This is a genomic window from Maribacter sp. HS, from assembly GCF_048059195.1.
Classification (GTDB): Bacteria; Bacteroidota; Bacteroidia; order Flavobacteriales; family Flavobacteriaceae; genus Maribacter; species Maribacter dokdonensis.
This window is the reverse complement of the sequence record NZ_JAYLVV010000004.1, coordinates 57,672-115,342: the sequence shown is the minus strand read 5'-3', so window position 1 is coordinate 115,342 and position 57,671 is coordinate 57,672. Positions and strand designations below refer to the sequence as shown.

47 protein-coding genes (2 of these 47 cut by a window edge) are annotated in these 57,671 nt (G+C 36.1%); 31 read left to right on the top strand and 16 right to left on the bottom strand.

The features are described from left to right. The 6 genes from VBZ51_RS09840 to VBZ51_RS09815 form a co-directional block, all read left to right on the top strand. Positions 1 to 612: the 3' portion of an ABC transporter substrate-binding protein gene (locus tag VBZ51_RS09840; RefSeq protein ID WP_416576815.1), read on the top strand. The gene continues 561 nt to the left of window position 1, outside the view; 612 of the gene's 1,173 nt are visible here — the last part of the coding sequence; its start codon lies beyond the left edge, outside the window; its stop codon occupies positions 610 to 612. Then, positions 613 to 1,644, top strand: coding sequence for a FecCD family ABC transporter permease (locus tag VBZ51_RS09835; RefSeq protein WP_416576814.1), 1,032 nt, complete (start codon positions 613 to 615; stop codon positions 1,642 to 1,644). An 84-nt stretch (positions 1,645 to 1,728) separates the two neighbouring features. Next, positions 1,729 to 2,442 carry an ABC transporter ATP-binding protein gene (locus VBZ51_RS09830; protein ID WP_416576813.1) on the top strand — a complete coding sequence of 238 codons (714 nt, stop codon included), beginning with the start codon at positions 1,729 to 1,731 and terminating at the stop codon, positions 2,440 to 2,442. A gap of 112 nt (positions 2,443 to 2,554) precedes the next feature. Continuing rightward, entirely contained in the window at positions 2,555 to 3,916 is a 1,362-nt protein-coding gene (gene rmuC, locus VBZ51_RS09825) for a DNA recombination protein RmuC (protein ID WP_416576812.1), read from the top strand. A gap of 20 nt (positions 3,917 to 3,936) precedes the next feature. Then, complete coding sequence (locus tag VBZ51_RS09820; protein ID WP_416576811.1) at positions 3,937 to 4,302, top strand: 6-phosphogluconate dehydrogenase; 366 nt, start codon at positions 3,937 to 3,939, stop codon at positions 4,300 to 4,302. A gap of 25 nt (positions 4,303 to 4,327) precedes the next feature. After that, positions 4,328 to 4,873, top strand: coding sequence for an acyl-CoA thioesterase (locus tag VBZ51_RS09815; RefSeq protein WP_058103043.1), 546 nt, complete (start codon positions 4,328 to 4,330; stop codon positions 4,871 to 4,873). Here the strand turns inward: VBZ51_RS09815 and pgl are convergent. Beyond that, positions 4,854 to 5,579, bottom strand: a complete 726-nt coding sequence (pgl, locus tag VBZ51_RS09810; protein WP_416576810.1) for a 6-phosphogluconolactonase — start codon at positions 5,577 to 5,579, stop codon at positions 4,854 to 4,856. The genes VBZ51_RS09815 and pgl overlap by 20 nt on opposite strands. 32 nt (positions 5,580 to 5,611) lie before the next feature. Next, on the bottom strand, positions 5,612 to 7,144 hold the full coding sequence (gene zwf, locus VBZ51_RS09805) for a glucose-6-phosphate dehydrogenase (protein WP_416576809.1): 1,533 nt from the start codon (positions 7,142 to 7,144) through the stop codon (positions 5,612 to 5,614). A 186-nt stretch (positions 7,145 to 7,330) separates the two neighbouring features. Between zwf and gndA the strand changes: the two genes are divergently transcribed. The 3 genes from gndA to VBZ51_RS09790 are packed head-to-tail and all read left to right on the top strand — an operon-like array spanning position 7,331 to position 9,665. Further along, on the top strand, positions 7,331 to 8,731 hold the full coding sequence (gene gndA, locus VBZ51_RS09800; RefSeq protein ID WP_091603549.1) for an NADP-dependent phosphogluconate dehydrogenase: 1,401 nt from the start codon (positions 7,331 to 7,333) through the stop codon (positions 8,729 to 8,731). A gap of 10 nt (positions 8,732 to 8,741) precedes the next feature. After that, positions 8,742 to 9,275, top strand: coding sequence for a DUF3124 domain-containing protein (locus VBZ51_RS09795; RefSeq protein ID WP_091603546.1), 534 nt, complete (start codon positions 8,742 to 8,744; stop codon positions 9,273 to 9,275). Positions 9,276 to 9,326: 51 nt separating this feature from the next. Then, positions 9,327 to 9,665 carry a GIY-YIG nuclease family protein gene (locus tag VBZ51_RS09790; RefSeq protein WP_340158208.1) on the top strand — a complete coding sequence of 113 codons (339 nt, stop codon included), beginning with the start codon at positions 9,327 to 9,329 and terminating at the stop codon, positions 9,663 to 9,665. Between the two features lie 7 nt (positions 9,666 to 9,672). Here VBZ51_RS09790 and VBZ51_RS09785 read toward each other — a convergent pair whose 3' ends face one another. Further along, the gene (locus VBZ51_RS09785) at positions 9,673 to 10,896 is read right to left on the bottom strand and encodes a Pycsar system effector family protein (protein ID WP_416576808.1); all 1,224 of its coding nucleotides are present in this window, start codon (positions 10,894 to 10,896) and stop codon (positions 9,673 to 9,675) included. Between the two features lie 61 nt (positions 10,897 to 10,957). Then, a complete protein-coding gene (locus tag VBZ51_RS09780; protein WP_416576807.1) occupies positions 10,958 to 12,235 on the bottom strand; it encodes a hypothetical protein in 1,278 nt (425 codons plus the stop codon). Between the two features lie 214 nt (positions 12,236 to 12,449). Here VBZ51_RS09780 and VBZ51_RS09775 point away from each other — a divergent pair, with 214 nt between their 5' ends. Next, positions 12,450 to 14,075, top strand: a complete 1,626-nt coding sequence (locus tag VBZ51_RS09775) for a long-chain fatty acid--CoA ligase (protein WP_416576806.1) — start codon at positions 12,450 to 12,452, stop codon at positions 14,073 to 14,075. 46 nt (positions 14,076 to 14,121) lie between these two features. Here VBZ51_RS09775 and carB read toward each other — a convergent pair whose 3' ends face one another. Both carB and rpmH read right to left on the bottom strand, forming a co-directional pair. After that, the gene (gene carB, locus VBZ51_RS09770) at positions 14,122 to 16,974 is read right to left on the bottom strand and encodes a carbamoyl-phosphate synthase large subunit (protein ID WP_058103050.1); all 2,853 of its coding nucleotides are present in this window, start codon (positions 16,972 to 16,974) and stop codon (positions 14,122 to 14,124) included. A gap of 89 nt (positions 16,975 to 17,063) precedes the next feature. After that, entirely contained in the window at positions 17,064 to 17,225 is a 162-nt protein-coding gene (gene rpmH / locus VBZ51_RS09765; protein WP_036155072.1) for a 50S ribosomal protein L34, read from the bottom strand. Between the two features lie 267 nt (positions 17,226 to 17,492). On the opposite strand from rpmH, the gene VBZ51_RS09760 reads away from it, so the two are divergent. Beyond that, positions 17,493 to 18,008, top strand: coding sequence for a DUF2892 domain-containing protein (locus tag VBZ51_RS09760; protein WP_416576805.1), 516 nt, complete (start codon positions 17,493 to 17,495; stop codon positions 18,006 to 18,008). A gap of 4 nt (positions 18,009 to 18,012) precedes the next feature. Here the strand turns inward: VBZ51_RS09760 and VBZ51_RS09755 are convergent, their stop codons facing one another. Next, positions 18,013 to 18,969 (bottom strand): lytic transglycosylase domain-containing protein, encoded by a 957-nt coding sequence (locus tag VBZ51_RS09755; protein ID WP_074674220.1) that lies wholly within the window; start codon positions 18,967 to 18,969, stop codon positions 18,013 to 18,015. 64 nt (positions 18,970 to 19,033) lie between these two features. Further along, positions 19,034 to 19,696 (bottom strand): alpha/beta hydrolase, encoded by a 663-nt coding sequence (locus VBZ51_RS09750; RefSeq protein WP_416576804.1) that lies wholly within the window; start codon positions 19,694 to 19,696, stop codon positions 19,034 to 19,036. Positions 19,697 to 19,874: 178 nt separating this feature from the next. Between VBZ51_RS09750 and VBZ51_RS09745 the strand changes: the two genes are divergently transcribed. Then, positions 19,875 to 20,171 (top strand): GNAT family N-acetyltransferase, encoded by a 297-nt coding sequence (locus tag VBZ51_RS09745; protein WP_058103053.1) that lies wholly within the window; start codon positions 19,875 to 19,877, stop codon positions 20,169 to 20,171. Between the two features lie 37 nt (positions 20,172 to 20,208). Here VBZ51_RS09745 and mtaB read toward each other — a convergent pair whose 3' ends face one another. From mtaB to VBZ51_RS09730, 3 genes are all read right to left on the bottom strand, one after another. Then, a complete protein-coding gene (gene mtaB, locus VBZ51_RS09740) occupies positions 20,209 to 21,537 on the bottom strand; it encodes a tRNA (N(6)-L-threonylcarbamoyladenosine(37)-C(2))-methylthiotransferase MtaB (RefSeq protein ID WP_416576803.1) in 1,329 nt (442 codons plus the stop codon). Positions 21,538 to 21,623: 86 nt separating this feature from the next. Further along, positions 21,624 to 22,799, bottom strand: a complete 1,176-nt coding sequence (locus VBZ51_RS09735; RefSeq protein WP_416576802.1) for a GlmU family protein — start codon at positions 22,797 to 22,799, stop codon at positions 21,624 to 21,626. 144 nt (positions 22,800 to 22,943) lie between these two features. Then, positions 22,944 to 23,204 (bottom strand): type B 50S ribosomal protein L31, encoded by a 261-nt coding sequence (locus VBZ51_RS09730; RefSeq protein WP_058103056.1) that lies wholly within the window; start codon positions 23,202 to 23,204, stop codon positions 22,944 to 22,946. 181 nt (positions 23,205 to 23,385) lie between these two features. Here VBZ51_RS09730 and VBZ51_RS09725 point away from each other — a divergent pair, with 181 nt between their 5' ends. The 7 genes from VBZ51_RS09725 to VBZ51_RS09695 all read left to right on the top strand — a co-directional run bounded on the left by VBZ51_RS09725 (position 23,386) and on the right by VBZ51_RS09695 (position 30,103). Next, complete coding sequence (locus tag VBZ51_RS09725; protein ID WP_074674223.1) at positions 23,386 to 23,907, top strand: DUF4199 domain-containing protein; 522 nt, start codon at positions 23,386 to 23,388, stop codon at positions 23,905 to 23,907. Positions 23,908 to 23,953: 46 nt separating this feature from the next. Next, positions 23,954 to 24,913, top strand: a complete 960-nt coding sequence (locus VBZ51_RS09720; protein WP_416576801.1) for a glycosyltransferase family 2 protein — start codon at positions 23,954 to 23,956, stop codon at positions 24,911 to 24,913. Between the two features lie 42 nt (positions 24,914 to 24,955). Beyond that, a complete protein-coding gene (locus VBZ51_RS09715) occupies positions 24,956 to 26,665 on the top strand; it encodes a phospho-sugar mutase (protein ID WP_099193100.1) in 1,710 nt (569 codons plus the stop codon). Then, entirely contained in the window at positions 26,665 to 28,491 is a 1,827-nt protein-coding gene (locus VBZ51_RS09710) for an ABC transporter ATP-binding protein (protein ID WP_348100404.1), read from the top strand. Before VBZ51_RS09715 ends, VBZ51_RS09710 begins: the two co-directional genes overlap by 1 nt. A gap of 99 nt (positions 28,492 to 28,590) precedes the next feature. Beyond that, entirely contained in the window at positions 28,591 to 29,133 is a 543-nt protein-coding gene (locus VBZ51_RS09705; protein ID WP_416576800.1) for an RNA polymerase sigma factor, read from the top strand. Between the two features lie 33 nt (positions 29,134 to 29,166). After that, positions 29,167 to 29,673 (top strand): hypothetical protein, encoded by a 507-nt coding sequence (locus tag VBZ51_RS09700; protein WP_416576799.1) that lies wholly within the window; start codon positions 29,167 to 29,169, stop codon positions 29,671 to 29,673. Continuing rightward, on the top strand, positions 29,666 to 30,103 hold the full coding sequence (locus VBZ51_RS09695) for a hypothetical protein (protein ID WP_058103065.1): 438 nt from the start codon (positions 29,666 to 29,668) through the stop codon (positions 30,101 to 30,103). Before VBZ51_RS09700 ends, VBZ51_RS09695 begins: the two co-directional genes overlap by 8 nt. Here VBZ51_RS09695 and VBZ51_RS09690 read toward each other — a convergent pair whose 3' ends face one another. Next, a complete protein-coding gene (locus VBZ51_RS09690) occupies positions 30,104 to 31,126 on the bottom strand; it encodes a WD40/YVTN/BNR-like repeat-containing protein (RefSeq protein WP_416576798.1) in 1,023 nt (340 codons plus the stop codon). A 153-nt stretch (positions 31,127 to 31,279) separates the two neighbouring features. Between VBZ51_RS09690 and VBZ51_RS09685 the strand changes: the two genes are divergently transcribed. Next, positions 31,280 to 32,494 (top strand): RsmB/NOP family class I SAM-dependent RNA methyltransferase, encoded by a 1,215-nt coding sequence (locus tag VBZ51_RS09685; RefSeq protein ID WP_416576797.1) that lies wholly within the window; start codon positions 31,280 to 31,282, stop codon positions 32,492 to 32,494. A gap of 67 nt (positions 32,495 to 32,561) precedes the next feature. Here VBZ51_RS09685 and VBZ51_RS09680 read toward each other — a convergent pair whose 3' ends face one another. Next, positions 32,562 to 34,154 (bottom strand): amidohydrolase, encoded by a 1,593-nt coding sequence (locus tag VBZ51_RS09680; protein ID WP_416576796.1) that lies wholly within the window; start codon positions 34,152 to 34,154, stop codon positions 32,562 to 32,564. Positions 34,155 to 34,312: 158 nt separating this feature from the next. Beyond that, positions 34,313 to 34,678 (bottom strand): winged helix-turn-helix transcriptional regulator, encoded by a 366-nt coding sequence (locus VBZ51_RS09675; RefSeq protein WP_074674233.1) that lies wholly within the window; start codon positions 34,676 to 34,678, stop codon positions 34,313 to 34,315. 273 nt (positions 34,679 to 34,951) lie between these two features. On the opposite strand from VBZ51_RS09675, the gene purL reads away from it, so the two are divergent. Then, positions 34,952 to 38,674 carry a phosphoribosylformylglycinamidine synthase gene (gene purL, locus VBZ51_RS09670; protein WP_416576795.1) on the top strand — a complete coding sequence of 1,241 codons (3,723 nt, stop codon included), beginning with the start codon at positions 34,952 to 34,954 and terminating at the stop codon, positions 38,672 to 38,674. Positions 38,675 to 38,751: 77 nt separating this feature from the next. Here purL and VBZ51_RS09665 read toward each other — a convergent pair whose 3' ends face one another. Continuing rightward, positions 38,752 to 41,346, bottom strand: coding sequence for a DUF6923 family protein (locus VBZ51_RS09665; RefSeq protein WP_416576794.1), 2,595 nt, complete (start codon positions 41,344 to 41,346; stop codon positions 38,752 to 38,754). A gap of 254 nt (positions 41,347 to 41,600) precedes the next feature. On the opposite strand from VBZ51_RS09665, the gene VBZ51_RS09660 reads away from it, so the two are divergent. From VBZ51_RS09660 to VBZ51_RS09630, 7 genes are all read left to right on the top strand, one after another. Further along, complete coding sequence (locus VBZ51_RS09660) at positions 41,601 to 43,373, top strand: AMP-dependent synthetase/ligase (protein WP_416576793.1); 1,773 nt, start codon at positions 41,601 to 41,603, stop codon at positions 43,371 to 43,373. A 255-nt stretch (positions 43,374 to 43,628) separates the two neighbouring features. Beyond that, positions 43,629 to 44,060 (top strand): MarR family winged helix-turn-helix transcriptional regulator, encoded by a 432-nt coding sequence (locus VBZ51_RS09655; protein ID WP_058103072.1) that lies wholly within the window; start codon positions 43,629 to 43,631, stop codon positions 44,058 to 44,060. A 32-nt stretch (positions 44,061 to 44,092) separates the two neighbouring features. After that, positions 44,093 to 46,498, top strand: a complete 2,406-nt coding sequence (locus tag VBZ51_RS09650) for a 3-hydroxyacyl-CoA dehydrogenase/enoyl-CoA hydratase family protein (RefSeq protein ID WP_416576792.1) — start codon at positions 44,093 to 44,095, stop codon at positions 46,496 to 46,498. Between the two features lie 102 nt (positions 46,499 to 46,600). After that, the gene (locus VBZ51_RS09645; protein WP_058103074.1) at positions 46,601 to 47,791 is read left to right on the top strand and encodes an acetyl-CoA C-acyltransferase; all 1,191 of its coding nucleotides are present in this window, start codon (positions 46,601 to 46,603) and stop codon (positions 47,789 to 47,791) included. 46 nt (positions 47,792 to 47,837) lie between these two features. Next, positions 47,838 to 48,194 carry a four helix bundle protein gene (locus VBZ51_RS09640; RefSeq protein WP_416576791.1) on the top strand — a complete coding sequence of 119 codons (357 nt, stop codon included), beginning with the start codon at positions 47,838 to 47,840 and terminating at the stop codon, positions 48,192 to 48,194. Positions 48,195 to 48,242: 48 nt separating this feature from the next. Further along, entirely contained in the window at positions 48,243 to 50,054 is a 1,812-nt protein-coding gene (locus VBZ51_RS09635) for an acyl-CoA dehydrogenase family protein (RefSeq protein ID WP_416576790.1), read from the top strand. Between the two features lie 101 nt (positions 50,055 to 50,155). Continuing rightward, positions 50,156 to 51,580, top strand: a complete 1,425-nt coding sequence (locus VBZ51_RS09630; RefSeq protein WP_416576789.1) for a pyridoxal phosphate-dependent decarboxylase family protein — start codon at positions 50,156 to 50,158, stop codon at positions 51,578 to 51,580. Here the strand turns inward: VBZ51_RS09630 and VBZ51_RS09625 are convergent, their stop codons facing one another. Beyond that, the gene (locus tag VBZ51_RS09625) at positions 51,581 to 53,383 is read right to left on the bottom strand and encodes a glycoside hydrolase family 15 protein (RefSeq protein ID WP_416576788.1); all 1,803 of its coding nucleotides are present in this window, start codon (positions 53,381 to 53,383) and stop codon (positions 51,581 to 51,583) included. It abuts the gene before it with no gap. A 103-nt stretch (positions 53,384 to 53,486) separates the two neighbouring features. Here VBZ51_RS09625 and VBZ51_RS09620 point away from each other — a divergent pair, with 103 nt between their 5' ends. The 3 genes in view from VBZ51_RS09620 to VBZ51_RS09610 are tightly spaced (at most 15 nt apart) and all read left to right on the top strand, a layout consistent with a single transcriptional unit that may run on beyond the window. Next, entirely contained in the window at positions 53,487 to 55,700 is a 2,214-nt protein-coding gene (locus VBZ51_RS09620) for a bifunctional alpha,alpha-trehalose-phosphate synthase (UDP-forming)/trehalose-phosphatase (RefSeq protein ID WP_215998048.1), read from the top strand. 15 nt (positions 55,701 to 55,715) lie between these two features. Then, complete coding sequence (locus tag VBZ51_RS09615) at positions 55,716 to 57,245, top strand: nuclear transport factor 2 family protein (RefSeq protein ID WP_416576787.1); 1,530 nt, start codon at positions 55,716 to 55,718, stop codon at positions 57,243 to 57,245. Positions 57,246 to 57,249: 4 nt separating this feature from the next. Continuing rightward, positions 57,250 to 57,671: the 5' portion of an MFS transporter gene (locus VBZ51_RS09610; RefSeq protein ID WP_416576786.1), read on the top strand. It continues 754 nt past the right edge of the window; 422 of the gene's 1,176 nt are visible here — the first part of the coding sequence; its start codon is at positions 57,250 to 57,252; the stop codon falls past the right edge of the window.

Below are 57,671 nucleotides of genomic sequence, written 5' to 3'. Positions count from 1 at the left end.
CGCGCTAATATCCCCGTAATTTACAATGGTGATTGGGTAGAAGAAACACCCCTAGGAAAAGCGGAATGGATTAAATTTTTTGCTCCGTTTTTCAACAAGACCCAAGAGGCAGATGCTATCTTTAATGATATTGAAACATCCTATCTAGAAGCCAAAAAACTAGCTGCTGGGGCTAAAAGCAAACCTACCGTTCTTAGTGGTGCTATGTACAATGATGTTTGGTACTTACCTGGAGGCAAAAGCTGGGCAGCGAATTTTCTAAAAGATGCCAATGCCCTGTATTTATGGAATTCTACCGATGAAAACGGAAGTCTTTCTTTAAGCTGGGAAAGTGTCCTTGATGCTGGGCAACATGCCGAGTATTGGATAGGACCTGCCCAATTTTCCACTTATCAAGAAATGCAAGACGCAAGCGAGCACTACATGCGATTTGATGCCTTTAAAAAAAGAAAAGTATTTACTACGGCAAATACAAAAGGAGAAACAGGTGGCACGTTATATTACGAACTGGCACCACAAAGACCTGATCTAGTTTTAAAGGATTTAATTCATATTTTACATCCTGGTTTGTTACCCAACTATACACCATACTTTTTTAAACCCCTGCTTTAATTGTTTAAACAAACTACATATAGCCTACAGTTCATTTTACTTTTAATTCTATTAATAGTTTGCCTTTCCATTAATATTTGTCTGGGATCTGTTACTATTCCTTTAGCAGATACTTTTAAAATTATATTTGGCTCTACACTTAAAGAATCTTCTAGCTATTATATTATTTGGGAGTATAGGCTACCAAAAGCAATTACGGCCGTTATGGTTGGTGGTGGTTTATCATTAAGCGGGTTGTTAATGCAGACTTTATTCAGAAACCCTTTGGCAGGACCTTACGTTCTGGGCATAAGCTCTGGAGCCAGTTTAGGAGCGGCAATTTTAATAATGGGCACTTCACTATTCTCGGCAGTCTTCAGTTTTTCCGCTTTTAACGATTTTACACTTGCAATTGCATCTAGTCTTGGTAGTTTTTTAGTTTTATTCTTGGTATTGATCGTGGCCGCAAAGGTTAAGGATACCATGGCATTGTTAATTATTGGTCTAATGTTCGGTAGTATTACTGCTGCCATAGTCAGCGTACTATCTTATTTTACAAAGACCGAAAAACTACAGCAATATATATTTTGGACCTTTGGCAGTTTAGGAAATTTATCTTGGCTACAATTAAGTATCGTTGCCTTATGTACGGTTTTAGGAATTACGCTTAGCATTGTTTCCATTAAGCCTTTAAATGCATTATTACTTGGTGAGAACTATGCTAAAAGTTTAGGCATTGCTTTAAAAAAATCGCGATACATAATTATAGTCGCCACCGGACTACTTGCAGGATCAATTACGGCATTTGCCGGTCCTATTGCATTTGTAGGTCTGGCGGTTCCCCATATCACTAAACAGATATTTCATACGACGGACCATAAAATTCAAATTCCCGCTGTACTTATCTGCGGAGCCATTTTAATGTTGTTATGCGATACTATTGCGCAATTACCAGGTTATATGAGTGTTTTACCAATTAACGCCATTACCAGTATTTTTGGTGCACCAGTGGTTATATGGTTATTGTTACGTAAAAGAAAAATGATTTTTTAATTAAAAACAGGTATTATCAATAAGAATACATCAAATAGCACATTTCTTGTCAACGACCTTGATATTGGTTATGATGATAACAAAGTGGTTTCTAACATTTCATTTCATTTAATGAAAGGGGAACTTGCTGCTATAGTTGGTGTAAACGGTATTGGCAAATCTACACTGTTACGTACCTTAGGTAATTTTCAACCTAAACTTTCTGGATCCATACAAATTGAAGGAAAAGAACTTACAGACTATAGTGAATTACAAATTGCATCTAAGGTCAGTGTCGTTTTAACGGAACCAATTGCCTCTAAAAACTTATCTGTGTATGAGTTATTAGCGCTGGGCAGACAACCTTACACCAATTGGTTGGGTAAATTGGCAAATAATGATACTGCCATTATCAATAAAAGTGTTGCACTCTTAGCTCTTGAACCGTTATTATCCAAAAAATGCTTTCAGCTTAGTGACGGGCAATTGCAACGTGTTCTTATTGCCCGTGCCCTTATTCAAGATACAGATATTATTCTACTTGATGAGCCTACCTCTCATCTGGACCTTTATCATAAGGTATCTATTTTAAAACTTCTGAAGTCCCTTGCGCACAGCACAAATAAAATTATTTTATATACCAGTCATGAAATTGAATTGGCTATTCAATTATGTGATAAAATGCTGATTTTAGACGGAGTCAACAATGCTTTTGACCAACCATGCAATCTCATAAAGAACAAGAATTTTGATACACTCTTCCCTACCGATATGATTTCTTTTGACTCCAATACGGGCTCTTTTAAGATTAAAAAATAGGTTTTTCAACATTTATAAGAAATTAAAGCAGGTATGTTAATTAAAAACAGACCTGCTCTTTTAAACTTTATTGAGCAATCAAGTATCTTTACATGATTACTGCAGTGCACATATGAACGAGATTTACATTTACTTAATTATCGCTATCCTTTGTCTTGCCATAGGATACTTCTTAGGTAATTACATTCAGTTTCTAAAAACAAAATCGCGCCAAAGCACTTTAGAGGAACGAGAGCAGCAAATGCTAAACAACCTTTCTGTCTTTCAGGACAGATTAAAGGAAAGTGAAAACCAAAAATTTAAATTACAAACGGATAAAGAACAGCTGGGAAACCAAATAGTGCGTTATCAAGCTGATTTAGATAATTTACGCTTAAAGAACCAAGAGCAAAAAGAAGAAGTTGAAAAGCTTCAGGAAAAATTCACAAAGGAGTTTGAAAATCTTGCCAATAAAATTCTGGAAGAAAAGAGTTTAAAATTCACGGAACGTAATGAGAAGAACATCAAGAATATTCTTACTCCCTTAAATGAAAAAATTCTTCTGTTTGAAAAGAAGGTAGAAGAAAGTCAGAAAGAGAATATCAGTATCCATTCCGCTTTAAAAGAACAACTGCTACATTTACAAACCCAGAACATTAAGATTACCCAAGAAGCCGAAAACTTGACCAAGGCATTAAAGGGTGATAGCAAAATGCAAGGTAATTGGGGAGAATTGGTTTTAGAAAGGGTTCTTGAAAAATCTGGATTAGAGAAAGACCGCGAATATATAGTTCAGCAAAGCTTTAAACGAGAAGATGGTAGTCGTGTGCTACCAGATGTCATCATCAATTTGCCCGATGGCAAAAAAATGGTGGTCGATTCTAAAGTATCTCTTACCGATTACGAACGCTATGTTAATTCAGAAGATGATTTTAAGGAGAAATTCTTAAAAGACCATATAAACTCCCTAAGAAGGCATGTAGACCAATTATCCGCCAAAAAATACGAAGACCTTTATGAGATGGAGAGTCCAGATTTTGTATTGATGTTCGTTCCCATTGAACCTGCGTTTGCAATAGCCATAAACCAAGATAGCTCTTTATACAATAAAGCATTTGAGCAGAACATCATTATTGTTACCCCTTCTACTCTTTTGGCTACTTTACGTACTATAGATACCATGTGGAACAATGAAAAGCAACAACGAAATGCTATTGAAATAGCAAGACAAGCAGGTGCTCTTTATGATAAATTTGAAGGTTTTGTAAATGACCTGACCAAAGTTGGCAAAAAGATGGATGAGGCCAAAGGTGAATACCGTGGAGCAATGAACAAATTAGTAGAAGGTCGCGGTAATATTGTCACCAGCATAGAGAAGCTTAAAAAAATGGGTGCCAAAGCAAAAAAGTCAATTTCTGAGTCCATCCTAAATCGTGCTAGCGAAGATGATGAACATGAAGAAGTACCTATAAAAACATTAGATAACAACCATTAATTCAATTTTAAATTAAACACATGAAAAAAATAGTATCATTACTTTCATTGGGCATAGTACTCATAGGAGCTCTATATTATGCCTTTATCTACTTTGTAACCTTCAGTGAAGGTGTTAGATCTGGCGAACTTATTAAAATAAGTCACAAAGGGGTATTAGTAAAAACTTGGGAAGGCGAGATAAGCCAAGGAATCTCTGGAGCTCAGATATTTTCATTTTCGGTATTGGACAAAGACAAGGAAGTTATAGACAAGTTAAAAGAATATCAAGGGCAATATGTAAAAGTAAGTTATGTTGAGCGCTATGCTACCTTCTTTTGGCTAGGAGACACTAAATACTTTATTACAGAGGTTCATGCAGAAAAATCTCCTCATTTTAGAAATTAAATAACCACATTATAGCGAGAAGTTTATGGAAAAGTTTAAAAGCGTAAAAGAATCAAGAGTTTCTATAACAGAATTGATGCTGCCGTCCCATTCCAATTTTGGGGGCAAGGTACACGGTGGCCATATATTGAACTTAATGGATCAAATTGCCTTTGCCTGCGCCTCTAAACACTCACAACAGTATTGTGTAACAGCATCGGTAAATCGTGTAAACTTTCTAAACCCTATAGAAGTAGGAGAATTGGTAACCCTTAAAGCCAGTATTAACTATACCGGCCGTACTTCTATGGTGGTTGGTGTTCGTGTAGAATCGGAAAACATTACCTCTGGTACCAAAAAGCATTGCAACTCATCTTACTTTACTATGGTAGCCAAGGGAACAGATGGTAAAAATGTTCCCGTGCCCGGTCTTATAATTTCAGATGATCAAGGGGTCAGAAGATTTGCAAGAAGTAAATACCGCAAACTAGAAGCTCAAGAAAGAGACACTAAATTCGAGTCAAAATCCTTTAACTCTCAAGATTATATCAAAGAATTGGAATCTGAAAATATTAAGATCGATATGAAGTAAGAAGCTTTGCCGCGGCAGCATCTAAAAACCAGACCAAGTCTTTTGTTTTAGGTGCTACGTGACTTGCCGGGTATTCTAAATACCCCTCTTCCCTATCAACGATTACCTTTACTTTCTCTGCCTTACCTTCGCCTGTAACCAAAAATGCTACTGTTTTAGCATTATTGATTATCCTACCCGTAAGAGATACTCGTCTTTGACCGGATTCTGGGTGAATAGCGACTTCGCAATTATCCGGTGACACCCATAAATTGATTTCATGCGGAAAAATAGAAGCTGTATGACCATCATCTCCCATACCTAAAATAACCAGATCAAATTGTGGTAAACCTAATTCTTTTGGCAACTCTTCCTCCAATAACGCTCCGTATCGCTTAGCTTCTTTTTTTGGATCTTCCTCACCTTTAATTCTATGTATATTTCCCTCTGGAATATCAACCTTAGAAATAAGGTGTTCTACTGTCATTTTATAGTTACTTTCAGCATCCGTGGGTGCCACACACCTTTCATCCCCCCAATACAAATGAATGCTGTTCCAATCAATATCCTTTGAAAATTGTTCAGCAAGAACGTCAAAAACTATTTTTGGGGTGCTTCCACCAGATAAGGCAATATGAAAAGCCTTCTTAGTACCTGATTTTTCAATTAAGTACTTAGAAAACTCTTCCGCTACCTTGTTTTTATTTTGATATACTTTTAATTCCATTTTTTACTTTAATATTATTTCTTGTGCTTTGACTAACAAATAACACAATAGCCAGATTCATCTGCCAGATTCTCACTTGGATTACGCCATTCGCCTACACCTTCTATAAGATCATTTGCGTTTTCAGGTCCCCAAACACCAGCTGCATAACCGTACATTTTTACATCCTTACCATTTTTCCAATACTCTAAAATTGGATCTACAAATGCCCAAGCAGCTTCAACTTCATCTGCCCTTGCATATAGGGTTGCATCACCCTGCATTGCATCTAATAGTAATCTTTCATAAGCTTCCATCACATGAGTTTCGGTTAAACTAGAATAGTAGAAATCCATATTGGCACGCTCTACTTCAAAACCTTGACCTGGAACCTTTACTCCAAATTTAATTAGAATGCCTTCATCGGGCTGTATTCTAATAACTAATTTATTGTCTTTATTGCTAATACCCGACTCTTTGAATATTTGATGATGCGGTGTTTTAAAATGTATAACGACCTCGGTCACTTTGGTAGGCATACGTTTGGCTGTCCTTACATAAAACGGTACATCTGCCCAACGCCAATTGTCTACAAAAAACTTAATTGCAGCAAAAGTTTCTGTCGTGGAATTTTCATCTACGCCCTCTTCTTCGCGATATCCCTTTACTTCTTGACCATCTATTTTAGAAGCAACATATTGTGCTCTTATGGTATTATCAAAAAGCGTTTTCTCATCGTTCATTATTTTTAACGACTTTAACGCTTTTAACTTCTCATTTCTAATTTCTTCGGCATCGGCACTTAAAGGCGGCTCCATGACGATCAAAGCAACAATTTGCAATAAATGACTTTGAAACATATCTCGTAATGCCCCAGATTTATCATAATAGCCACCCCTTTTTTCAACACCCACGCTTTCAGCATTTGTAATCTCTACATGGTGTATATAGTTTCTGTTCCAAAGAGGCTCAAAAATACTATTGGCAAAACGGGTTACCAGTAGATTCTGTACCGTTTCTTTACCTAAGTAATGATCAATTCTAAAAATCTGATTTTCCTTAAAATAAGTATGTAGTCCGTCATTTAATTCTTTAGCAGATTGTAAGCTATAACCAAATGGTTTTTCTACAATTAGTCTACGCCAACCATTAGAATCATCATTCAATCCTTGATCGGACAAGTTTTTAGCTATTGGCTCATATAAACTTGGTGGTGTTGAAAGATAAAATATATGATTTCCGTTCGTACCGTATTTCTGATCTAAATCTGAAATTCGTTTTTCCAATCGTTCATATGATGTGTCGTAATCAGAACCTAAATCTTCATAAAACAATTTTTCGGCAAATTTTTGAATATAATCCTCATCAAACTCCTTTCGTTCATCTTCTAGATAGGGACTTTCTAAAACTACCTTATTTCTAAACTTTAAATCGCCCAAATCACTCCTACTAACGCCAAGTACCACAAAATTTTCAGGAAGATCATTTCCTTTATATAAATTGAATATGGCAGGTATCAGTTTTCTTGCCGTTAAATCTCCAGATGCCCCAAATATTACGAGCATATGATTTTCTGTCTTTTTCATTATAGGTTGAAATTCTATTTATTTGTAAATATCTTAAAAAGTAAGCCATTATTAGGCTTGTTTAAGATGTTATTTAGATTTAAAGTCAATATTTTAAATTATTTTTGATTCACATTATGTTAGCAACAAAGTATAACTAAAGTGTTGTAACATTTTAATGTCTTTTAATTATAAAACATACAATTTATGTACGATTTTGGTTTAGTAGGTCTTGGGGTAATGGGACAAAATTTTATCCTTAACGTAGCAGATAATGGCTTTTCTGCTTTTGGATATGATTTAGATGATGAAAAAGTAGAGGCCTTAAAGACTTTAGGTGGAGATGTAGAAAAAGTCAATGCCTCTAGCAACATAAAAACCTTTGTAAAGAACTTAAAGCAACCTCGTAAAATAATGCTTTTGGTTCCTGCAGGTAAAATTGTTGACGGCGTTATAGAATCTCTTTTACCACATATAGATAAAGGCGATATTATTATTGATGGCGGTAACTCTTTTTTTACCGATACGGACAGAAGAGAAGCGCAATTGCAAGAAAGGGCTATAAACTTCTTTGGCGCAGGGGTTTCCGGTGGTGCAAAAGGTGCAAGAAAAGGGCCTAGTATTATGCCCGGAGGTTCTAAATCTGCTTACGAGCATATTAAACCTATTTTTGAAGCGGTTTCCGCTAAATACAACGGAGAGCCATGTGTTGCCTATTTAGGTCCAAAATCTGCAGGGAATTATGTGAAAATGGTTCACAATGGTATTGAATACGGCTTAATGCAGTTGACTTCAGAAATATACGATGTACTTAAAAAAGGAGGCGATTACAATAATGATGAATTACATAGCACTTTTGCCAAATGGAATTCTGGTAGGTTACAATCTTTCTTAGTTGAAATTACATCTGAAATTTTTGAACAAGAAGATGATTTGACCAAAGGACGTTTAGTAGATCAAATTTTAGATAAGGCAAAGCAAAAAGGTACCGGTAAATGGACGAGCCAAAATGCGATGGACCTGGGTATACCTGTACCATCTATTGATGTTGCGGTAAGCATGAGAGAACTTTCCGCATTAAAAGACGAGAGAGTAAAAGCAGATGCACTTTATGATAGACCTACCGTTGCTCATATGGATAAAGAGAAATTAGAAGCGCTTACCGAAAAGGCTTTGTACTTCTCTTTTATTATTACTTATTCTCAAGGATTGCACCAATTGGCAGATGCATCAAAAGAATATGGTTATAATCTAGACATTGCCGTAATTGCAAAGATTTGGAGGGCAGGTTGTATTATTCGTGCAGGTTTATTAGCTGATATTACCGAAGCTTTTAAAGCTGAGCCAACATTACCGAATCTTTTACTTTCTCCTAATTTTGTAAGCAAAATAAAAGAAACGGTAGATGCGGCTAGAGAATTAGTGGCATTTGGAGCACAAAACGGAATTCCATTACCAGGGCTTTCAAATTCACTTACTTATTTTGATGCCTATACTTCAAGTAAATTACCTTTAAATTTAATACAAGCGCAACGAGACTATTTTGGTTCTCATACGTATGAGCGTTTAGATCGTGAAGGTATTTTTCACACAGAATGGGAAGATTAAAAAATAACATTTGAAAAATATAAAGTTTATAGGTGGTATTTGTCTTTCGTTGGTTTTTGCTATGAACGTAATGTCATGCAAACAAAAATCTACGGAAAATGTTCCCGTTGAAATTTTGGACAACCACACCCTGAGCAGAAAGGCAAATACCATCTCAAACGATTCTCTGAAAAGACAAGTTTACGTACCTATTTATTCTGATATCTATAATCAAACAAGAGATACCAGAACTTTATTGACCGCTACTTTGAGCATTAGAAATACCAGTTTAAAAGATAGTTTGTTCGTAAGTAAGATCGACTATTACAATACAGAAGGTGATCTAGTAAGAAGTTATATAGACTCCCCTATTTACCTTACTCCCATGGAATCTATTGATTATGTTATTGAGCAACAAGATACATCTGGTGGTAGTGGCGCAAATTTTATGATTGATTGGTATTCCAAGAGAAAATTAAATCCATTATTTCAAGCTGTTATGGTGGGTGGTTTGGGAGCACAGGCATTTTCATTCACTACTGAAGGTATTGAAATTTTCGAATAATAATACAAAACCTAATATTTATATTAAAGTCCATTTTTCACACCTATTTTTATGTATACTGTTTATGTCATAGAATTATCTAAAAAAGTATACTCCGAGAACAAAAAATTCAGGGAAGCCAATCCACAATTTAATGGGGTTCTTGAGTGCCTTTACGTTGGCATGACCAGTAAAACTCCAAAAGAACGTTTTGAACAGCATAAAAGTGGTAGTTTAAGCAAAAAAGGATACAATATTTCTTCAAAAATTGTAGAAAAATATGGCCTTTACTTACGTGGTAGTTTATTTAACCACATTGACCCTGTGCAAACAAGAGCAGAAGCTTTAAAACTTGAAAAAGAGTTAGCACTGGAATTAAGAAGAATGAAGTATGCTGTTTGGTTCAATTAGCCATAGCTTATTCTTTTGGCAAAGGCGTTACGGCATCTAATAGTTCGTCTTCCATTCCATAATATTTTAATGCGAAACCAAAGGCAATTACAGAAAGTATTATACCCACAAGAAACACCGTATAGGTCCACCTTAACAACCTATATTTTTCTTGTAGCACCTTGCCCAAGTAATACAGATCCATACTCAATGAATCATAAATAGATTCTTTGCTTTTAATGATATCCCTTAATTTTGCTTTAAAGTCCTTAATTTCCATAGTGTGGAAATTTCCAAAAAATAGATAATTCGTATCCTTTTTATTAATATCATTTTCAACCACCTCGGCATTATCCACTTTTGGTCTTGTAGCCAAAACCGACATTATCATTGAAGCTATACTAAATAGTACAAATATTACCGTGGGATAAATTAAGTATGAATTTGAAGGCGAGTCTAACTTAGGCAAAAGGTTAGCCAATAAGAGCGAAATTATAATGGCATTTACCGATAAAAGAATATTGGCTTTAGTATCTGCTATATCACTCAGTTTTATATGATTTCTTAATTCTATTCGATATAATGATTGAATAGCCCTCTGCGGGCTCTCATCTTTTAATCTAGCCTTTAAAATTTCTTTCTTTTCTGTTTTTTCCGCCTTTTGTAATCTTGAGATCAAAGAAAGTATATTATCCTCTTTCTGCTCTTGCCAATTTTCCTTGGCATAATCAGAATAAAACCTATGCCTAACCCTAAGTTCTTCAACATAATCTAATCGCCAAGTATCTATATCAGGAACGGATTTATCAAAATTTTCAAGCTCAAGTCTTAATAGCTGTAACAATTCTTCAAAATCACTAGATGCATAAAACCAGGTACGCACATCCTTCAGAATTTTTTCTGATTCGCTTTTAGGTTCATCTTTGCTCCAAGCGCTCGTAATCAACCCCAATACCCTGTTGATATTTTCATTATCAATACCATTATTTTTTAAAAAATCCGTGGCTAAGTTTAAGCTCTCGTTTAAATGATTTTCATAATTCACCGCAAAACCAGAATGCATAAACCACGTTGCAATTAAAATAGTATTTGCCTCAACATTGGTAACATCAGTTATTTCCAATATTTTCTTTGACTTGCTTATAGACTTCATGGCATAACCCTGGGTATGAAAAAGAAAATTCTTGTTCATTTGTTCCGCCAATAAATTCTTAACGAATTTTTCAGTTGTTTTTACTAGTTTGTCGGTCATAATATTCCTTTATAATTGCCCTTAATTAGATTACACTGCGTTGATTATTACTTATTGAAGCTTAATTATCAACACAATCAAAGCATTCCATTTCCTCATTGGTCATCTCTATATCTTCTGAACCTTTTAATGCTGTAGTCAGTTTTTCACTTTTATCCAATTGATCATAAAATTGCCCAGCATATTCCACAAGTTGATTGCGCCTATGCTTAATTTTTGATATCAATTCCTTTCCATCTAATTCAAAAATAGATTCCGGCCATACTGAAAAAGATTCCTCTATAACTTCATCTGTCAACAGCAATTGTAATTTTTCCGCTTCATTCTTGAATGTTGTCCTTGGGATGCCTCGCATAAAATAAATATCGAACGAAGAAATCAATCCCGGTAAAAAGTCTATTTCATTTTCAAAGCTTTGAACTTCCGGCAAAAAGACATTATTAGATATAAGTGTCGGCAGTATTCCTTCTAAATTAAAAAAGGCATTATCCCGATCACATGGTAGCGGTGTTGCCAGAAAAGAATCGCCCTTATTTTCAAGTGCCCACCCCCATTGCTTGGCATGCCTATCCCAATCCCCTATCAACAAATCAAATAATCTTGCCTTTACCAGTGCTTCGGAATTGAGAACTACTTTGTTTGAGCCCTTAATTTTAAGCTTTTGTAGGTTATCGGTATCTATAAGAGAATCAACATTCTTTAATTTTAACCACTGAGCATTTCCTTCGGTTTCATACTCTAAGAGAAACAACCTATTACCAAATTTATCATTATACTCTGCAAGCTGCTCTTGCTTTGGCACGAACACTAATTTTGGTCTAGTATTCAATATTCCCGCGGTATCTGAAAGTTTAGCAACAACTAATGCCGCATAAGGGTGCTGAGCCGATATACCGTCAACAATTATGTTTTCTATTCCCAAAGTCTCCGCTACTTTAGGCACTAAAGGAGATGGGTCTTTAGTCACACTTCTTAATGTCATTAACACACCATTTTCTAGTTGTAATTTTAAAGAATGTGTCTGGTTGCCTCCTCCTTCTTCCATGATTGTTACCTTACCTTCCATTTCATTTAGAAACAAAATTGGAACCTTTACCGGAGTAGACCAGGCTTTTCTATATTGCTCGCCTTGCATTATGGTTTTGACCCCATTGCCTTCGTATAAAGTACTTGCCGCAACCAATACAGAATCATAATCCCGAAAATTAATTTGATCAACATCGGGCAATTCTAAAATCTCACAAGTCTTAAATGATTTTGAAGTACTTGATAGCGAAAAATAAGTCATCACCAAAAAGACCAACACCAAAACCCCAAGACCTAATAGTAATTTTTTCAACGGATACTCTTTTAATTCCTTCAAGTTTACCTATAAAATCAAAAACTAGATTACCTGATAAAATTAATTTTTAACCGTAAAAACAGCCTTATCACAATTCCCTCACAAACAATGTATTTATTGAATATTTATTGTTAAATTATTGATTATATCACAACTTAAACACTCATTTTATTTTACTTTAATAATCAACAAAAAAATACACCTAATTATCATGAATGGACTAATAATGGATTATCCCCTAACTACGACCACCATATTAAATTATGCAAATAGTGCTTTTCCTGATAAAAAATTAATATCATACTTACCCGATGGTTCTAGACATGAGTATTCTTACGCACAGCTTTACAAACGCTGTTGTCAATTAGCCAATGGGCTAAGAAATAAATTAGGAATTGAGAAAGGTGACATGGTCGGTACTTTTGCTTGGAACCATTATCAGCATGTTGAACTATATTATGGAATTCCAGGTATTGGCGCAGTTTGTCACACTATAAATATTAGACTATCAGCTCAGCAAATAGAATTTATTATCAACCATTCTGAAGATAAAGTCATTTTTGTGGACGCTACTTTAGTTCCTCTTTTAGAAAAAATTGCACCTAAACTAGAAACCGTTGAAAAATTTGTAATAATAAACGCCACAAAAAACTTTAGTACCAGCCTTGGCAACATTGTACATTATGAAGATTTAATTGGTGAACAGTTAGACACCATAGATTGGCCCGAAATAAATGAAAACGACGCAAGTGGCATGTGTTACACAAGTGGAACCACAGGCATGCCTAAAGGTGTACTATACTCCCACAGGTCTACATATTTGCATGCTATGACCATTCTTTCACCCAATGCCGGCAATTATAATTTTAGTGATAAAATTTTATTAATTGTACCACAATTTCATGTCATGGCTTGGGGATTTCCATACATGTGCCTACTGACCGGTTCTGATATGGTGATGCCATCTCTTCATTTACAACCTAAAGCAATCATTAATATTCTTGAAAGTGAACAGATTAACAAAGCAAATGGCGTACCGTCTATTTGGAGAGGGGTGTACGAAGAAATGAAAAATAATCCGCCCAAAACAAAATTAGCCTTAGAAGAATATTTGGTAGGTGGCTCTGCCCTTTCTGCTAGTCTAATAGAGAATTTTGAAAAGGATTTTGGGATAAAAGGTGTTCAAGCATGGGGAATGACGGAGACATCTCCTTTAGGTACCGCTAGTAGACTACAGAAAAAGCATGAAAAATTGACCAGAAAAGAACAATTGAAAATTCGTGCAAAACAAGGATTTGAATTTCCTGGAATAGAAATGAGAATTATAGATGAAAATGGAAATATAGCACCTAGAGATGGCGAAACCATGGGCGAATTACAAGTTAAGGGAGCCTGGGTCATTAAGTCTTATTTTAAGACTAATAGCCGAGATAACTTTACTGACGATGGATGGTTCAAAACTGGAGATGTGAGCACCATTGATGCTGATGGATATATGCAGATTACCGATCGCACCAAAGATTTAATAAAAAGTGGTGGTGAATGGATTTCAAGTGTAGCTCTAGAATCTGCCCTAATGTCTCATTCCAAAATTAGCGAAGCCGCCGTAATTGCCATTCCTGACGAAAAATGGTCTGAAAGACCCTTGGCAACTTTAGTTTTAACCAATGAAAGTAGTACTGTTTCTAGCGAAGAATTGAAAGAATTTTTATCTAAAGACTTTGCAAAGTATCAAATACCAGATCAATACATTACCATAAAACAGATACCAAAAACAAGTGTAGGGAAATTTGACAAGAAAGAAATAAGAAGGTTGTATGCAGAAGGAAAACTCTAAATTTTAGAGTTTTCCTTTGCTTTACAATATTAGTCTAATTATAAGATTATTTACTTAAATACATTTTACGTCTAGCGTAAAGATTGTAAAATTCATCATCCTTTAAGCTGTCAATAAATAAAATACTTTCTCCCGTACTCTTCATTTCAGGCCCTAAATTCTTGTTCACATTTGGGAATTTATTAAAAGAGAATACTGGTTGCTTAATTGCAAATCCTTCTAATTGAGGATTAAAATTGAAGTCTTTCACCTTCTTCTCCCCTAGCATTACCTTGGTCGCATAATTCACATAAGGTTCTTTATAAGCCTTTGCTATAAATGGTACCGTACGAGATGCTCGTGGATTTGCTTCAATGATATACACTACCTCATCTTTTATAGCAAATTGTATATTGATCAAACCAACCGTATTCAATGCCAAAGCGATTTTCTTTGTATGATCTTTTATTTGTTGCATTACCAATTCACCAAGGTTAAATGGCGGTAATGTTGCATTAGAATCACCCGAGTGAATTCCACATGGTTCAATATGCTCCATGATACCAATGATATAAACGTCTTCGCCGTCACAAATAGCATCAGCCTCTGCTTCAATAGCGCCATCTAGATAATGATCTAATAACAGTTTATTGTTTGGTATTTTTCTAAGAAGATCTACTACATGTTCTTCCAACTCTTCTCTATTAATAACAATCTTCATTCCCTGACCACCTAGAACGTAAGACGGTCTTACCAGTAATGGAAAGTCTAATTCATCCGATAGCGCTAAAGCTTCATCGGCCGTTTCCGCAACACCAAATTTTGGGAATGGAATATCATTTGCTTTTAAAAGATCGGAGAAGTTTCCTCTATCCTCTGCTAAATCTAGAGCTTCAAAGCTTGTTCCTATAATTTTTATACCGTATTTGGATAATTTTTCAGCAAGCTTAAGTGCCGTTTGCCCTCCTAGTTGAACAATTACTCCTTCTGGCTTCTCATGACGGATAATATCGTAAATATGCTCCCAGAATACCGGCTCAAAGTACAATTTGTCGGCAGTATCAAAATCAGTAGATACAGTCTCTGGGTTACAATTGATCATTATGGTTTCATAACCACATTCAGCTGCTGCCAATACTCCGTGTACACAACAATAATCGAACTCTATACCTTGACCGATTCTGTTTGGACCGGAACCAAGTACTACTATTTTCTTTTTATCTGTAACTATGCTGTCATTTTCCACATAACGTGTACCATCTGGCTTTTCAATTTCAGCTTCAAAGGTAGAATAATAGTATGGCGTCATAGCTTTAAACTCAGCTGCACAAGTATCAACCAACTTGTATACCCTATTAATATTGAGTTCTGTTCGCTTATTGTATACTTCACTCTCGTAACAATCTACCATATGCGCGATTTGTCTATCGGCAAATCCTTTTTGCTTTGCTTCTAACAACAAATCTTTTGAAAGGGTAGCAATGGTATATTTTGAAATTTCTTTTTCCAAAAAGTGCAGTTCCTCATACTGCTTTAAGAACCACATGTCAATCTTAGTGATTTCATGAATGCGACTTAATGGAATACCCATTTGGATAGCATCATAAATTACAAAGACGCGATCCCAACTTGGTATAGTTAGTTTACTAATGATCTGCTCATAATTCTTATAGCCCTTACCATCTGCACCTAAACCGTTTCTCTTAATTTCTAAGGATTGGGTTGCTTTGTGCAAGGCTTCTTGAAAAGAACGTCCTATTCCCATTACCTCTCCAACAGATTTCATCTGAAGACCTAAGGTACGGTCAGAACCCTCGAACTTATCAAAGTTCCATCTTGGAATTTTTACGATTACATAATCCAACGTTGGCTCAAATAACGCCGATGTAGACTTTGTAATTTGATTATCCAATTCATCTAAAGAATAACCTATAGCTAATTTTGTAGCGACTTTTGCAATAGGGTAACCGGTAGCTTTTGAAGCCAACGCAGATGACCTAGATACACGTGGGTTAATTTCAATAGCAATAATATCCTCTTCCTCATCTGGACTCACAGCGAACTGAACGTTACAACCTCCTTCAAAGTCTCCAATACTACGCATCATTTTAATGGCCATATCACGCATTTTCTGAAAAGTCCTATCGGATAATGTCATGGCTGGAGCTACTGTAATAGAATCTCCGGTATGTATACCCATTGGATCCATATTTTCAATAGTACATATAATAACTACGTTATCATTTTTATCACGTAAAAGCTCTAACTCATACTCTTTCCACCCCATAAGGGCTTTATCTATCATTACCTCGTGTATGGGTGAAATTTCCAGACCGTAACTTAACTGTTCGTCAAAATCCTCCGGTTTATATACTATAGATGCACCTGCACCACCAAGAGTATATGAAGCTCTAATTACTAAAGGAAAACCAAACTCTTGAGCAATTTCTTTTCCTTTCAAGAAAGAGGTCGCAGTGGCTTGTGGTGCCATGCCTACTCCTATTTTCAACATCAACTCTCTAAACTGCTCCCTATCTTCAGTAATATTAATTGCATCAATATCAACTCCGATCAATTCTACTCCAAAATCTTCCCAAATTCCTTTTTTATCTGCCTCTATACACAAATTCAATGCAGTTTGACCTCCCATTGTTGGTAAAACAGCGTCTATTTGCGGATGCGCTTTTAATATTTCTACAATAGATTTTGTGGTAAGTGGCTTTAGATATACATGATCCGCCATTGATGGATCTGTCATAATAGTTGCCGGGTTACTATTTATCAAAATAGTTTCAATTCCATCTTCACGTAATGAACGTAATGATTGACTACCTGCATAATCAAATTCACATGCTTGACCGATAACTATAGGACCTGATCCTATTAATAAAATAGAGTTTAAATCTTTTCTTTTTGGCATTTTATAACAATTTAATATGGGAATTGGACAAAAAAAAGGTGTTACTTTCAGAAAAGTAACACCTAAATATTTTTAAAACAATGAAATCATTATTTTTTGTGGCTTGGTTCAGAGGAAACAGTTAATTTCTTTCTTCCTTTTGCTCTTCTTCTTGCAAGAACTTTTCTTCCATTTACGGAAGCCATACGCTCACGAAAACCGTGTTTGTTCTTTCTTTTTCTCTTTGATGGTTGAAACGTTCTCTTGCTCATCGCCTATATAATTAAATGCTTTGTATTAATTTTGAAATTTGTCCTTTTCAAGGGACAGGTAAAACTGGGCGCAAATATACAAAGAGTTTTTGCTTTAGCAAGGGTTATGAAAAAAAATATTTTTATAAATCCGTACGTCTCAAAACCAAGCTTTTGATTAATTTTGCCCGAACTGAAATTTAGCGCCGTAATCACTATATTTTAATAGGGTTTCAATAAAAACCCAAAACTTTTCTTAACTATCTATTAGATTAAAATAAATTAAATATGTTCAATAAAAATTTAAAATTAATCATTGCAGGACTTATAATTGCCTATGCCATGTACCAATTTATAGAAGGTAATATTGGAAATGGTATATTTCTAATCCTACTTTCCTTAATTTTTATATTTCTTTATTTTAGAAATGAAATTATTCTTTTGGCATTTTTAAGAATGCGTAAGCAAGATCTGACCGGTACTAAAAACTGGTTGGACAAGATTAAAAATCCCGAGGCTGCACTAACCGTTAAACAACAAGGTTATTACAATTACCTGCACGGTATCATTTTTTCACAGACCAATTTGACCCAAGCGGAAAAATACTTTAAGAAAGCCTTAAAGCTTGGTCTAACGATGGATTACGATGTAGCCATGGCAAAACTAAGCTTAGCTGGTATATCTATGCAGAAACGACGTAAAAGAGAAGCAACTACCCTCTTGAACGAGGCTAAGAAATTAGACAAAAACAACATGTTGACCGATCAAATTAAAATGATGCAGCAACAGATGAAAAAAATCTAATTTATCATTTACCTATATGGTAATACCCCTTATTAGGTATTTCAATAGCATACTTCTTACGAGAACTATTGTTTAAATGCGCCTCTCTCAACCATGGGTTATGGCGCTTTAATATTTTGTAGTTTATCTCATATTCTTGAGCAAAATCCGCAAAATCACTTACAGGCTCATCTATTTCTACAGTGAACGTTGGCACAGCTTCATACATATCCTCTTTTTCTATATGAAAACCATATTTTTCAGGATTAGACAGTATTTCTTTTATTGCCATAATTCTAAATACATATCTACCGGTTTCACTACCCAATAACAGATCCCAATAATTATCTACTTGCTGTATGCCCATATATTTGTTAATTGCTCCTGGACCGGCATTATATGCCGCAGCGGTCAAAGCCCAACTTCCATATTTATTTTTCCATCTATTTAAATACTTACACGCAACTTCTGTTGACTTCTCTAAATGGTAGCGCTCATCTACATTTGAATTAACTTCTAGACCATACTCCCTGCCCGTATCTCTCATTATTTGCCAGAAACCGGTAGCACCTGCAGGAGACACCACATTGGTTAAACCACTTTCTGCAACTGCCAAATATTTAAAATCATCTGGAATACCATTTTTTGCCAAAATAGGTTCTATTACCGGAAAATATTTATGAGCCCTTTTTATAAGCAATACTGCATTTGACTGCCAATAGGTATTAACCAAAAACTCCCTATCAATACGTTCTAAAATTTCCGGGTCTTCTTGAGGAACCACCTCTCCTGCAAAATTTAAGTTTTCAGGAATTTCTATGGATGATATTTTATATGATTTAGCTACATTTTTTTGAACACTATCATTAACCACAACATTATCTTCTACAGCCGTATTGTTGGTATTACCCACCGCAAATATCAATGTACCCGCAACAAAAACAACCCCTAACAACATCAATATATTCTTAATAGTTTTCATGAATTTTATATTTTAAATTATTTCTTCCGATTATAAGTCTACCAAAGGTATATATAGAACTATCTTATTCCAAAATAATTGTTGGCAAGTTCTCGTTAAACCATTTTGCCCTATGTATGATCATGGTATGTGTCCCATTCTTAACAGGTATACAATGAGCAATATTGCTCATGGGAAACACCGTGTCTTTCTCCCCATGAATATGAACCAAATTATCACACGGTACTTCTTGCGTCCAATTCACCAATTCATGTATGCACCAATCTATATAACCTTTATCCCTTACGGACAAATATCGTTCGTATAAAGACAACTTTTTTGTCACACTTTCACCAAATGCATATTTGGCAACTAACTCCACATTGTTGACGAGCCCGGTAGGAAGCAATTTATGTATACTGGTATATCTTGCAAATAACATCCTTTTAGGTAATTCAAATCTCGATTTTACACTTGAAACAATGATAACCTTTTTTACTTGGATATATTTGACCATTTCTTGCACCAAAAGACCACCCAAGGAAACACCCAGTAAAACCACATTATCCTCTTTTACCTTTTCGCTCATTTTCTTTGCATAATCAGTAAAGGATATACCCTTTGTAGGAATATCCCACTCCAACAAATGAACTACAAATGTCTCTTTCGGTAAAATTAAATATTCAAAAATTGAAGAACTCGCAGCCATACCAGGCATACAATACAAATGAATTTTATTATCTTCCATAGCCATGAAACGTAGTAAAAACTAGGAAATTAAGTATTTTTTAACTAGTTTTGTAACAGAATGTGAAAAACACTTTCTTTTCATTGTGTTTTAATCTTTATAGCATTTCTAAACGACAAAATTACGATTTGAGAACATCGTAATTTTTTTGTCTAACAACAACACTAAAATTACCTATATGAACGATGTTATCATTAATGACAATTCTTTTCTGCGCCAGTTTGAAACTACGGTAAACGGTCATCTTGCTAGAATAGAATATTCTTCTCAAGAACGAAAAGTCTTTCTTACCAAATTGGTAGTTCCAGAAGAAATTACAGACGAAAGTTTTAGGGAAAACTTCATCAAAGCCGTTCTAAGTATTATTCAAGAAAGAAATCTTAGAGTTGTTCCAACAAGTCCTCATATTGCAGGATTTCTACGTAAAAATAGAAGACAATACAAAGAGATGCTACCAATAGGTATACGCATCTAACAAAATTTAAAAGCCTTTCTTCGGAAAGGCTTTTTTTTTACGCTTCAACTTCTTCTTTTACAAAATTGAACCTAACCAAACCATCATTGTCTATTTCTGTTAGCTTCACTTTATGCAAGGTATTAACCAACGCCGGATTCCAGGGTGATTTCACCTTAACATAATTCTCCGTGAACCCATGAATATAACCTTCTTTATTCTCGCCTTCAAACAAAACAGTAAGATCATTGCCTAATTGACTTTCATAAAAAGCCCTTCTTTTTTTTACAGACAAACCTCTTAACATTTTGCTTCGCTTATTACGCACTTTATTAGGCACTACCCCATTCATTGTGGCAGCTGGCGTATTATCTCTTTCTGAATAGGTAAAAACATGTAAATATGAAATATCCAAATCATTTAAGAAATGATAGGTCTCTAAAAAATGTTCTTCGGTCTCTCCCGGAAAACCTACAATAACATCAACACCAATACAGCAATTTGGAATTGCCTCCCTAATTTTTGCAACGCGCTCCTTATAAAGATTGGTCATATACCTACGCTTCATCAATTTCAAAAGATCATCGCTACCGCTTTGTAATGGTATATGAAAATGAGGTACAAAAGTTTTACTTTGAGCAACAAACTCAATGGTTTCGTTTTTCAAAAGATTGGGCTCAATTGAAGAGATTCGTAGCCTATGAATACCATCTACATCATCTAACGCCTTTACCAAATCTAAAAAAGTGTGTTCGTGCTTTTTATTACCGAATTCACCTTTACCGTAATCACCAATATTTACTCCTGTCAATACAATTTCCTTAATACCTTGTTCAGATATATCCGCAGCATTTTTCAGCACATTTTCCAAGGTATCACTTCTAGAAATTCCTCGAGCAAGCGGAATTGTACAATAGGTACATTTATAATCACAACCATCTTGAACCTTTAAAAAAGCTCTGGTTCTGTCACCAATTGCATAGCTACCTACATAAAAGTCGGCGTCGGCAATTTCACAAGAATGCACTTGACCATGGTCATTTTTAGTTAAATCGTTTATATAGTCGGTAATCTTAAATTTTTCAGTAGCACCCAACACAAGATCAACACCATCAACATCTGCCAGCTCTTCAGGCTTTAATTGTGCATAACAGCCAACAGCAGCTACAAAGGCATCTGCATTTATTTTCTGAGCTTTTTTAACAATGGTCTTAAATTTCTTATCTGCATTATCTGTTACAGAACATGTATTTATTACATACATATCTGCTTTTTCAGAAAAATCAACCCTTTCAAATCCTTCATCTGCAAAACTACGGGCAATTGTAGAGGTTTCCGAAAAATTCAACTTACATCCTAAAGTGTAAAATGCCACTTTTTTCTTCATCTAATCTTCTCTTTTGAGAATGCAAAAATACTTAAACTTCAACTAGTTTAAAAAAATACAACTAATTGATATTCAGATTTAAAGACTTAATACTTTCTCCATTTTTTAGTTATCTCGAATACATGGGTAAGAATATCGGCTTCAATTTTATTGAACTCCACCCCTCTTCTAGCCATCATTACCTTAGCAGCATCAAATGCTTTTGCAGGCTGATAAGCTGTAAAACCAGAAGCTCCGCCCCAACTAAAACTAGGAACAAAGTTTCTAGGAAACCCTGGCACATAAATATTGGAATTAACCCCAATTACAGTTCCCGTGTTGAACATGGTATTAATGGCCGTTTTACTATGATCACCCATCATTAAACCGCAAAACTGGAGACCTGTTTGCTCAAAACGCTCTGTAGCGTAATCCCACAAGCGCACTTTTGCGTAATTATTCTTAAGGTTAGAGTTATTGGAATCCGCACCAATATTACACCACTCTCCCAATACCGCATTACCCAAATAGCCTTCATGACCTTTACTGGAATAACCAAAAATAACAGAGTTACTAACCTCACCACAGACTTTACTATAGGGACCAATAGTTGTTGCCCCGTAAAGCTTACCTCCCATTTTTATTATTGCATTGTTACAAAGTGCAAGAGCACCTCTTACAAGGCTTCCTTCCCAAATTTCAGCATTCTTACCTAAGTAAATAGGTCCGTCCGTTGCATTTAGGATACTGAATTCAACTTTTGCCCCTTCTTCAAGAAATATACGCTCAGGATGTATTAATTGATTGGTTTCTGAAATAGGCTGACTCTTTCTTCCTTTTGTAATAAAATCAAAGTCCGTTTGCAAAATGTCCGCATTCTTATCAAAAATATCCCAAGTATTATTGATCTGGACTAAATCATTATTAAATTCTACAATAGAAAATGAAGCCAACTCTTCCGCCCGCTTGACATGACTACTACAATAAGCAATCGTTAAATTTTTGGATTTCAAGACTTGCCCATCTTCCAATACATTTAAGGCATTTACCAAATCTGTAGTAGGCAAAACCGATGCATCTATAAATATATTTTCACTTTCAATATTAACAGGATATTTAATACTTAAATAATCTTCCGTAAGAGAAGAAACAGCCACTTTCAAATAAACCTCCCACCTTTCTCGTAAAGTCAAAATACCAACTCGAATTTCCGATACCGGACGGGTAAAAGTAAATGGTAATAAATGATCTCTACGCGGACCATCAAAAAGAATAAAGTTCATGCTAGATGATTTTTTTCAAAATTAACAATTATCCCTTGAGCATTTTTAAATAATGGATGACTTCCATTATTTAAAAGTTAAAAGAAAAAGAAACGCCCTCGAAAAAAATTCGAAGGCGCTATATTTATAAAAGAAAGAAAAAGATTATTTCTCTTCTTTCGAGAATTTCTTGTACTTGTTCTTGAACTTATCAATACGACCAGCAGTATCCAATAATTTGGCTTTACCAGTGTAAAAAGGGTGAGAAGTTCTTGAGATTTCCAATTTTACCAATGGATACTCAACACCATCAACCTCTAAAGTCTCTTTAGTATCCGCTGTAGATTTTGTTAAAAATACCTCTTCGTTAGACATGTCCTTAAAGGCCACGATTCTATAATTTTCTGGGTGTATATCTTTTTTCATTTTAAAAACTTTAACGCACCCATTCCGACGGGCACTCATTTTAAGGCTGCAAAAATAGTGAAAATCTATAAATGAGCAATTACAAATCGTAAAAAAATCAAAAATAATATTTCATCACATTTGTAACAAAATTGAGGACCACTATACTAATAGATAAAACAACCTATAATCTCTTTATACAATGGAAGAAAATCAACCCAAAACAGGAAAACTTGCACTTATTTTTGGAGGGCTTTCAGGAATTACTGGAATAGTCTTTTCCGTATTACTTTATTTAATGGACATGCAATATGAACAAGGGTTTGCAATTCAAGTAATACAATTTCTTATTCTAGCCACATTTGTTGTTCTTGCTATAATCCAATTTAAAAAATCTAATTCTGGATTACTTAAGGTTATAGAAGCGGTCAAAATCGCTCCTGGAGTAGCTGTTATAAGCTTTATAATAGGTATAATTTGGTTTCTTCTCTTCTCAAATGTGATAGAACCAGACTTCATGGCTAAAAGCGCCGAAATTGCAAAAGTTAAAACATTAGCCGAAAATCCTAAAATGACTCCTGAACAATTTGATCAGGGTATGAAAATACAACAAGATTTCTTTTGGGTATTAATGTGTGTTTTTATGCTTATATCTGCAATTTTCGCTACTATAGTAGGATTAATCACCGGATTAATTCTGAAAAAAGAAGATGCAGCTTATTAATACTAAGTAATTGTAGTATTTTTGGTGAGAATACCAGAAGTCGCGCATGCAATTATCAATAGTAATTCCGTTACTTAACGAAGAAGAATCACTTAAAGAACTTCATGATTGGATTGTATCTGTAATGCAATCCAATCATTTTTCTTACGAAATACTTTTTGTAGATGATGGCAGTACGGATAATTCTTGGAAGATCATTACAGAATTATCACAGCAAAACCCTTCTGTAAAAGGAATTCACTTTTTACGCAATTTTGGAAAATCCCAAGCATTACATGCCGGTTTTAAAGCCGTAAGTGGCGATGTCATCATTACCATGGATGCCGATTTACAAGATAACCCTGAAGAAATTCCCGAGTTATATCATATGATAACCCATGAAGGTTACGAATTGGTATCTGGCTGGAAAAAGAAACGTTACGATTCAATCATTTTTAAAAACACTCCTTCAAAACTATTTAACTGGGCCGCAAGACGCACTTCTGGAGTGCGCCTACATGATTTTAATTGCGGACTTAAAGCCTATGCTAAAGATGTGGTAAAGAATATTGAAGTATCTGGTGAAATGCATAGGTACATACCGGTATTGGCAAAAAATGCAGGCTTTTCAAAAATCGGAGAAAAAGTTGTAAAACACCAAGCACGTAAATACGGTAAAACAAAATTTGGAATGGAACGTTTCATAAATGGATTTCTAGATTTATTGACCATTTGGTTCGTTTCTAGATTTGGTAAAAGACCCATGCACCTTTTTGGAGCATTGGGCGTTTTAATGTTTTTAATTGGGTTTGGATTTGCAATATATTTAGGTATTGACAAGCTATTTATAAATAAATTCAGCAGGTTAATTACAGACCGACCACAATTCTATATTTCCCTTATAGCCATGGTCATTGGAACCCAATTATTCCTGGCCGGTTTTATTGGAGAAATATTAATACGTTCTAAAAAAGAAGAAAAGAGATATATTATTTCCAAAGAATTGAATACGACTCTTTTAGAATAATAAAATTCTCATTAACTTAAATGCACATAAAACTATAAACCTATGGATAACATCCTAGATACCGCAAAAACCTGGCTAACCGACTTTTTTGATCCAGCCGTAAAAAAAGAAATTGAGCACCTAATTGCCAACGACAAGGAAGAATTGAACGACCGTTTCTATAAAAATATGGAATTTGGAACCGGTGGAATGAGAGGCGTTATGGGTGTTGGCACCAACAGAATCAACAAATACACTTTAGGTAAGAGCACGCAAGGTCTTAGCAACTATTTAAACAAAGTATACAAAGGCGAAGAAATCAAAGTAGTCATTGCTTTTGATTGCCGTAATAATAGCGATACGCTGGCAAGAACGGTTGCCGAAGTATTTTCTGCAAATGGTATAAAAGTTTTTCTTTTCTCAGAATTACGTACCACACCAGAACTTTCATTTGCCGTTAGGCATCTAAATTGTCATGCAGGTATTGTTTTGACTGCATCTCACAATCCACCAGAATATAACGGATATAAAGTGTATTGGACCGATGGCGGACAAATTGTTCCACCACAAGATGGGGAAATTATTTCTGAAATAAACTCGCTTGGTTTTGAGGATATTAAATTCACCCCTAATGACAGCCTTATTGAGGTAATAGATAAGGAAGTTGATGAGGCTTTTATTTCTCAATCTGTTGCTGCAGGTAATTTTAACGCTGCAGGGAAAGAAAATTTTAAAATTGTATTCACGTCGTTACACGGTACATCAATTACTGCCATACCAGAAGTTCTGAAAAGAGGTGGGTATGAAAATGTAACCATCATTGATGAACAAGCGAAACCAGACGGAAACTTTCCAACGGTTAAATCTCCTAATCCAGAAGAATCAGAAGCACTTTCAATGGCTGTAAAAAAGGCTGAAGAAATTGGTGCAGACATGGTTGTAGGTACAGATCCTGATAGCGACCGTTTAGGTATTGCCGTACGAAACCTTGACGGTGAAATGGAAATTGTTAACGGAAACCAGGCAATGGTACTTATGACAAAATTTCTTTTGGAGAAGAGAAAGGAAAAAGGATTCAAAGGAAATGAATTTATTGCCACAACTATAGTTTCCACACCAATGATGGAAGCCATGGCAAAAGCGTACGGTGTAGAATTCAAAACTTCTTTGACCGGATTTAAATGGATCGGTAAAATGATCAAGGACTTCCCTGAATCTGACTTTATTGGTGGTGGCGAAGAAAGCTTTGGTTACATGGTAGGTGATTTTGTTCGCGATAAAGATGCGGTTACCTCTACCCTATTGGCTTGCGAAATTGCCAGTCAAGCAAAAGCTAATGGCAGTTCTTTCTATAAAGACCTAATTCAATGTTATGTTGATTATGGTTTCTATAAGGAGCACTTAGTTTCGATTACCAAAAAAGGTATTAGTGGTGCAGAAGAAATTAAGCAAATGCTTAAAGATTTTAAAGAGAACCCAGTAGAATCAGTTGCTGGATCTAAAGTAAAGTGGATTGAAGATTACAATACTTCTACTGCCAAAAATGTACTGACAGGTGAGGAAAAAACTATTGATATTCCGAAATCCAACGTTTTAATCTACGAAACCGAAGATGGCACTAGAATTGCCGCTAGACCAAGTGGAACGGAGCCAAAAGTGAAATTCTACATTAGTACCAATACAAAATTGGAAAAAACCGAAGATTATAAAAAAGTGGCGGCAGAACTTGACAATAAAGTCAAAAGCATTCTTGCTGAGCTTAATTTAGCTTAATGAACTATTTCAAAAAGATTCTTCGCTTTGCGAAGCCTTACAAGATATATGCAATTCTAAACATTATATCTAACATCTTTTACGCACTATTTTCAACATTGGCAATGATATCATTATTTCCAATGTTGAACGTGCTTTTTAACCAAACGGAAAAAATATATACCAAACCAAAATGGAGCGGTATAACCGATCTAAAAGATTACGTAACAGATTCTCTAAACTTTTACATAACAAAACAAAGCCAACAAACAGATTCAGGCGAAGTTCTAATGTACATGGTTGGGCTGATTATTACCATGTTTCTCCTAAAAAATCTTTTCAATTATTTAGCAATGTATTTTATTACGTTTCTACGTAACGGTGTCCTTAAAGATTTACGTAATGAACTATATGATAAAACTGTAGAATTACCTATTTCGTATTATTCTGAAAAACGAAAAGGTGATACTATTGCCCGTATAACTTCAGATGTACTAGAAATTCAACATTCGTTTCTATCTATATTGGAGCTAATCGTTAGAGAGCCCTTAACTATAATTTTTACGATTATAGCAATGCTCACCATTAGTCCGAAACTGACGTTGTTCGTTTTTCTGTTTCTTCCACTTTCAGGATTCTTAATTTCCTTGATCGGTAAATCGTTAAAACGTAAATCGGACAAAGTTCAACAAGAGCAAGGTTACTTCTTATCCATTTTAGAGGAAACTTTGGGGGGACTTAGAGTTATAAAAGCATTTAATGCAGAATCTGTATTCGCCAGAAAATTTCAATCTTCTACGAAAAGATTTTTTAATTTTTCGAACAGTTTGCTAAACAGACAAAACTTGGCTTCCCCAACAAGTGAATTTTTCGGAATTGCAGCCATTGGTGTAATTCTATGGTACGGTGGACAAATGGTTCTTGTTGAAAAAACACTTGAAGCAGAACTTTTTATTACCTACATGGCTTTGTCTTACCAAATTTTAACGCCCGCGAAAGCAATAAGTAAAGCATCTTACGGAGTTAAAAAAGGAAATGCTGCCGCAGAACGTGTTTTAGAAGTCTTAGAAACGGAAAACCCTATTTCCGAAATAGACAACCCTATTCAACAGGACACTTTCACAAAGGCTGTGAAGATTGATAATATTTCCTTTAAATATGAAGATGAATATGTGCTAAAAAACTTCAACCTAACCGTTGAAAAAGGAAAAACAGTAGCCCTTGTGGGGCAATCCGGTAGTGGAAAAAGTACTATCGCGAATCTTGTCACTAGATTTTACGATGTCAATGAAGGCGAAATCAGCATTGACGGAAACAACATAAAAAATCTAAGTAAAAAATCGCTCCGAGGTCTATTGGGTCTGGTTACACAAGACTCTATCCTATTTAATGATACGGTTAAGAACAATATCGGCCTAGGTAAGGAAAATGCCACTGACGAAGAAATTATAGCTGCCGCAAAAATTGCCAATGCACATGATTTTATAATGGATCTCCCAAAAGGTTACGACACTAACATTGGGGACAGCGGCAATAAATTAAGTGGTGGTCAGAAACAACGTTTGTCCATTTCTAGAGCGGTTCTAAAGAATCCTCCAATTATGATATTGGATGAAGCTACCTCTGCCCTAGATACTGAAAGCGAACGTTTGGTGCAAGATGCGCTTGAAAAAATGATGAAGAACAGAACTTCTATCGTCATAGCACATAGGCTGTCAACCATTCAGAATGCTGATACGATCGTAGTATTGCAAAAAGGCGAAATAGTTGAACAAGGTACACATGCTGAACTTTTAGAATTAAACGGCACTTATAAAAAGCTGGTTGAGATGCAATCGTTGGCTTAATCACACTTACGTGTTTTACCTTAAATTAGGTAAAAAAAAGAATTACATTAAACCTTTTATCAACTTCAAGGTCTAATAATAAACAAACCTCAATTTTTGGTGATCGAAGAGGAAACATTAGTTATCGACTTAAAAACAAAGAGCAGACAAGCTCAGGCTTTTGAGGTATTGGTAAATACCTATAAAGAACGCTTGTACTGGCAAATACGTAGTATTGTTTTAAATCATGATGATGCTGATGATGTGCTACAAAACACCTTTATTAAAGTCTATAAAAATATAGACGGATTTAACGGAGATAGCAAACTATTCTCTTGGATGTACCGTATTGCCACCAATGAAGCTTTAAATTTTATAAAACAAAAAGCAAAGTTACAGGGCGTATCGGACACCGACTACCAAGATAGATTGGTTGAAAATTTGGAAGCAGACGTTTATTTTGAAGGAGATGAAATACAACTTCAACTACAAAAAGCGATAGCCACGCTCCCTGAAAAGCAAAAATTGGTGTTCAATATGAAATATTTTCAAGAATTGAAATATGAAGAAATTTCAGAAATTTTAGATACCTCCGTGGGCGGATTAAAAGCATCGTATCACCTAGCAGTAAAAAAAATAGAACAGTATTTAAAAGAAGATTAAACCTTTTATACAATTGATTGTCAAACGTATATCATGAACAAAAAAAATAACATTCCGTTTAAAACTCCCAAAGGCTACTTTAATAGCTTTGAAGAAAGATTGATGGATAAATTGTCTCAACCAGAAAGTACTTTTCCAGAAGAAAGTGCATTCAAGGTGCCCGATAATTATTTTGAAACGTTCAATGACAGGCTACAAAACAAGCTTGAGACAGAGACGAAGGTGATTCCTCTTTTCTCATACAGGAAAATTTTTGCCATAGCAGCATCTATAGCCGCAATTGCCATTATAGCTTTAGGATACAATTGGGACAGTAGCCAAGAACTAAGTTTCAATGATTTGGCAAATACCGATATTGAAGCCTATTTTGAAAATAATGATTTTGAATTATCTCCTTATGAGATAGCTGAAGTACTACCGGTAACCGATACCGAGTTTTCAGATTTTTTAAGCTCTCCTATTGAGAGCGATAACCTTCTAGATTACTTAAATGAAAATGTAAGTGATTTTGACGAATTAAATTTTTACGAAAATGAATAGACTTGTACTTATTATATTTCTGTTTATCACCACGCTTTCTTTTGGACAAAGAAACCAAAATTGGGAAAAAATAAACACGCTTAAAGTTGCCTTTATTACCGAAAAACTCTCATTAAGCAGTAAGGAAGCACAAGATTTCTGGCCCGTTTACAACGAGTACCAAGAGAAAAGAAATGCCTTAAGGAAAAAGAATCACGACCAAATAAGAGGTAAAATAAAGGATGCCGATGCGCTTACCGAAAAAGAGGCGGAAAGTCTTTTAGCACTTCACATTAAAATTGAAGAAGAAGAGGAAGCATTAGACACTAAATTCTTAAAAGATGTCAGTAAGGTAATTACGGCAAAAAAAACACTGTTATTACTACGATCAGAAGAAGAATTCAAACGTCAATTAATGAAGCAGTATCGTCAAAACAAAGGAGGCAGATAACTACTTGAACACTAGTTTTGCTATGCGATTTTTACCTGCTGCATAAGCAACCGAATCGTTTTGAAAGCGCACGGTATAGAAAGATTCATTGGATAATTTTTTCCAACTTTCTCCCATATCAGAAGAGTAAGATATGCCCGTAAAACCTACGGTAACGATTTCTTCACCTTCACTTCCTGGAACAAACTGCACACAACTTTTGTATCCCGGCTGTTTACCATCTGCCAGTAATTTCCAAGTTTTGCCCCCATCTTTGGTGATTGCTTTGTTCGCAGTTGAATTATCTGGCTTGGTGTAATCACCCCCAAAGGCTATTCCTAAATTTTCATCATAAAAATCTATAGAATATATACCGTGTGTTGGTTCTGTATGTTGTATGGGTGTCTGATAAACTTCCCAAGATTTTCCTTTATCCGAAGAAAATAGAACCCTACCAGTTGTCGTCGCCATCCAAACCTTATCTCCAATTGATTTAATATTGGTATTGCTTGCCGCAAAGGCACCCTCACCAATAATTCCTTCTGGCAATTGACTGCAAGGAACTTTAGTCCAGGTATTACCACCATCTTTAGTTACAATAACACTTAAGCAATCACCAACTGTATCCCCTATTGCAATACCGTCCATATCATTTAAAAAAGTCATGGCATCATAAAAAACACCCTCACCTTCCTCTTTATAAACTATTTCCATTCGTCCGTTATCACCTGTTTTATAAAGTAAGGCAGGAGATTCAATTGACAACATGAAAAAATCTGTTGACGTATGGGCCACAGACCTAAAAGCAGGTATTCCCGTATGATATTTTTGAACGTTTGCCCTGATTTTACCAGAGATTAAATCTACTGTACCAAAGGTGCCCTTATTAGCAGCAAAAGCCACATTATCCCCCATAAGCTCAATTGCCCTGATACTTATAGAATCTGAATAAATAGTCTCAATTTTAACTGAATTAAAAGGCTCATGATCCACACTTTCTGAACATGAAACCATTAAAATTACCAGAAGAATGACATAACGCATGTAAATAGGGTATAAAGTTTATCAAAAATAAATGGAATCGCTTCTAAAACAATACCTTTGCAGCCATAATTTTTTGGAGGACAAAAGCCTATATAATAACATTGAATTCATTAACGGCTTCAAATCTTCTGACTTGTAACAATAACACTTCTAATGAAATTACACAGAAATTTGGTGTTTGCCGTAATAGACGCCTTAAACCTAATATTTAACGAAAACGAATATGCCGACAAGGTTGTTCAAAAAGTACTAAAGTTTGATAAACGCTGGGGTTCTCGTGACCGTGGTTTTATTGCTGAAACAACTTATGAAATGGTTCGTTACAAACGACTTTATACTGAAATAGCGGAAGTTAAAGCACCTTTCAGCAGACCAGACCTATTTCGCATGTGGGCAGTTTGGGCCGTATTAAAAGGTTTAAAGTTGCCAGATTGGAAACAGATAGAACCTACACCAGAAAGAAGGATCAAAGGAAAATTCGATGAACTTTCTCAAATAAGAAAATTTAGAGAGGCTGTTCCAGATTGGATCGACGACCTTGGAGAAAAAGCTCTTGGTGATAAATTATGGACAGAAGAACTTGCTAAACTAAACGAGCCGGCAGAAGTAATTTTACGCACCAATACGCTGAAAACTGACAAAGAGACTTTACGAAAGGCGTTATTAGATGAAAATATAGTAGCAGAACCAATAAGAGGCTACCCTTCTGCGCTAAAATTAGTAGAAAGAGCTAATGTTTTTGTGACCCAAGCTTTTAAGAACGGAATGTTCGAAGTACAAGACGCATCTTCTCAACTGGTATCTGACTTTTTAGATATTGAACCAGGACAACGCGTGGTAGATACTTGTGCGGGTGCAGGTGGAAAATCATTACACTTAGCTGCTTTAATGGAAAACAAAGGGCAGTTAATATCTATGGATATTTACGGAAGTAAATTGAAAGAACTTAAAAGAAGAGCAAGAAGAAACGGTGCGCACAATATTGAAGTACGTGAAATAGATTCTACAAAGGTTTACAAGAAACTTTACGGAAGTGCAGATAGGGTTTTGATCGATGCACCTTGTACAGGATTGGGAGTACTTAGAAGAAACCCAGATTCAAAATGGAAAATGCAACCAGAGTTTTTAGACAAGATTGTTAAAACTCAACACGAAATTATTAGAAACTACAGTAAAATTGTAAAACCCGGTGGTAAAATGGTGTATGCAACTTGCTCTATTTTACCGCAAGAAAACAGTCACCAAGTCCAGTCTTTCTTAAAGTCTGAAGAAGGGAAAGATTTTACTTTGGTAAAGGACAAGAAAATCTATGCCTCTAAAAGTGGCTATGACGGTTTTTACATGGCTTTATTGAAGAAAAGCATATAAATCAATTATTAAAAAGGCTTTCTGTTTAAAAACAGAAAGCCTTTTTTTAAAATAGACATTTGACAACCTATTCCTTTAACGTTGGGTATTCAACTCCTAACTGTTCTAAATATGTATCGTATTTGGTCTCGTCGTAATAGTATTTTTCCAAAGCCGGTCTAAATTGATCTTGCTTGTCTTTATTTAAGTAAATAGGCGGCATATCACTTTCTGATATCATCGGCTGATATTTGGTTTCTTTTTGCTGTTCATTATTAAAATAATCCCATGCGCCTTTCATAAGTTCCGGCTTCAGTAAAAAGTCGATAATGGTCATAGCCTCTACCTTGGCTCCAGCAACCACTCCCTTATGTGCAATTGGCGTAGCCATGGCAATAGCATTACTCCAATGATGCCCCTGCAATCCGGGTATATTTGAAGGATACCTTAAAGTTACCGTTGGTACTTTCCATGAGATATCCCCAATATCATCAGAACCTCCGCTTATTGGATCTACAACCGGCAAACCTAAATCATCCAATTTAGTGGGCAATCCCTCTATTTTTTCAGAGTTCACTTCTGTCTGCACCGCTTTAGCCAATTTTTGGTCAGCGGCAGACCATTGCGGCAGACCAACTTCTTTTATATTATCATACATGGTTTCGGCAATCACCTTATTATAATGCCTTGGCCATGCCGTACCCAAAATTTTAGACGTCATGGTCGTACCTGTCATCAACGCCGCACCCTTGGCCATATCATTAGCCATAGCATACATTTCCATGATTCCTTCATACTTAATATCCCTAAAATAAAACCATATAGAAGCTTTTGATGGTACAACGTTTGGCTGATCTCCCGAATCTGTAAATATAGAGTGAGAACGTTTTAGCGGATGCAAATGCTCTCTCTTATAATTCCAGGCAATGTTCATAAGCTCCGCAGCATCTAAAGCACTTTTCCCTCTCCATGGTGAACCGGCTGAATGTGCTGCTTCCCCATCAAAACTATATTCAACAGAAATTAAACCTGTACCTCTAGTAGGACCGTAAGAAACTCCTAGATTGTTACCCACATGGGTAAAAATGCACATATCAATATTATCAAAAAGACCGTCTCTTACGTACCATGCTTTAGCGGCGACCAATTCCTCTGCAATTCCCGGCCATACCAATAATGTTCCACCAATATTTTCACGCTCCATAATTTTCTTGACAGCCAGGGCAGATGAAATATTCATGGGTATTCCAGAATTGTGACCTTCCCCATGCCCAGGAGCTCCTTCTACTATAGGTTTATGATATGCCACACCAGGATATTGAGACGCTTTTGGTATACAATCTACATCACTGCCTAAAGCAATTACGGGTCCGTCTCCATTGCTCCACGTTGCAAACCAAGCCGTAGGTATACCTGAAATGGAATGCTCAATTTCAAATCCATTCTCAGCGAGTATTCCCGTTAAATATTTAGAAGATTCAACTTCTTGAAACCCGAGCTCAGAAAAACTAAAAATTTTATCGACCATAACTTGCGATAATTTTTTGTTCTCCTCCACTAAGACTGCGGCTTCAGATTTTAACTTTTCAATCTGTTTATTAGATCTTTTCTTTTGCGCATATGTCCCCATTAGGGTCAACAAACAGCACATAAATGTACATAAGGTAGTTTTTTGTTTCATTTTAGTTTGAATTAGTTACTAAAAGGTACACAAATTCATTGGCACAAAATGCACTTGCCTTTATTTTTATCTAATTGAAAACTTATTTACCTTATTTTGAAGAAATAGGAATTTTACCCCAATTGAAATGATGTTATCAGAAAGTAGTGTAAAATTGGCTAAAAAAGGGGTAGTTGTTGATTTTGTGGTACTTCAACCACCTCAACTTTCTCTTTTGTTTGTTTTTGCCCCCATTTGGTCATTGCTTGAACTACAGGCAAAAGTGATTTTCCCAAAGGCGTTAATGTATACTCTACACGAGGAGGAATTTCTCCGTACAGCGTACGATCAAGAATACCAGACCTTTCCAATGATTTTAATTGCTTACTTAGCATTTGTCTATTTATACCCTCAATTTCATTAAAAAGTTTATTAAAACGATTGGTTCCTTTAGAAACATGATAAAGAATAATAGGCTTCCATTTTCCACCTAACATATCCATACAATATTCAAGAGCCTTCGTTTCTATATTTTCTTTTGCCATGCTTTTTACTATAACTTCTACTTAATACAACTCTAAATCAGAATATTCTACATGAGTCTAAAAATCAAACTTAAATATATTTAAAAACGTTAATCTAAATTTTAGACTTAAAAGTAATACTTGAATAGGTGTTTTATTTTGATGGATAAAGATAAAACAATATCTCATTATTTTCATTAACAATCAGTGTTTAAAAGTGTTTTAAATTCCCGTAAATAGTAGCGGGTAAAACCTTAATTTTGTACTTTAAAAATCAATACCAGACACACGAAAATGATTCACTTTTTTGGGGAACCTACGAACAAGGTTTTTGCGGTACAGACCGCTAAGGAGCTTTCATCAGAAGAAACAAATAAATTGATATGGTTGTTTGGCAACCAACCTAAAATAAATGCGGCGTCTCTAGACGCCTTTTTTGTTGGTCCTAGAGCCGCTATGATTACTCCTTGGAGTACCAATGCTACTGAAATTACCCAAAATATGGGTATTAGTGGTATTATCCGCATTGAGGAATTCAATAGTGTAAAGGAAGACTTTACAGCATTTGACCCTATGATTTCTCAAAAATATAAGGTACTTGACCAAGAAATCTTTACTATAAATGTTGAGCCAAAACCTATATTGAACATAGAGGACATTAGCGCCTTTAACCAACAGGAAGGATTGGCTCTTAATGATGAAGAAGTTGCTTACTTAGACAATCTTAGTAAAAAACTAGGTAGAAAATTAACCGATTCTGAAGTATTCGGTTTTAGCCAAGTGAACTCTGAACACTGTAGACACAAAATTTTCAACGGTACTTTCGTTATTGATGGTCAAGAGATGCCTACTTCTTTATTCAAATTAATTAAGAAGACATCACAGGAATTTCCTAACGATATCGTTTCGGCATACAAGGACAACGTGGCATTCGTTAAGGGACCTAAAGTGGTACAATTTGCCCCTAAAAGTGCAGATAAACCCGATTTTTACCAAGAAAAAGAATTCGACTCCGTTATTTCCCTGAAAGCGGAAACACATAACTTCCCTACTACGGTAGAGCCATTTAATGGTGCCGCTACGGGTGCCGGTGGCGAAATTAGGGATAGATTGGCCGGTGGTAAAGGTTCATTGCCATTAGCTGGTACTGCAGTGTACATGACCGCATATAGCCGACTGGAAAAAAATCGTACTTGGGAGCAAGGCATGACAGAAAGAGATTGGCTGTACCAAACCCCAATGGACATATTAATAAAAGCCTCTAACGGTGCATCCGATTTTGGAAATAAATTTGGTCAGCCATTAATTTCCGGTTCGGTGCTCACTTTTGAGTATGATGAAAATTCCACTCCTTTTGATTCATCCGAAGAAAACAACACATCAGCTTCAACAAGTAAACGAAGATTAGGCTTTGATAAAGTAATAATGCAAGCCGGTGGTATTGGTTATGGCAAAGTGGAACAAGCTATTAAAGCTGAGCCTGAAACCGGTAATAAAATTGTAATTCTAGGTGGTGACAACTACCGTATTGGTATGGGCGGTGCTGCAGTATCTAGTGCAGATACGGGAGAATTTAGTTCTGCCATAGAATTGAACGCCGTTCAACGTTCTAACCCAGAAATGCAAAAAAGAGCTGCAAACGCTATTCGTGGCATGGTAGAAAGTGATGAAAATACCATTGTCTCCATTCATGATCACGGAGCTGGTGGCCACCTTAACTGTCTTTCTGAACTTGTTGAGGAAACAGGTGGAAAAATAGATTTGGATAAATTACCAGTGGGCGATCCTACCCTATCTGCCAAAGAAATTATTGGTAACGAATCTCAAGAACGTATGGGTCTTGTCATCTGTAAAAAAGATATCGACCTACTAAAACGTATTGCGGATCGCGAGCGCTCACCAATGTATGAAGTAGGTGATGTAACCGGTGATGACCGTTTTACTTTTGAGTCGAACACCAATGGTGCCAAGCCTATGGATTTGGAATTATCGGATATGTTCGGTAGCTCCCCTAAAACCGTAATGACAGATCATACGGTTGAACGTAATTATGCCAATGCCAATTATTCATTAGAGTTTTTTCATGATTACCTTGACGCCGTTCTCCAACTAGAAGCCGTTGCCAGCAAAGATTGGCTAACGAACAAGGTTGACCGTTGTGTAGGTGGCCGTGTGGCAAAACAGCAATGTGTAGGTCCATTACAATTACCCTTGAACAATTGTGGTGTAATGGCTTTGGATTTTAAAGGCAAAGAAGGAATAGCAACTAGTATTGGCCACTCCCCCATTTCTGCACTGATAGACCCGTCTGCGGGTAGTAAAAATAGTATTGCGGAATCTTTGACCAATCTTATTTGGGCACCTTTAAAAGACGGATTGGCTTCTGTTTCTTTATCTGCCAATTGGATGTGGCCATGTAAAAATGAAGGGGAAGATGCCCGTTTATATAAAGCGGTACAAGCGGTTTCTGATTTCGCTATTGAACTAGGTATTAATGTACCTACCGGAAAGGATTCGCTGTCCATGAAACAAAAATATAAGGATGGTGATGTCATTTCCCCTGGTACCGTTGTCATTTCCGCTGCCGGAAATTGTAATGATATTACCAAAGTAATAGAACCGGTATTACAAAAAGATGCTGGATCTATCTACTACATCAACCTTTCCAAAGATGCTTTTAAATTAGGTGGATCTTCATTCTCACAAACCCGAAATAGTATTGGTAACGAAACGCCTACAATTACAGACTCCGCTTACTTTAAAACTGTATTCAACACGGTTCAATCTTTAATTAAAGATGATAAAATTGTTGCAGGACATGATGTTGCTTCTGGCGGATTGATTACCACCTTACTTGAACTGTGCTTTGCAAATACCAATTTAGGAGCAAACCTTGACCTTACTGCTTTAGGTGAGACCGATACTATAAAAGTATTGTTCTCAGAAAATGCAGGTATTGTGTTACAAGCAAAAGATGATAGCATTGAATCTGTTTTTGAATCGAATGCGATAGATGCTGTTAAACTAGGAACCGTTTCAAATGAAGCCACCCTTACCATTAAAAATAACAGTATGGAAATGGGACTTAACATTGAGACCCTACGCGATACATGGTTTAAAACATCTTATCTATTGGACAATCAGCAAACCGCTAACGGCTTGGCAAAAGATAGATTTGAAAATTATAAAGTACAACCGTTACAATATACTTTTCCGACTTCAACTCCATTAACCCTTCCTAGCCGTGCACTTAACACTGGCGAAAGTAGACCAAAAGCAGCTATTCTGCGTGAAAAGGGAAGTAACTCTGAACGTGAAATGGCAAACGCCATGTATTTAGCTGGCTTTGAAGTTAAAGATGTTCACATGACCGACCTTATCTCTGGTCGTGAAAATCTAGAGGATATTCAGTTCTTAGGAGCCGTTGGCGGTTTCTCTAACTCAGACGTTTTAGGTAGCGCAAAAGGATGGGCAGGCGCCATTAAATACAACGAAAAGGCAAATACGGTTATAAAGAACTTCTTTGCTAGACCTGACACCTTATCCGTTGGAATTTGTAATGGATGTCAATTGTTCATGGAATTGGATCTAATTAATCCGGAGCATGAAACACATGGCAAAATGACGTACAATGATTCTCACAAACATGAGAGCAACTTTACATCAGTAGAAATACAAAAGAACAACTCCGTTATGCTTTCATCATTAGAAGGCAGTAAACTTGGGGTATGGATCTCTCATGGCGAAGGTAAATTCTCTTTACCACTCTCTGAGGACAATTATGATATCGTTGCTAAATACGGTTATGAAGGTTACCCGGCAAACCCTAATGGTAGTGATTTTAACACAGCAATGCTTTGTGACAAAACCGGTAGACACCTTGTAACCATGCCACATATAGAACGTTCTATTTTCCCTTGGAACTGGGCACATTACCCTGCAGACAGAAATGATGAAGTTTCACCCTGGGTCAGTGCTTTTGTAAATGCCAAGGAATGGATCATAAATCAGAAATAATTATACCCTTTTAAAACCACAAAAGCTGTGTACTACCAATAAATGGGTACACAGCTTTTTTTTACAACCAAAACATATTATCTCACCAACAACCTTCCGCTCCAAGTTTTTTCTTTGGAGTTTTGAAGTTTGTATAGGTACAGCCCTGGGCCCAAATCTTTTCTTTCTACAATAATTTCATTTTGCCCGGCAATACTTTCACCTTCCATATGATGGCTGCCAATAAGCTTACCACTTAAAGAATATATATCCAACTCATAAGTATCTGCATTTTCCTCATAAAAATAAAGGCTGGCACTTTCGATCATAGGATTAGGATACACTACCGATTTATTTAAATCTGTGTCTACAAATTCTTGACCTGGCTCTCTATTGTGGAAATCAACATTTTGCAACTCTAAAGATTTTTCTTCAGCATAACCATTCTCTGCAACCAAATTAAAGGACAACACTTTTATATCGGAAAAATCAGTTTCTTCACCTGCATCATTCTTAAAATCAGTTTCAGACAAGGTGTACACTTTAAGTTCATTCTCTAAACCAACGTTGGTCTTATAGATGGTACCGTCACCTTTTATCAATTGCACATCCATATTGGCAGTACCCTTTGCTTCAAAACTAATTTTAGAATAATCACTTAAATCTACCGCCGTAAACCTTGGATTCAGAGCCCTGTACACTCCAACGTAATTACTTGTTGTACCTGATAATTTAATATTACGTTCTAAAGGGTAACCATCACCAACATATGGACCTTCTGCCGGCAACACCTCATAGGTAGATACCGTAGTTGCATCTGCAGAATCATCTAAGCCCCATGGAGCATCTGCCACAAATAAATCATCTGGCGTTGCACCTGATCCAGAACTAATTCTAAAACCTAGATCAAATAAAGTACCTGTTTTTAAGGCAACAGAATCTAAATACCCATCTATTTCCGCAGATACGCCCAAAACTTCAGTAACACTGGTTTCCGTAAGTTTTAAACCGCCTTCTAGGTCAATGCTTTCAGAATTATTATTGTTTACGATATTCAACAATACTTCTCCATTCTTATAACTGGCCGATTTTACAAAAACAGGCGGTGGTGTAGACCCGGTATATCCGGATATTTCTGAATTGGCTTCCAACAAATCAAGAATTTCGTCTGCCAATAATAATAGATCATCTACTGAATTGGACCAGATTTGAAAATTATAGTAAGCGGTATTACTGGTATAAGCATCTATATTCCAATGCGATTCTATTGTAAAGTTACCTTCCGCGTTTACTCTGGCAGAAAATGTCAAGGCGAATTCCAAACTACCATCTGGCTGCTTAATAATAGACTTTATAAAATCTTTTTCTCTTAACTGAATATTACTTACCGATAGCAATTGTGCTCCTAGAAAACGGTCACAAATAAATTTACTATGCTCATAAACGGTGTTATCTGTTTTGATCACCATTAAAGAACCTAAGTTTGTTGAACCATTTAAATAATCTACGGAATAAATATCCGATGCATTGGTCAAATCCAACAAATCACTTGGTGAAGATTCAATGGTACTGGTTTCTCCTACTACACCCAAAGGAACAAGAGAATTTAAAGGAATGTTATTTACGTCGTTCTTAGAACTTAATCCGTACAGCGCACTTTTAACCAACTTTTTTGCTTTGGTTTTATCAAAGATATAGTTGGATTTAGCTCGGTTAAAATTTCTTTTGCTGATTAAGTTCGCCAATCTATCATTGCTTTCCAACCCTCCCTTATTTGCACTAGAGGTAGTAACTATCACAGGACAGGAAGCAACACCTGAACAAGATGGGTCATCGCAATCCACAAGACCATCACCATCGTCATCAATACCATTTAAACAATCTTCTTGAGGCACAGGTGCCGTAGGGCAACGTGCACCGTCATTACTAGAAGCTGCAGGACCAAATGCAAATATGTTAGACTGTATTATACCTAAGGTAATATCTTGAACATTATCAATTTTATAAACAGAACCGGTTTGGTTGGCAGAAATGTAGAAATTACCATCCACATCAAAATAAACGGCGCCAAAAGTATACGTTAAACCATCAAGAATTGGAACCGCTCCCAAATTATAGACCGTACCTGTAGCAGGGTCTATTTTATATAACAATCTTGTACTTCCCTCTACAGTATACAACATACCATCGGCAGCATTAAAAGCCCAGTCTGCAATATTTAAACTTTGACTTAGTTCAAAAGCTCCTAAATATTGCAGATATGTATCTGAATCTGGATTAATATCGACTTTATAATACGAAGAGCCACCTGCCTTAAAATAGTAAATACCATTGGGCGAAATATCTCCGACATATTTATTTCCGGTAGGTAATTCCGGAATGGTATATTGATCAACAGAATAATCTTTACCTATTCTTACAATAGTGCTTGAAGGTGTTTTTAAATAGCCCCATAAATAACCATCCGTAGGGTTATAACCTACACCATTTACATTACCGGGAGTAATATTTTCAGCAACTAAATAAGAACTACCAGAAGCTAGGTCCAATGCATAAATATCATTATATTGAAATAAATAGGCATTGTAATCACAATTGAAAGGTTCTGATTGCGCTATAGCCTTCGCTCCTATTAATAATGCGAAGACCGTTATAAATTTGAAAAAATAAGCTGTTATGTAGTTTTTTTTCATGTTTTCTACGATTTGGGTAACATTTATTGAAACAAACTTAACTATATTTGATAAAGAAAATTCCTACAAAAAGTTAAGTTGATTACATAACACGCTCAAATACAATTTATTGTAGACTAATGGTTAAAATCGATATATTTCTACATAAAAGGCTAGAATTAAGAATATTGTAATGAGAAGCTGATTTATTTAATAATACAATTTTAAAATATGGAGTTCTTTCACTATTTTGCAATTCTTATTAGAAATTAAGTATGCAAAAAGTTACCCGTCTTTTTGACTTCCCATATTATCAGCTAGAAAAGCATGCCTTAGACAAGGCCTTGGTGTCAAAAAAAAATGGAAAGTGGATTAGTACATCTACACAAGAGTATATCAACAAAGCAAATGCCATTAGTCGTGGGTTGTTACGATTAGGCGTGCAGCCCAACGATAAAATCGCCGTTATTTCACTTACCAATAGAACCGAATGGAATATTATGGATATTGGCATTCTTCAACTTGGCGCACAGAACGTACCGGTGTACCCCACCATATCCGAAGAAGATTATGCCTATGTGCTAAACCATTCTGAGGCAAAATATTGTTTTGTTTCCTGTGGTGAAGTACATGAAAAAGTAGCAGCGATCAAAGATCAGGTGCCTAGTTTAAAAAACATCTATTCATTTGATGACCTATCGGATTGTGAAAGTTGGGAAAAAGTATTGGAACTAGGTGAAGACACCACTAACCAAAACGAAGTCGATAGACTAAAAGATGAGGTTTCTCCAGATGATCTGGCAACGTTAATTTATACTTCCGGTACTACAGGAAGACCTAAAGGTGTTATGCTTTCACACAACAATTTGGTTAGTAATGCCATTGAAAGCTCTAAACGTTTTCCTATTGTTGATGGTGAAACCAAGGCGTTAAGCTTTTTACCTCTGTGCCATGTTTACGAGCGCATGTTAATTTACCTATACCAATTTAGAGGCGTAACCATTTATTATGCTGAATCATTGGATAAAATAAGTGACAACCTAAAAGAAACCAGTCCGCATGTTATGACAGCGGTACCACGACTTTTAGAAAAAGTATATGATAAAATTTACGCCAAGGGTACAGAACTTACCGGCATAAAAAAGAAATTGTTCTTCTGGGCCGTGGAGCTCGGATTAAAATATGAACCATACGGTAAAAATGGTTGGTGGTATGAAACACAACTTTCTATAGCTAGAAAACTAATTTTTAGTAAATGGAAAGAAGGACTGGGAGGCAATCTTAGTTTGATCGCCTCGGGTAGCGCAGCCCTACAACCAAGATTATCTCGAATCTTTAACGCTGCCGAATTTGGATTAATGGAGGGCTATGGTTTATCTGAAACTTCCCCAGTGATTTCAGTGAACGATATGCGTGATGGTGGCTTTAAAATTGGAACTGTTGGTAAACCTATAGACCGTACAGAAGTAAAGATTGCAGCAGACGGTGAAATTTGCATAAAAGGCCCTCAGGTAATGATGGGGTATTACAAAGACCCTGAAAAAACCAAAGAGGTTATTATTGATGGCTATTTCCTAACCGGTGATATAGGTGAGCTTGATAGCGAGGGGTTCCTAAAAATAACCGATCGTAAAAAGGAAATGTTCAAAACCTCTGGAGGTAAATATGTAGCACCGCAATTATTGGAGAACCGATTTAAGCAGTCTAGATTCATTGAGCAGATAATGGTAGTAGGCGAAGGCGAAAAAATGCCGGCAGCACTTATTCAGCCAGATTTTGAATTTTTAAAAGAATGGGCGGCAATACACAAAATTGATATTAACACGAATTCAGATATTATTAAGAACGAGCAAGTATTAGCAAGGTATCAGCAAGAAATTGACGAGGCCAACGAAAAGTTCGCAAAATGGGAAAAGGTAAAACAGTTTAGACTTACCCCAGATATTTGGAGTATTGACGGTGGACACTTAACTCCAACCATGAAGTTGAAGAGAAAAGTTATAAAGGAAAAATACATTTCTCTGTATAATGATATTTATGAGCATTAACAGATAAGAAACCATTTTACATTATAACAATGACACCCAACTGAATCATCATTTAATATTTAGTTGGGTGTCTTGCTTTTAATTTATTAGCCCGCATACCTGATAAGAATACACACAACTATAACTAACTATATAGCAACAGTTAAATTATACTAGCTTAAATAACTTTGGTAACACCCAATTAAATAAAATATAATAAAATTTATTATGCATGCATAATAAATTTTATTATATTTGGGAACCAACTAAAGGAGTATGAAAGAAGCAACGATAGATTATGCGTTGAGAGCTACATGGCAAGCTGTAGCAAGAATGTATAATGAGGAAGCAAAGAAATTTGATTCTACTATGGCTGTTGGCTTTACTTTATTGAGCATTGACCCAAAAGCAGGTACACCTTCAACTTCCCTAGGACCAAAAATGGGAATGGAAGCTACCAGCCTCTCCAGAATTTTAAAAAGTATGGAGCAAAAAGGTCTAATTATAAGAAAACCAAATCCTAAAGATGGTAGGGGTGTTCTTATTTATTTGACAGAATTTGGATTGGAAAAAAGAAACGATTCAAAAAACACGGTCATTAGATTTAATGAAGTAGTTAAAGATGAAGTTACCGATGAAAAGCTTGCCCATTTTTTTGAAGTTACCGAAGCCATAAACAAGCTTATCGCAGACAAAAAATTATTTTAATTCAACTTATCAATTAATACAGCATAAAGTACATGAACAAGCACATTAAAAAAGTAGCAGTAATTGGCTCAGGGATAATGGGTAGTGGTATTGCCTGCCATTTTGCAAATATTGGCGTAGAGGTTTTATTGCTAGATATTGTTCCTCGTGAACTAAATGATAAAGAAAAAGCCAAAGGCTTAACATTAGAAGACAATGTAGTACGCAATAGAATGGTGAACGATTCTTTGACGGCAGCGTTGAAATCAAAACCATCTCCTATTTATCATCAGAAATTTGCAAATCGTATTACAACTGGAAATTTAGAAGATGATATCGCAAAAGTATCTAAGGTAGATTGGATCATTGAAGTAGTTGTTGAACGCTTAGATATTAAAAAACAAGTATTTGAAAATTTAGAAAAGTACCGTACACCTGGTACGCTAATTACTTCCAACACTTCTGGTATTCCAATCAAGTTTATGTCGGAAGGTAGAAGTGAAGATTTCCAAAAGCACTTTTGTGGCACTCACTTTTTTAACCCAGCACGTTATCTAAAGCTTTTTGAAATTATTCCAGGTCCTAAAACTTCGCCTGAGGTATTAGAGTTTTTAAACGGTTACGGAGAAAAATTCTTAGGAAAAACTTCAGTTGTTGCTAAAGATACTCCTGCATTTATAGGTAATAGAATAGGAATATTCAGCATCCAGAGCCTTTTCCATATGGTTAAGGAAATGGACATGACCGTTGAAGAAGTTGACAAACTTACAGGTCCGGTTATTGGTAGACCAAAATCGGCCACCTTTAGAACAGTTGATGTAGTTGGCTTAGACACCCTTGTTCATGTTGCTAATGGTATATACGATAACTGTACCGATGATGAGCGCCACGATCTGTTTAAATTACCTGATTTCATCAGCACCATGATGGAAAATAAATGGTTGGGCAGTAAAACCGGACAAGGATTCTATAAAAAGTCAAAAGATGGTAAGGGCAAGACCGAAATTTTGACCCTTGATTTGGATTCGATGGAGTATCGCTCTAAAAAGAGCGCAAAATTCGGCACTTTAGAGTTGACCAAAACTATTGATAAAGTTGTTGATCGTTTTGCTGTACTCGTTGGTGGAAAAGACAAGGCAGGAGAATTTTACAGAAAAAGTTTTGGACAATTATTTGCCTATGTATCGCACAGAATTCCTGAAATTACCGATGAGCTTTATAAGATTGACGATGCAATGAAAGCTGGTTTTGGTTGGGAACATGGTCCTTTCCAAATTTGGGATGCCGTTGGCGTTGACAAAGGATTGGAGTTCATCAAAGCAGAAGGTCTAGAAGCTGCTGCATGGGTACATGAAATGAAAGCTTCTGGTAATAATTCTTTCTATGCAGTTAAAGATGGGGCTACCTATTACTATGATATCCCTAAAAAATCCGTAGAAAAAATACCAGGACAAGATTCCTTTATTATTCTTGATAATATTAGAAAATCTAAAGAAGTATTCAAAAACAGCGGTGTTGTTGTTGAAGACTTAGGAGACGGAATCCTAAATGTGGAGTTCCAATCTAAAATGAATACCATAGGTGGCGATGTTTTAGCCGGACTAAATAAAGCCATTGATATGGCCGAAAAAGATTTTCAAGGTTTGGTCGTTGGTAACCAAGCTGCAAACTTCTCTGTTGGAGCCAATATTGGTATGATCTTTATGATGGCGGTAGAGCAGGAATATGATGAGCTGAATATGGCCATTAAAATGTTCCAAGACACCATGATGCGTATGCGCTACTCCGCTATTCCAACAATATCCGCCCCTCATGGTATGACATTAGGTGGTGGTTGCGAGCTTTCCTTACATGCAGACATGGTAGTCGCAGCAGCTGAAACCTATATAGGACTTGTTGAGTTTGGTGTTGGGGTTATTCCTGGCGGTGGTGGCTCTAAAGAATTTGCCGTTAGAGCACAAGACACTTTTAAAAAGAACGATGTAGAATTAAATGTTCTTCAAGAATACTTTTTAACTATTGGTATGGCAAAAGTTTCCACTTCTGCATATGAAGCATACGACCTAGGAATACTACAACATGGCAAAGATATCGTTGTGGTAAATAAGGACAGGCAAATTGCAACTGCTAAGGCATATGCAAAATTAATGGCGGAGCAAGGATATACGCAACCTGTAAAACGTTCAGATATCAAAGTCTTAGGAAAACAAGCATTAGGTATGTTCTTAGTTGGAACAGATTCTATGGAGGCTAGCCATTATATCAGTGAACATGATAAGAAAATTGCGAATAAGCTTGCGTATGTAATGGCAGGTGGCGATTTATCTGAACCTACTTTGGTAAACGAGCAGTATCTGTTAGATTTAGAAAGAGAAGCTTTCCTTTCACTGTGTACCGAAAGAAAAACGTTAGAAAGAATTCAGCACATGTTGAAAACCGGAAAACCGTTACGTAATTAATTTACGCAGCTATATGCCATTAGCTTATGGTTATTGGCAATCTTATTTAACAACAAATAATGCTATGAGTGTAAAGCTGATAGCTAAAAGCAAGAGTAAAAAATGAAAACAGCATATATAGTTAAAGGTTATAGAACAGCGGTAGGTAAAGCACCTAAGGGAGTTTTTCGCTTTAAACGTACCGATGAATTGGCAGCGGAAACCATCGAGTATATGATGAAAGAATTGCCAAATTTAGATAAAAAACGAATTGATGACGTCATCGTTGGTAATGCTATGCCAGAAGGTTCCCAAGGTTTGAACATGGCACGTTTAATCTCACTTATGGGATTAGACATTGTTGATGTTCCTGGAGTTACCGTCAACAGATTTTGTTCATCTGGTATTGAAACTATTGGTATAGCAACTGCAAAAATTCAATCTGGAATGGCAGATTGCATTATTGCAGGTGGTGCTGAAAGTATGAGTTCAGTACCTATGACCGGTTACAAAACAGAATTAAATTATGACGTTGTAAAAGCAGGTCATGAAGATTACTACTGGGGAATGGGAAATACCGCAGAGGCAGTTGCCAACGAGTATAAAGTATCTCGTGAGGATCAAGATGAATTTGCCTATAATTCTCATATGAAAGCCCTTCGTGCTCAAGCGGAAGACCGCTTTCAAGACCAAATAGTGCCTATTGAGGTAGAAGAAACCTATGTAGGTGCCGATGGTAAAAAAGCGACCAAAAAATATACCGTAACAAAAGATGAAGGACCAAGAGCGGGAACATCAACTGCCGTATTGAATAAGCTTAGACCAGTATTTGCAGCCGGTGGTAGTGTTACAGCTGGTAACTCTTCTCAAATGAGTGATGGTGCTGCTTTTGTAATGGTAATGAGCGAAGAAATGGTAAAAGAATTAAATCTTGAGCCTATTGCCCGTCTTGTTAATTATGCCGCTGCTGGTGTACCACCAAGAATTATGGGTATTGGTCCTGTAGCCGCGGTGCCAAAAGCACTTAAACAAGCCGGTCTAAAACAAGATGATATAAAACTGATTGAATTGAATGAAGCTTTTGCATCTCAATCCCTTGCAGTTATTAGAGAACTAGGCTTAAATCAAGATATTGTAAATGTTAATGGTGGCGCAATTGCTTTAGGCCATCCATTAGGTTGTACAGGAGCTAAATTATCGGTTCAGCTTTTTGATGAAATGCGTAAAAGAAATATGCAAGGACAGTACGGTATGGTTACTATGTGCGTAGGTACTGGACAAGGTGCCGCAGGTATTTTCGAATTTTTAAAATAAACGATAGAATATAGATATTAGAAAAAAGAGATAAGATTAATGGTATATGGCTTTAAGGCATAACTATAGAAATTTGAAAATATGGAAATTAGGTATAAGCATAGCTAATGATATATCTGATATTCTCTTAAGTTTCCCTAAGCATGAGAGATTTGATTTGAGCTCACAAATGAGCAGATGTTCAATCTCTATTTCTAGCAATATTGCGGAAGGCTCTGCAAGAACAGATAGGTCGTTTAGCCATTTTTTAAGTATTTCTTTAGGTTCCTCTTTTGAACTGGGAACACAATTATTAATAGCATATCATAGAAATTATATAACAGATATTAAATTAAAATTACTCGAAGATAAGATTGAAGAATTTCAGAAAATGACCATGGGGTTTCAAAATAACCTCGTATAGTTCTCTTTTCTATTCTCTCAATTCTAACTTCTAAATACAATTAACAACATGAGTACAGAAACATCGGATAAAGACATTCTTAGAGGAGGACAATTCCTTGTCAAAGAAACCAACTGTGATGATATTTTCACTTTAGAGGATTTGAACGAAGAACAAAAAATGATGCGTGAAAGCACCAAAGAATTCGTTGATAGAGAATTATGGGCACACTGGGAACGTTTTGAGAAAAAAGATTACGCATATACCGAAGAAACCATGCGTAAAGCCGGTGAACTAGGTTTACTGAGCGTAGCAGTTCCAGAATCATACGGTGGTATGGGTATGGGGTTTGTTTCTACAATGCTAGTCTGTGATTATATTTCTGGTGCAACCGGATCCTTTAGTACTGCATTCGGGGCGCATACTGGTATTGGTACTATGCCAATAACTTTATACGGTACTGAGGAACAAAAACAAAAATATGTACCTAAACTAGCCTCAGGTGAGTGGTTTGGCGCGTATTGCCTTACCGAACCAGGTGCTGGATCAGATGCAAATTCAGGTAAAACAAAGGCCGTTTTATCAGAAGATGGTAAAACTTATAGTATTACCGGTCAAAAAATGTGGATCTCAAATGCTGGTTTCTGTAACTTGTTTATCGTATTCGCACGTATTGAAGATGACAAAAATATTACCGGGTTTATCGTAGAAAATGACCCTAGTAATGGTATTACCTTAGGTGATGAGGAAAAGAAATTAGGTATTCACTCCTCTTCTACCCGCCAAGTATTCTTTAATGAAACAAAGGTTGCTGTTGAAAATATGCTTTCCACCAGAGGAAACGGTTTTAAAATTGCAATGAATGCCCTAAACGTTGGTCGTATTAAATTAGCCGCTGCTTGTTTAGAGGCACAAAGAAGGGTGATCAACGAGGCTGTTAATTATGCGAACGAAAGAATTCAGTTCAAAACTCCGATCGTTAACTTTGGTGCTATAAAAGCAAAATTAGCCGATATGACCACAAATGCTTATGTTGGTGAATCTGCTTGTTACCGTGCTGCAAAGAACATTGAAGATAGAATTGCAATACGTGAAAGCGAAGGCAATACTCACCAAGAAGCTGAATTAAAAGGTGTTGAAGAGTATGCTATAGAATGTTCTATTTTAAAAGTGGCGGTTTCGGAAGATGTACAACATACGGCAGATGAAGGTGTGCAGATTTTTGGAGGTATGGGCTTCAGCGCAGATACACCAATGGAATCCGCTTGGAGAGATGCAAGAATTGCACGTATATACGAAGGAACCAATGAAATCAACAGAATGTTAGCTGTAGGTATGCTTGTTAAAAAGGCTATGAAAGGTCATGTGGACCTTTTAGGACCTGCAACCGCAGTTGGCGAAGAGCTCATGGGAATTCCTTCTTTTGATACTCCTGATTTTTCTGAACTTTTTGCAGAAGAAAAGGATATTTTAAAAAGACTAAAGAAAGTGTTCTTAATGGTCGCTGGATCTGCAGTTCAAAAATTTGGTCCAGAATTGGAAAAGCACCAACAATTGATGTTAGCTGCTTCTGACATTCTTATTGAAGTATATATGGCAGAATCTGCATTATTACGTACAGAGAAAAACGCAAAACGTTTTGGAGAAGAGGCACAGGCCACCCAAATTGCTATGTCCAAGTTATATTTGTACAATGCAACCGAAACTATCATTAATAAAGGTAAGGAAGCCATTGTATCTTTCGCTGAAGGTGATGAACAAAGAATGATGTTAATGGGACTTAAACGTTTTACAAAATATACAAATTACCCTAATGTAGTAGCTTTACGCACACAAATTGCCGATAAGGTAGCTGCAGATAACGGGTACACCTTTGACTAATTCAGATTACTTTTGTTGTTTGGTAACTTGAATGTTAAACCGTCCCAATTGGGGCGGTTTTTTTGTTTGGTATAAATCGTTATTGCGACTACTTTTGAGCCATGCATAAAAAATTACTCCAACAAGTGTATTCATCCTCTGATTTTAACACCAACGGGCACGCACTTATAAACCAGTTGACCGCTCATTTAGAGGATAAATTAAATGGAAAATCCCCAAATGCCATTCATTGGAACGACCCTGAGGATGAACTCCAGTTTTGGAAGGATTTTCTATATCACGGAAATAGCAAGAATTTGTTCCAGGAAATCAACAAACGTACCACACACATTCACCATCCACATTACCTTGGTCATCAGGTGAGTCCTCCAGCCCCAATTACCGCACTCACAGGATTATTGAGTTCGCTATTAAATAATGGTACTGCCGTATATGAAATGGGCATGTCTTCCAATGCTATTGAACGCATTATCATTGAAGTGATTTGTCATAAAATTGGCTTTAATAATATTGCTGGAGGTTTTTTAACATCTGGTGGTACACTTGCCAATCTTACCGCATTATTAAGTGCTAGAAAAGCGATTACCAAAAAGGATATTTGGAATGATGGCAATCAAAATCAACTAGGTATAATGGTCAGTGAAGAAGCGCATTACTGTGTAGACCGTGCGGCAAGAATTATGGGTTTAGGGGATCAAGGCATAATTAAAGTACCCGTTACCAAAGATTTTGCAATGGACATCCATGTTTTAGAAACTAAATACAAGGAAGCGCAAGAAAGCGGAATTGAGGTCTTTGCCATAATCGGTAGTGCACCATCTACTGCTACAGGTATTTTTGATAATCTTGAGTGCATTTCTGAATTTGCCCAAGAACATAATATATGGTTTCATGTTGATGGTGCACATGGCGGTGCCGGTATCTTTTCTGAAAAATACAAGCATACGCTAAAAGGCATTGCTCAAGCAGATTCAGTAGTTATTGATGGTCACAAAATGATGATGATGCCAGCATTGACCACTGCCCTACTCTTTAAGGATGAAAACAATGCCAAGGCTACATTTAGTCAAAAAGCGGATTACTTATTGACCGACTCAGAACATGAAGATTGGTACAATTCCGGCAAGCGTACTTTTGAATGCACCAAAAATATGATGGCCATACATTGGTTTACACTTCTAAAACTCTATAGTGAAGAAGTTTTTGATGCCAATGTTACCCTATTATATGATTTGGGTTCCTTATTTGCCGACCTTATAGAGGCTGAACCTAATTTTGAGCTAGCATTACGCCCAATGTCAAATATTGTATGTTTTAGATATGTAAACCCTAACTTTAATTTTGAAGAGCAAAACAAATTAAACATAAAAATTCGCCAGTATCTTTTAGAAGATGGCGAATTTTATATTGTACAGACCAAATTAAAAAATGTTCATTTCTTACGAGTAACCGTTATGAATCCGTTTTCAACGGAAGAACATTTTAAAGCCCTAATCCATAAAATTAAGGCTTATGTTATGAGGTAATTATTCTCTCAAAGTTTCTAACATTTGATCCTCACTTTCTTTCTTGGAAAAGTTGATGGCACATTCTATCAACGCTAAATGTGAATATGCCTGAGGGAAGTTCCCTAGTAACCTTTTAGTCTTAAAGTCAATATCTTCACTAAATAGACCTAAATGATTACTATAACCTAATAATCTCTCAAAATACTCCAACGCCTTCTTCTCTTCCCCTATTTTAAATAAACTATTAATGTACCAGAATGTACAAACCGTAAATGAAGAAGATGGCAAACCAAAATCATCTTCATTCTTATATCTATACAACAATCCATCATTACTTAATTCGTCTCCAATGGCATTAACGGTTTTAATATATCTTTCATCTTTTGCATCAACACATCCGTAAGATTCCATTAATAAGACAGAGGCATCTAAATCTTTGGAACCATAGGATTGGGTATAAGCCCCTACTTCATCGTTCCAAGCATTATCATAGATATCTTGCCAAATTTCCGCTCTTATTGGTTCCCATTTATCAATTTTATGCTGCTTGCCCAGCATTTCAGCAACTTTTATGGCACGATCCAAGGCTGTCCAGCATAATACTTTAGAAAATGTAAAATGTCTATCCTCTGTACGGAACTCCCAAATTCCTTTATCGGCATCCTTCCAATTATTGCTTACGATCCAAACAATACCTTTGGTAATGGCCCATAAGTCTTCACCATTTTCTATATCTATGCTGAATTTCACCATTTGTTCATAAATCACATCCATCAGAATACCATAAATATCATTCTGCTTTTGGTGATATGCCGCATTACCTATACGCACCGGTTTAGAACCTTTGTAACCGGCCAAGTGCTCCAAGGTTTCTTCGGTCAGTTTTTTCTCTTTATTGATCCCGTACATGATCTGTAACTTCTCTGCCTTATCGGGTATCAAATCTATAATGAACTGTAAATATCGTCTTGCCACGTTCTTGTGTCCCAATTCAGATACTACTTTAATCACCATTGATGCATCCCTTATCCAACAGAAACGATAATCCCAATTACGTACTTCACCAATGGTTTCTGGTAAAGAGGTGGTAGCTGCAGCCAAAACAGCTCCGGTCTTATCATAGCTTAATAATTTTAAGGTCAAGGCACTTCTGGAAATTTCATCGTTAAATTTCTTGTAAGTTGGGGTTAAATCTGTCCAGTTTAACCAATATACCTTGGTATTTTGCAAATCAAGATAAGCCCTTTCAGTGGTTGGTAACAACAATTTTTCATTGTAGCCCATAAGCATATACTCATCTTGCACAAGTTCTACTTCAACACCATTGACTATAGATTCTTGATCAAAAGAAGTGTATAGAAATACGGTATCGAACTTAACATCGTAAGTGAGACTGGCTATAAAATCCTTTTTAATAAAAGTTTCGGTTTTCCCCATGGCATATTCCAATCTTGGATCATACAAAACAGAAAAACTTGGCTTACCTGAAATTAATTTAAAATACCTGATCAACTCTGGTGGCGCATGGTGACTTCCATCCAACTTACGATATCTGGGCATGAAGTCATGAATTTCAAAGTGATCTTCGCCAGATTTAAAAGAGGTAATCAATATATTGGTGTACTTCTCATATTTCTGAGTAATCTCATAGCTGTCATCAACCCTTATTTCAAAACTTCCACCTATATTTTCATCCAGTAATTTGGCAAATACAGACGGACTATCAAATTCTGGCAAACAGCACCAATCTATGCTTCCTGTCTTTGAAATTAATGCTGCACTTCTGCAATTCCCTATTATTCCGTAGTCTAAATTATCCATTCAATAAAATTCTTGATTCATTTGAGGTTTCAATTGGTATTGCCCTCCTTTTTCCCGAAATTTAGAGAAATAATTATCAAGAAGAAGCAAAAAATTCTCTTTTATGGCGAAAACTATCATTATCTCAAATAGACTACCTGTACAATTACAAATTAGCAATGGCGACATTACTGCGGTACCAAGTGTAGGTGGACTGGCCACAGGAATGAAATCTGTACACTCCGGCGGTGATAGCCTTTGGATTGGTTGGAGCGGATTAACGGATGAAGAAATTCCCGAAGAATTGGTTCCTAAAATTGATAGCGCCTTAGCGGAGCATGGATCTTCAAAAGTTAATTTAACGGAGAAAGAGGTAGATGGTTTTTACTATGGATTTAGTAATAGAACCATATGGCCTTTATTTCATTACTTCTTAGAATATTCTGAATTTGAGCTGGATAGCTGGGAAACATACAAAGCGGTAAACCAAAAATTTGCCGATGCCATCCTTGAAAAAGCAAACAATGAAGACACTATTTGGATACATGACTATCAATTAATGTTGGTGCCCCAAATGGTAAGAGCAGAAAGACCGGATATTTCTATAGGCTTCTTTTTACATATTCCCTTTCCATCGTATGAGATTTTTAGAACCCTACCTTGGCGACGTGAAGTATTACAAGGGCTGCTGGGATCTGATCTGATCGGTTTTCATACCTATGACTACGAACGCCACTTTTTAAGCTCTGTTAGAAGGCTACTAGGTTTAGAGGTAAGCTTTAACGATATCTATTTAGATGATAGGGTTATAAAAGTAGATTCTTTCCCTATGGGTATCGATTATAAGAAATTTAGCGATGCAGCAAAAGAACATTCTCAACGTACCGAGGATCAAAAATCCGAATTGCAGAAACGACTGGATACTCATAAAAAATCTGCTCCCGATGCCAAATTCTTCCTTTCTATAGATCGTTTAGATTATACCAAGGGTATTGCAAAACGCTTAAATGCCTTTGAGTATTTTTTAAAGAAATATCCGCAGTATAAAGAGAAAGTAAGACTTATTATTCTTGCGGTTCCGTCTAGATCTAACGTACCCCAATACCAATTATTAAAACGGGAAGTTGATGAACTTGTAGGACGCATTAACGGGGAGTTGTCCACTGTAAGCTGGACGCCAATATGGTATTTCTACAGATCTATGCCTTTTGAAAACCTAATTGACCTTTATACCTCTTCTGATATTGCCTGGCTAACGCCCATAAGAGATGGTATGAATTTGGTAGCTAAAGAATACATTGCCACTAGAACAGATAAGACAGGGGTGCTTATACTAAGTGAAATGGCAGGTTCTGCAAATGAAATGAACGAGTCATTATTGATTAACCCCAATAATTTTGAGCAAATTGCAGACTCTCTTTATGAAGCTATCAATATGCCAGAAGAAGAGCAGGTATCAAGAAATACATTGCTACAAAAAAGACTGGAACGGTATAATGTAGAAAAATGGGCCAACGACTTTATGAACTCGCTTGTCAACCAAAAAGAGAAAGATCAAACCTACAGATCTAGAAAATTGTCCGTAGATATTATGAATACGGTCATGAACAGCTATACCAACGCGAAACGACGATTGGTATTTTTAGATTATGACGGTACTTTAGCAGGGTTTCATAATGACCCGCAAAAAGCGTCACCAGATGAGGAGCTTTACGCATTATTGGATCAAATTTCGTCTCAACCCAATACGGATATGTATTTAATTAGCGGAAGGGATAAAGAGACCTTTACCAAATGGTTTCTTCCTAAGAAATACAATATGATCGTTGAGCATGGTGTATGGATCTCTCAAGGTGGTGAGGAATTTAGAATGCTAGAAACGGTGAAAAAAGATTGGATGGAGAAAATATTACCAGTTCTTGAATCTTTTGTAGATCGTACTCCAGGTAGTTTCGTGGAAGAGAAAAACTATTCTTTGGCTTGGCATTACCGAAATACAGATCCAGATTTTGGTCAGAAGAGATCGGTTGAATTGAATACGGTATTAACCAGTCTTATTGCTAACGATGACCTTAGTGTACTCAATGGTAATAAGGTAATGGAAATCAAGAGCAGCAACGTAAATAAAGGAAGAGCATCTATGCGTGTATATACAGAGCATGACTACGATTTTGTTTTTGCCATAGGTGATGATTGGACAGATGAATTTATGTTCCAGGAACTGCCAGAGGATGCTGTTACCGTAAAGGTGGGCAGACAAAAAACCCAAGCAAGATACTTTGTTGACAATACTAAAAATGTACGTGCCATCTTAAAGAGATTTGCAGAAAAACACTAATCTAAATCTCTTTTTATGTCCTTGAAATTGAAGTGCTTTATCCTTTTGCTAAGTGCTATATCTTGCATACAGCTCCATGCACAACAGAGCACAGAAGTTTATTTGACCAACTTAGGGTTGGAAAAAGATTCGGTCAATATTAATGGTGCAATAAATATATCTGAAAATGAAGGCTATGACAATCAGCCTTCATTTTTGGATAATGACAGGGTCCTATATGCTGCAACAAGAAATGGACAAACAGATATTGTGCTGTTTCATATAAAAGATAAAACCCTTTCATGGATTACAGATACCCCAAATGGCAGCGAATATTCACCATTAAAAATACCCGGAAAAAATGCTGTATCGGCAATTAGATTAGATGAGGATGGATTGCAAAGACTTTATGAATATAACTTAGATACCAATGAACAAAAACTTCTTCTAGAAGATTTAAAAGTTGGTTATCATGTTTGGTATACTGAAGATATTATAATCTGTACAGTTCTTCGCGAAAATAAAATGGACCTTGTAATAGCTAACTTAAAAGATCATACCAATATAACGGTTCAACAGAATGTAGGCAGATCACTACTTAACATACCACAAAGCGACCTGGTAAGCTACATTTCCAAATCGGATAATGGGAATATGGTAAAATCACTGCATCCAATATCATTAAAAACCGAGGATATTATTTCATTGCCTGAAAACAACGAAGATATAACCTGGATGAACAATGGTCAATTAATTACTGCCATTGAATCAACCATTTTTTCCTTTGACCCCAAAGTAGATACAGAATGGAAAATAGCTCATGAAATTAATAACCCAGATGTCAATGGAATCTCTAGATTAGCAATTAGTCCAAATGGAAATTATCTAAGTTTCGTTTCTAAAGATTCGCAAAAAAATATTGTGGACAAACAAGTAGAAACATTCAACGCACGAGAATTACAAGCATTTGCTAACTGTTTTTCAAAAAATGTTGTGGTAAAAAACTACCCAAAAGACACCCTGTACATTGGGCGGGAAATTTTAAAGGAAAAATATCAGAGCTTTTATGACCGTACGCCAAATATTGATGTAAAAGTATCCTCTAGAATTCATTTGGGAAAGACCGTTATTGATCAAGAACAGATAACCATTGGCGATAAACAATTTCAACAAGTTGCCATTTATGAGGTTGACGGACTTATAAATAGCATGACTTTCATAAAAGATATGTCTATCAATGAAGATCCAGAAAATCCTGTACAACAACAACTTGAAGGTTATAATGCTAAAGACATCAATGCCTTTTTGGGGCCATACGCCAAAAACGTGAAAGTTTATGGTGCTAACGGCGAACTAAGAACCGAGGGTATTGAAAATATGCGAAATGGCTATGATCGCTTTTTTAGGACTACCCCAAACCTTCATTGTGAAATCAAGAATAGGATTGTAATCGGTAATATAGTTATTGATGAAGAATTCATTACCGTCAACGGTGATTCTTATACTGCAATAGGTATTTATGAAATAGAAAATAATAAAATAGCCAAGGTTACTTTTTTACATTGATCTATTGAAGCAAAAGCTACATATTCTCCCCATAATAATTATTTCTCAGTTTGCCTGTACCTCTACATGGTTTGCAGGCAATGCTATTATAGAATCCCTGACCAAAAAGCTAGATTTTGGTGCGGATATTGTTAGTTACGTCATTTCTTCGGTACAATTCGGGTTCATCATAGGCACATTGATTTTTGGAATTCTAATGATTGCCGATAGGTTTTCACCTTCTAAAGTCTTTATGGTCTGTGCATGTTTAGCGGCCTTATCCAATTTAACCCTAATTGTTCCACAATTAAATGTGACCGGCTTGTTGATAGCTAGATTCGGGACCGGCTTTTTCCTCGCAGGGATCTATCCTGTAGGTATGAAAATAGCAGCCGATTATTATGAAAAAGGGTTAGGCAAAGCATTGGGCTTTTTGGTTGGCGCATT

What these genes read in the sequence shown, in the direction of transcription:
- VBZ51_RS09715 (WP_099193100.1), top strand. Translation starts at nt 24,956, where the DNA reads ATGGATAACATCCTAGATACCGCAAAAACCTGGCTAACCGACTTTTTT.
- gndA (WP_091603549.1), top strand. Translation starts at nt 7,331, where the DNA reads ATGTACGATTTTGGTTTAGTAGGTCTTGGGGTAATGGGACAAAATTTT.
- VBZ51_RS09675 (WP_074674233.1), bottom strand. Translation starts at nt 34,678, where the DNA reads ATGGCAAAAGAAAATATAGAAACGAAGGCTCTTGAATATTGTATGGAT.
- rpmH (WP_036155072.1), bottom strand. Translation starts at nt 17,225, where the DNA reads ATGAGCAAGAGAACGTTTCAACCATCAAAGAGAAAAAGAAAGAACAAA.
- VBZ51_RS09760 (WP_416576805.1), top strand. Translation starts at nt 17,493, where the DNA reads ATGTTCAATAAAAATTTAAAATTAATCATTGCAGGACTTATAATTGCC.
- VBZ51_RS09775 (WP_416576806.1), top strand. Translation starts at nt 12,450, where the DNA reads ATGAATGGACTAATAATGGATTATCCCCTAACTACGACCACCATATTA.
- VBZ51_RS09730 (WP_058103056.1), bottom strand. Translation starts at nt 23,204, where the DNA reads ATGAAAAAAGATATACACCCAGAAAATTATAGAATCGTGGCCTTTAAG.
- zwf (WP_416576809.1), bottom strand. Translation starts at nt 7,144, where the DNA reads ATGAAAAAGACAGAAAATCATATGCTCGTAATATTTGGGGCATCTGGA.
- VBZ51_RS09690 (WP_416576798.1), bottom strand. Translation starts at nt 31,126, where the DNA reads ATGCGTTATGTCATTCTTCTGGTAATTTTAATGGTTTCATGTTCAGAA.
- VBZ51_RS09630 (WP_416576789.1), top strand. Translation starts at nt 50,156, where the DNA reads ATGCATAAAAAATTACTCCAACAAGTGTATTCATCCTCTGATTTTAAC.
- VBZ51_RS09620 (WP_215998048.1), top strand. Translation starts at nt 53,487, where the DNA reads ATGGCGAAAACTATCATTATCTCAAATAGACTACCTGTACAATTACAA.
- VBZ51_RS09665 (WP_416576794.1), bottom strand. Translation starts at nt 41,346, where the DNA reads ATGAAAAAAAACTACATAACAGCTTATTTTTTCAAATTTATAACGGTC.
- VBZ51_RS09655 (WP_058103072.1), top strand. Translation starts at nt 43,629, where the DNA reads ATGAAAGAAGCAACGATAGATTATGCGTTGAGAGCTACATGGCAAGCT.
- VBZ51_RS09820 (WP_416576811.1), top strand. Translation starts at nt 3,937, where the DNA reads ATGAAAAAAATAGTATCATTACTTTCATTGGGCATAGTACTCATAGGA.
- pgl (WP_416576810.1), bottom strand. Translation starts at nt 5,579, where the DNA reads ATGGAATTAAAAGTATATCAAAATAAAAACAAGGTAGCGGAAGAGTTT.
- VBZ51_RS09790 (WP_340158208.1), top strand. Translation starts at nt 9,327, where the DNA reads ATGTATACTGTTTATGTCATAGAATTATCTAAAAAAGTATACTCCGAG.
- VBZ51_RS09635 (WP_416576790.1), top strand. Translation starts at nt 48,243, where the DNA reads ATGAGTACAGAAACATCGGATAAAGACATTCTTAGAGGAGGACAATTC.
- rmuC (WP_416576812.1), top strand. Translation starts at nt 2,555, where the DNA reads ATGAACGAGATTTACATTTACTTAATTATCGCTATCCTTTGTCTTGCC.
- VBZ51_RS09735 (WP_416576802.1), bottom strand. Translation starts at nt 22,799, where the DNA reads ATGAACTTTATTCTTTTTGATGGTCCGCGTAGAGATCATTTATTACCA.
- VBZ51_RS09745 (WP_058103053.1), top strand. Translation starts at nt 19,875, where the DNA reads ATGAACGATGTTATCATTAATGACAATTCTTTTCTGCGCCAGTTTGAA.
- VBZ51_RS09720 (WP_416576801.1), top strand. Translation starts at nt 23,954, where the DNA reads ATGCAATTATCAATAGTAATTCCGTTACTTAACGAAGAAGAATCACTT.
- VBZ51_RS09815 (WP_058103043.1), top strand. Translation starts at nt 4,328, where the DNA reads ATGGAAAAGTTTAAAAGCGTAAAAGAATCAAGAGTTTCTATAACAGAA.
- VBZ51_RS09695 (WP_058103065.1), top strand. Translation starts at nt 29,666, where the DNA reads ATGAATAGACTTGTACTTATTATATTTCTGTTTATCACCACGCTTTCT.
- VBZ51_RS09680 (WP_416576796.1), bottom strand. Translation starts at nt 34,154, where the DNA reads ATGAAACAAAAAACTACCTTATGTACATTTATGTGCTGTTTGTTGACC.
- VBZ51_RS09755 (WP_074674220.1), bottom strand. Translation starts at nt 18,969, where the DNA reads ATGAAAACTATTAAGAATATATTGATGTTGTTAGGGGTTGTTTTTGTT.
- VBZ51_RS09645 (WP_058103074.1), top strand. Translation starts at nt 46,601, where the DNA reads ATGAAAACAGCATATATAGTTAAAGGTTATAGAACAGCGGTAGGTAAA.
- purL (WP_416576795.1), top strand. Translation starts at nt 34,952, where the DNA reads ATGATTCACTTTTTTGGGGAACCTACGAACAAGGTTTTTGCGGTACAG.
- VBZ51_RS09725 (WP_074674223.1), top strand. Translation starts at nt 23,386, where the DNA reads ATGGAAGAAAATCAACCCAAAACAGGAAAACTTGCACTTATTTTTGGA.
- VBZ51_RS09625 (WP_416576788.1), bottom strand. Translation starts at nt 53,383, where the DNA reads ATGGATAATTTAGACTACGGAATAATAGGGAATTGCAGAAGTGCAGCA.
- mtaB (WP_416576803.1), bottom strand. Translation starts at nt 21,537, where the DNA reads ATGAAGAAAAAAGTGGCATTTTACACTTTAGGATGTAAGTTGAATTTT.
- VBZ51_RS09685 (WP_416576797.1), top strand. Translation starts at nt 31,280, where the DNA reads ATGAAATTACACAGAAATTTGGTGTTTGCCGTAATAGACGCCTTAAAC.
- VBZ51_RS09660 (WP_416576793.1), top strand. Translation starts at nt 41,601, where the DNA reads ATGCAAAAAGTTACCCGTCTTTTTGACTTCCCATATTATCAGCTAGAA.
- carB (WP_058103050.1), bottom strand. Translation starts at nt 16,974, where the DNA reads ATGCCAAAAAGAAAAGATTTAAACTCTATTTTATTAATAGGATCAGGT.
- VBZ51_RS09640 (WP_416576791.1), top strand. Translation starts at nt 47,838, where the DNA reads ATGGCTTTAAGGCATAACTATAGAAATTTGAAAATATGGAAATTAGGT.
- VBZ51_RS09700 (WP_416576799.1), top strand. Translation starts at nt 29,167, where the DNA reads ATGAACAAAAAAAATAACATTCCGTTTAAAACTCCCAAAGGCTACTTT.
- VBZ51_RS09785 (WP_416576808.1), bottom strand. Translation starts at nt 10,896, where the DNA reads ATGACCGACAAACTAGTAAAAACAACTGAAAAATTCGTTAAGAATTTA.
- VBZ51_RS09650 (WP_416576792.1), top strand. Translation starts at nt 44,093, where the DNA reads ATGAACAAGCACATTAAAAAAGTAGCAGTAATTGGCTCAGGGATAATG.
- VBZ51_RS09750 (WP_416576804.1), bottom strand. Translation starts at nt 19,696, where the DNA reads ATGGAAGATAATAAAATTCATTTGTATTGTATGCCTGGTATGGCTGCG.
- VBZ51_RS09615 (WP_416576787.1), top strand. Translation starts at nt 55,716, where the DNA reads ATGTCCTTGAAATTGAAGTGCTTTATCCTTTTGCTAAGTGCTATATCT.
- VBZ51_RS09710 (WP_348100404.1), top strand. Translation starts at nt 26,665, where the DNA reads ATGAACTATTTCAAAAAGATTCTTCGCTTTGCGAAGCCTTACAAGATA.